Genomic DNA, 54,442 nt, shown 5'->3' with positions numbered 1-54,442 from the left:
GATTTCGCTGACCTCGAACCAGTCGACATTGTTCAACGTCGAACTGGCGCGCGATACGGCACCCTGGATCGCATCTTCGATCGAGCTTTTCGAAGAGCCGACGATCTCGATCTTCTTGTAGACATTGTCCATGACATACTCCTTCGCGTTGGGTTTCCACTGACCTATGGCGCCCGTTCGCGAAGGAAAGCCCGTTTACCGTTTCAGGACGTCGGCCCATTCGGCATGTTTGCGGAATTGCGCCGCGGCAAAGGGGCAGAGCGGGATGATGGTCTTGCCCTCGGCGCGCGCATCCGCGACGGCCTGCTCGACGAGCCTCAACCCGACGCCCTGTCCGCGAAAGGCATCGGGCACCTCCGTGTGATCGATGATGATCTGGCTCGCGCCGACCTTGGAATAGGTCATCTCGGCAATTTCGCCATCCGGTCCGTTGAGGAAATAGCGCCCTTTGGAACTGCCGTCCTCGCGTTCAATTTCACTCATTTTGCCGCCTCCCATTTGCGCAGGAATTGCCGCGCCGCCTCGATTTCGACCGGCCGAACTTCATGTGCGCCGTCATGCCAGACGGTTTCGACACCGGCGTTAAGGCCCTGAAGATAGCTTTCCAGCCGGTTGGTCAGGTTCGGCGGGCAGATCGGGTCCTTGCGTCCGGCGGTGATGAGGATCGACGTGCCGGACAGCGAGCCTTCCACCTGCGGCTGGAACGGGATCAGGGGGTGCATCAGCACGGCGCCGGCAAAAAGATCGGGCCGCGCGAAGATGACCGAGGCGAGGATGTTCGCCCCGTTCGAATAGCCGAGCCCGACCACGGCGCTCGGCCGGCGCTCGGCAACCATCGCCTCGATGAAACCGGCCATGCGCTTGGTGCGCAGGGCGAGGTCCTCCATGTCGTAGACGCCCTCGGCGGTGCGGCGGAAGAAGCGCAGCGCGCCGCCTTCCGAAACGTCGCCGCGCGGCGAGACGATGGTCGCCGACGGCATCAGGTCGCGGGCGAGGTCGGGAAACTGGTGCTCGTCGCCGCCCGTTCCGTGGAAGGTGAAGAGGAGAGGCGCGTTCTCGCCCCCGCCCTCGATGCGGTGCTTGTAGCTCTCGGTTGTCATCGTGGCCTCACGCATCGATCGGCTGGAGGTTCTGTTCGAGATAGGGCCGCAGATGCTCGTGCTGCTTCGGCAACTTCAGCGCCTCGCCCAGATGCGCGGCATCCTCGTCGCGGTCGAAGCCCGGCTCGTTGGTCGCGACCTCGAACAGGACGCCGCCCGGCGTGCGGAAATAGATCGCCCAGAAATAGTCCCGGTCGATGACCGGCGTGATCTGCTGGCCGGTTTCCATCAGCGCCTTGCGCACGGCAAGCTGCGCCTCGCGGTTCTCGACCGCGAAGGCGACGTGATGGACCGAGCCGGCGCCTTGCTGGCCCGGATTCATCAAGGGATGCGCTTCTAGGTCGACAATGTTGGCCGCGTTGCCGCCTTCGACGGCGAAGCGGCGCACCGCGCCTTCCTTGGCCGTCTCCCTGTAGCCCATAGCAGTCAGGAGTTCAGCCTGGCGCTCGGTATCCCGCAGCCGCATCGACACCGAGCGGAAGCCGCGAATGGCATGGTCGGCGGTAACGCCATTGCCGGTCCACGGCGCGCGATCGTCGCCGCTCGTCTCGACCAGTGCCAGCCCGTCGCCGTCAGGCCCTTCGAAGCGCAGCACGTTCTCGCCGAAGCGGTTCGACGGCGCGATGCCGCCGACGCCCTTGTCGGCCAGCCGCTTTTCCCAGAAGGGCAGGGAGCCCTCGGGCACCGAAAACACCGTGGTTCCGACTTCCCCCGTTCCCGGACGGCCGCGCGCGGCGTTGGGGAAGGGAAAATAGGTCATCACCGTGCCCGGCGTTCCCGCGCCATCGGCGTAATAGAGGTGGTAGACGTCCGGCGCGTCGAAATTGACGGTCTTCTTCACCCGGCGCAGGCCGAGCGTTTCGGTATAGAAGCGGTTGTTCTCGCGCGCGTCGCGCGCCATCGCGGTGACGTGGTGGAGCCCTTTGATCTGGTCGATCATGTCGATTCCCTTCCCTCGGTTTGCACGGCGATTGCGCCGCGCGTGATCCATGGGCCATATGTCGGCCATCGGGAGCGGATTGGAAGACCGTTCGGCAGAATGGACCGTTCTCTATTGTCGAACAATCGCTTGCCGATTGTTCAATCGGAGAGCTTCATGGCCAGGCGGAAAGCGCGTCCCAACATCCTGTTCGTCACCTGCGACCAGTGGCGCGGTGATGCGCTCGGGGTCGCAGGCAATCGGCTGATCCAGACACCCAATGTCGATCGGCTGGCGGGCGAGGGCACGGTATTTCTGCGCCATTTCGCCAATGCAGCGCCCTGCGCGCCGGCGCGCGCGTGCATCTATACCGGCCTCTACCAGATGAACAACCGCGTCTGCCGCAACGGCACGCCGCTCGACGATCGTCACGACAACATCGCCCGCGCCGCCCGCCGCGCCGGCTACGATCCGACGCTTTTCGGCTATACCGACGTCGCGCCCGATCCACGCCGGCACGATGCGAACGATCCCGCGCTGAAGGGCTATGAGGGAATCCTGCCCGGTTTTTCGGTCGGCCAGTTGCTGCCCGAGCATCAGCGTCAATGGCTGGCTTGGCTGGCGGCGCAGGGCATCGACGTCTCGATGGGCTCGCCCGACATCCATCGCCCCGCCAATGGGCGGAAGGCGATCGACGCCTCGCCGCCCGTCTATTCCGCCGACCAGACCGAGACGGCTTTCATGACTGACGCGTTCATGCGCTGGCACGGCGCGCAGGAAGGCGGCTGGTTCGCGCATCTCTCCTTCATCCGCCCGCATCCGCCCTTCGCCGTGCCTGCGCCCTACAACACCATGTACGATCCAAACGATTGCGGCGGCTTTGCCCGTGCCGCCGCTCCGAAGATCGAAGCAAAGGTTCACCCTTTCGTCGCCGCCGAGCTCCAGCGGACGAAAACGGGCAAGTTCCTGCCCGGCCGCAAGGGCAAGGTGCGCGACCTGACGGATGCGGATTTCCGGCAGATCAAGGCGCTCTATTACGGCATGATCTCGGAGGTCGATGCGCAACTCGGCCGCCTCTTCGAGCATCTGAAGGCGACGGGCCAGTGGGACGACACGATCGTCATTCTCACCGGCGATCATGCCGAACTGATGGGTGACCATTTTTCTCTCGGCAAGGGCGGATATTTCGACGGCAGCTACCATGTGCCGCTCGTCATCCGCGATCCGCGCCGCAAGGCGCGGGGGGCAGGGGTCACGCTTTTCACCGAGGCGGTCGACCTTTTTCCGACCCTCCTCGACCTGATGAATCTGCCGGACCAGCCTTGGCTCGACGGCAAGAGCCTGTTGCCCTTTCTCGACGGAAAGATGCCAGCCGACTGGCGGCGGCACGCACATTTCGAGTTCGACTTCCGCGTCTCCCCCGGCACGAGTTCGAGGAAGATGCAGGCTCCGCCGCGCAGCGCGAATCTCGGCGTCCTGCGCGGCGAACGCTACAAGCTCGTCCATTTCGCCGCCGCGCCGTCGCTCCTGTTCGATTTGCAAACCGATCCGTTCGAGACGGTCGACCGATCGCGCGATCCCGACTGTCGCGACATTCATGTCGAGATGCTCGAGCAGCTTCTTTCCTGGCGCGCGACGCATCTCGACCAGTCGCTGGCGCTCGGCGAACTGACGCAGGACGGCCCGGTCGGACCATTTGCGCCACTGCCCGGAGCCTGAAGGATCGAAATCGGGACGCATGAAAAAGGCCCGGAATTTCCGGGCCTTCTCCAGTCGCAATCAGCGTCGATCAGTTCGCCGGGTTGACGAGAAGCTGCTCGTCGCGTGCGTCGGCGAAGGTCGCCTCGTCATATTCCGGCTGAGCTTCGAGCTGCTCCTGCGTGAACGAAGTGTAGAGATACATCTCTCCGTCCTCGTCCGTCATGAAGGCGAGGTTGTCCATGTCCACGGCAACGGTCTTTGCGCCGAGACCGAGGAAGCCGCCGACGTCGATGGTGACGAAGTCGACCGAATCGCCTTCGAGAACGACGTCGTTGATCGAGCCGACATTTTCTTCATTGGCGCCGTAAACCGTGGTGCCGATGAGTTCGTCGGCGCTGAGGCCGGCCGAATCCACTTCGGTCAGCGTCGTGCGGTCGATTGCAGCCGTGGCCGTATCGTCGGTGGTGGCGGCGTCATCGTCCATGGCCGTGTCGTCGGACATCGCTGCGTCGTTCTCGGCCGGGGCTGCTGCGGTGTCGTCGGTCATGGCGTCTTCGGCATCGTCGGCCATCTCGGCCATGCTGTCGCCTGCATCGTCGGCCATTTCGCCGGCAGCATCCGCGGTGTCTTCCACCGCCTCGCCAGCCGTGTCGGCCGCCGTATCCGTCGTTGCGGCAGCGCCCGTCGCGGCGCCGGTCGCAGCCATGCCTTCGGCATCGTCCGGATCGTAAAGGTCACGGTCGAACGCTTCCTGCTGCTCGAGCTGCTCGCGCGTCGTCGAGGCGACGAGCCAGGTCGTGCCGTCCTCGCGCTGCGCCCATTCGAGCGTCTCATATTCGAGTGCCACATCCTTCTGGCCGAGGCCCAGGAAGCCACCGACGCCGACGACGACGAGCGAAGCCTGCCCATTTGCGTCGAGAACGATGTCGTTCACCGTGCCGATGTTCTCGGCATCGTCTCCAACGCCGTTATAGACGTTCTCGCCGATGATGTTGGAAGCCAGATGGCCTTCGATGGGCTGCGGGCCGGGCGTCTCGACGGCTTCTGCCGGAGCCTCGGGGGCCGGGGTCATGCCTGGATCGGTCGTCTCGGGCGCCATCGTCTGCGCGAAGGCGCCGGTTGAAAGCAGAGTTGCAATTGCGGTAGTCGCCAAAAGGGTGCGGATCATGGTATTTCTCTCCTTGTGCATGTTCCATTGCACGGCCGCGATGTCCGAACTTTTCGCAGGGGGCGGGTGTCGCGGCCTCTCACACTGCCACAACGCCACGTTCCTTGAGATGTTCCGCCGAAATCGGCGAGCGAACACGATTCCGCGAGCACCCAACGGAACCACGCGGTCCCTCCACCCATTTCCCCGCCGACACGCATCGCAACCAGGCGCGAAAGGGTGATGAGTTGCATTTCAAGGCGATCCTCAACAGCGAAGGTGGCACGCTCCGCACCGCCGACACCGGCGCGCTTTCGGAGGAGATAAGGGAGAAGTTCGCTGCCGGGGGGCATACCGTCGATGTCGTGCTCGTCCAGGGCAAGGAACTCGAATCGGAGCTCGACAAGGCAGTCTCCGACGAAAAGGTCGAGGGCGTGCTGATCGGCGGGGGCGACGGCAGCGTTTCCGGCGCGGCCGCCAGGCTGATGAACACGGGCAAGGTGCTTGCCGTCTTGCCGGCCGGCACGATGAACCTTTTCGCGCGCAGCCTCCAGGTGCCGCTGGATCTGAGCGGCGCGCTCGATGCGCTTGCCGTGGCACCGGTATCCGATGTCGACATCGCGACTGCGAACGGCCGTCCCTTCGTCCATCAATATTCGCTCGGGATGCACGCCAAGCTCGTGCATCTGCGCGAGCAACGCGAATTCGCCTCGCGCCTGGGCAAGATCAGGGCGTCCGCGCAGGCGGCCATCGGCGCGGTCCTGAACCCGCCCCGCATCCGCGTCAGGCTGGAAATGCCGGGCGGCACGGAGGTCGAGACGCGCACGTCCTCCATCGGCATCACCAACAATCTCTACGGAGAAGGCCACATTCCATACACCGATACGCCCGATGGCGGGACGCTGGGCATCTACATCACCAAGGCGCGCTCGCGACGCGAGATGTTCGCCTTCTTCGCCATGATGGCGCTTGGCAGGTGGAAAACCAACGATCAGGTCGAGATCCATCAGACGCAGTCGGTCACGATGCACATCCTGTCGTCCCACCGGAAATTTCGCTGTGTGATCGATGGCGAGTTGTGCAGGCTCGAACCGAAGGTCGAGGTCGCGATCCATCCCGGCGCGCTGAAAGTGCTGCGTCCGGCACTGGTGGATAAAGCCTGACCCTTGAAACGCAAATGCGCCATTGAAAAAGGGGCGCTGCGGCGGGCGCCCCTTTTCGATGACTTGCAGTCCGGCCTATTCGGCCGGCTCGCCCTCGACCGGCGTGTCGATGCCGCCCGGTGCCTCGGCCGGCTGCTCCGTCGGTGCGCCGCCGACCGGCTCGTCCGGTTCGATGGCGCCGCCGAAGAGCCCGACAGCCCAGCCGACAATGCCGGCCAGAACGAGGGCGACGATCAGGATCGTCAGAACATGCGTGCCCTTGCGGCCCTGCCGGGCTTCCGTCGGGTTGACTTTGACCTTGTCGTCCATGGCGCTTCCCTCCTGTTACGGTCGGTTGTGCGGATCGCGCGGGCGCCGCCCGCCGCCCGGCTTCGCGTTTTCCTTGTAGATCAGATAGCCGACCATCCCGAGCACCGGCACGATCAGCGCGACAGCGGAGCCGCGCTTGGCGAGCAGGGCAGGCAAGGCCGCGACGGCGGCCGTGGCGGCAATCGCCTTGGCGTCGACCGAGCGTCGTTTCGACGCTTCTCGCGCCTGCCGCTTGGCGCTCGAACTATGAATGACGATGACGAGGATCGCGAGCACGACGAAGGCACCGGCAAGCGCCAGTGCGGCCACGATCGGTCCCCAGTGACCCGCCACCCAGACATAAAGCGCGATCAGACCGAACATCACGCCGAACAGCACGAGGAGGCCGGCTACCGCATAGGCGATTGCCATGCGCTTCGTGCGTCCGATGATGTCGGCCGTCTCGCCGGCTACGATGGATGCGATGAGCGTGCCGAACATGCGTCGGCTCAGCGGCGCGTCAGAAGGGCGAGCACGAAACCGACGCCGGCGGCGATGGCAAGCGAACTGATCGGCTTCTCACGCACGGCCTCTTCGAGCTGGGCCTCGTAATCCTTCGCCTGTCCGCGAATGTCCTCGATGGCCGCTTCGCTGCGCGCCTTGACGCTTTCCAGCCCCGACGACGCCGCGCGTTGTGCGGAGCGATAGGTGCGCTGGCCGGTCTCGCTGAGCTGGTCCTTCAGCTTCGTCACATCGCTCTTCAGGCGCTCGATCTCGGCCTCGAGTTCGGCCTTGGTCTTGGCGTCGTTGGCCCGAACTTTGGCGGTGGTGGTGGATGAAGCCATGAATTTTTCTCCTGTTTGTGTTGCCGTGCATTCAACGTATGCACCTTCGTCCAGTTCCAGCGATTGTATGAGCAGGAACGAAATTATCCCGAGCCGCGTTGCCGCTGGTGTCGGAGGAAGTCTGTGCCCCCTGAAAGATATGAAAAGCGCCCGCCCATCGTGCGCCTGCCGCCCAAATCGAATGTCGAGATCGTGCTGCAAAGGGGCTCGCAGCTCGCGATCATCGGGCTCGGCCTCTTGGGTCTGGCATTCACGCTTCACTTCGGGCGCTTCATTCTGGCGCCCGTCGCCTTCGCGCTGGTCATCGGGTTGATGCTTGGCCCGGTTGCCGCGCGCATCGAGGCACGCGGCATCTCGCCCTATATTTCAGCCGTCCTGGTCTTCATCCTGTTCGTCTTCAGCGTCTGCCTGGTTGCGCTCGCGCTGGTCGGTCCGTTGTCCTACTGGGCCGATCGCGGACCGCAGATGTGGGAGCAACTGCAATTGCGCCTGTCGCAACTGCGCGAGCCGATGGAAGCATTGCGCGACATCCAGGGCGGCCTGCGCGATGCGACCGGCGATACCGGCCTGACCGTCTCCGTGGAGGAAGGCTCGCCCATGGACAGCCTGATCACCATCGCGCCGGCCATCGGCGCGCAGGTGCTGATCTTCATGGCGACCTTGTATTTCTTCATCGCCACGCGCCACCAGACCCGCCTTGCGGTCCTGAAACTGTGCGTCGGCCGCCGCCTGCGCTGGCGCACGGCGCACATCTTCCGCGACGTCGAGACGCTGGTGTCGCGCTATCTCCTGTCGATCACCGCAATCAATATTGGGTTGGCGGTCGCCGTCACCTGCGCCTTGTGGCTTGCCGGCGTGCCGTCACCCGCGCTGTGGGGCATTCTCGCGGGACTTTTGAACTTCGTCATGTATATCGGCCCGGCGATCATGGCGGCGGTCCTGTTCGCCGTCGGCCTCGTCACCTTCGACACGATCTCCGGCAGCCTCATGCCGCCGTTCGTCTACCTTGCCGTCAATCTGATGGAGGCGCAGTTCGTCACGCCGATGGTCATCGGGCGGATGATGACGCTGAACCCGTTCGTCGTCCTCCTCGCCCTGACGTTCTGGATCTGGATCTGGGGGCCGATCGGCGGCTTCGTCGCCATTCCCGCATTGCTCGTCGGCTATGCGATCGCGCGCAATCTCATCCCCGGCTGGGGCGCGCAAAGCCCCAGACTGCCCAGCTAGATGAACGGACGCGGCTTCAGGTGCATGTCGGTCGACCAGTCGGCCAGCCGCTCGAGCCCTTCGAGGTCGAGAACGACGCAGCCGCGATCGCGCCATTGCAGCAATTGCCGCTCGGCCAGCTTTCGCACGGTCTTGTTGGTGTGGACGAGCGACAGTCCGAGCGTGTCCGCGACATGCTGCTGGGTGATGGGAATTTCGATCGGAAGCTTGGCCGTGTTGAGCCCGGTCCCCTGGGACCGGCGCACGATGAACGCGATCAGATAGGCAAGTCGTTCGGTCGCGTTGCGCCGGCCGATGCTCAGCATGTTCTCGTCGAGCATACATTCCTCGCGCGAGGACAGCCAGGTGATGTCGTAGGCGAGTTCGGGGTGCTCGCGGTAGAGCGTCAGGAGTTCCTCGCGCTCGAAGACGCAAAGGATCATCGGCGACAGCGCCTCGACGGAATGCTCCATCTCGCCGGTCACCGTGCCTTGCAGCCCGAGAAGGTCGCCCGGCATGGCGTAATTGACGATCTGCCGGCGACCGTCCGGCAGCATCTTGTAGCGGAAGCTCCAGCCCTGAAGGACCGTATAGAGATGCGGATTGCGCGTCCCCTCGGCCAGCACGGTCGCGCCGCGGTCGACGGTCAGTTCGCCCTTCTTGAACCTACTGATGAATTCCAGTTCGGGAGTGGTGAAGGGCCGGAAGATCTCTCGCGGGCGCAGCGGGCATTTTTCGCAAGGATATTTCCTTGCCGAACGGATCGCGATTTCGGCCACTGGCGGGCTCCAAAAGGTAAAGAAAAAAGTCCCTTTGCGATCTATAGTGAGGTGCGCGCCGCTTGTCAGCGGGCACGGACTAGTCCTTCAAATATATTCGCAAAAGCTCATGCACATGTCATAGTTAAATGACATGTCTCCATCCGGCAGGCCAATTGCCCATCATGTCGGGAGTTGTGAATTTGGCGGACAAGCCGCTCAAGGATCTGCGCATTCTGGTGATGGAGGACGAGTTCCTCATCGCCATGGATGTCGAGCAGTTGTGTCAGGATCATGGTGCCGAGGAGGTCATCATCCTGCGCACGCTCAAGGAACTGGGCGAGCGGCCCGTCGAGGACCGGGGCATCAATGTCGCCGTCGTCGATGTGATGCTGGCTGGCGAATCCACCGTCGAATTCGCCAAGACCTTGCAGGACAGCAAGGTCCCGTTCGTCTTCGCCACCGGTTATGCGGAGAACGAAAACCTGTTCGAGGCGTTTCCGGGCATCCGCGTCGTGGGCAAGCCTTATGCCGGCCCCACCTTGATCACCGCCATCGTCGAGGCGGTGAACGAGGGGCAGGGCCAGCCGGTATCAGGCGGCGTTTGAGCCCATCACCTGGGCCGCGATCGAATCCGGCCCGTAGTCGGATTCTCCCGAAACCTTCAGGAGTTCCTGCAAGCGTGTGCGCGCGCGGCTGACGCGGCTCTTGATCGTCCCGACCGCGCATTCGCAGATTTCGGCCGCTTCCTCGTAGGAAAAGCCCGACGCCCCGATCAGGATGATCGCCTCGCGCTGGTCTTCGGGCAGGCGCTCGAGCGCATTGCGGAAATCTTCCAGATCCATCGAGCCGTGTTGGCTGGGATGGACCGCGAGGCGAGCCGTCATCGCGCCATCGCTGTCCTGCACCTCGCGTCCGCGCTTGCGCATCTGCGAATAGAATTCGTTGCGCAGGATGGTGAAGAGCCAGGCCTTGAGGTTGGTGCCTGGCTGGAAGGAGGACTGCTTGTCCCACGCCTTGACCAGCGTTTCCTGCACGAGGTCGTCGGCACGGTCGGAATTTTGCGAAAGCGAGACGGCGAACGCGCGGAGGCTGGGGACCGCACTCAGCAGTCCGGTCTTGAAATCGATGTCGGCAGCCATGATCAGTCTCCCTTGCGAGCGCCGGCGCCTGTTTCGCGATCTTCGAGTTGCCTCAACAGATCGGCGAATCGGTCGGGGACTTCTTCCGTCACGAGTTCGTCGTAATATTGTTTGAGCTTGCGCCCGATTTCGGAATTGGAGCCCAGCGGCTCCGTGCGCTCTGTCACTGCCGGCTGTTCCTTGTTCGGCTTCATTTCTGCCTCGGTGCCCCCTGGATTGTCCTGGTCTGCCCAACGTGCGGCAATCGCCATGCGTCGCTTCCCCTGTCCTTTGTTGCCTTTTCCTGCGGCCGAAACCGCCCCGCAGGCACGCAAAATCGATATCAAACGTCAAACCCATGAGATTCGTTCCTTGTTTCGGAACTTTTTTGCTGCGGGTGAGTTTGAAGGGCGCTACTGATCCGCAATTTCCTGCCTTTATGTCTTGAGGGAGACGTCCAATCATGAGTTTGTCCGCAAGGATAGCGCCGCACTTGCCATTCTTGCGCCGGTTTGCCCGCGCAGTCTCCGGCTCGCAGACCAGCGGCGATGCGCTTGTCGCCGCCACTCTGGAAGCCATCATAGCAGATCCGAGCGTGTTTCCGGCCGCCTCCACCGACCGGATCGCGCTCTATCGCATTTTCACCAAGCTCTTTTCGTCCGTTGCCGTGCGCGTTCCCGACGAGATGCCCGCGAATCCGTGGGAAAGCCGCGCCGTGGCCAACCTGTCCTCCCTGGCGCCCCTCCCGCGCCAGGCGTTCTTGCTGGTCGCCGTCGAAGGCTTCGGCGAGCGCGAGGCCGCCGAGGTTCTCGACGTGGAGCAGACGGAGTTCTCCCGCCTTCTCGGCCAGGCGAGCGACGAGATTTCCCGACAGGTCGCGACCGACATCCTCATCATCGAGGACGAGCCGCTGATCGCCATGGACATCGAGCAGATGGTCGAGAGTCTCGGTCACCGCGTCGTCGGCACGGCCCGCACCCACAAGGAAGCGACGGCTCTGTTCAAGACCACCAATGCCAAGATGGTTCTTGCCGACATCCAGTTGGCCGACGGTTCGTCGGGCATCGATGCGGTCAACGAGATCCTGTCCTCGGCCAGCGTTCCCGTGATCTTCATCACGGCCTTCCCCGAGCGCCTGTTGACCGGCGAGCGCCCCGAGCCGGCTTTCCTGGTGACCAAGCCGTTCAATCCCGACATGGTCAAGGCGCTCATCAGCCAGGCCCTGTTCTTCGACCGGCAGTCGCAGGCGGCAGCCTGACGACGAGACATCGTGCGGGGCAGGGCTCGATCCCGTCCCGCACGGGGAACAAGCTCGCCCCGTGATGCGTTGAAGATTCGGGTGCGGCGGCAGTTCGGCGCATGAAATCGGGTCCGGCATTCGGCTCCGGCGATTTCGGTGCTCAAAGGCAAGAATCGTTCCGTGGCGCGTGGAAGGCCGCGGACGATCAGGGAGAACGCAGATGCTTTATTGGGCCCTCGTATTTCTAGTCGTCGCATTGATCGCAGGTGCCGTGGGATTCGGCGGCATTGCCGGCGCGTCTGCGGGCATCGCCCAGATCCTGTTCTTCATTTTCATCGTTCTTTTGTGCGTCTCCGTGGTTGCCGGCTTCATGCGCCGCGCCAATTGAGCACAGGTGAGCACGTTTTGGTCCGGCAGCAGGCCGGGCCGGCTTTATCGGGGGCAGTTTCAGGGTGAGTTTCGAGACCGCTGACATGATCGACGAGGAACGCGTGCTCGCGACCGCGTTGAAGAATGCCGGTGTGGCGGTCATTGCCCAGGATGCTCATCTCAAGGTTCTCTGGTCGCACAACCTCCCGTCCTCCTGGCACGCTGCGTCCATTGTCGGCCAGTCCGACAGCGAATTCCTCGCCGCGTCGGATGACGAGGCGGCCATGGCGATGAAGCGTCAGGTAATGGAAACCGGCCAACCTGCCCATTACGAGTTCCGGCAGGGCGCCGACGAGGGCGGACGCTGGTTCTCGGTCTGGCTCGATCCGCGGCGCGGTGAAGGCGGTCGCGTCGATGGCATCGTTTCCACCATCGTCGACGTGACGAGCCAGAAACATCGCGAGCAGACGCTGCGCACCTTGTTGCGCGAGGTCAGCCATCGCTCGAAGAACCTACTGGCCATCATCCAGAGCATCGCGACCCAGACCGGCCGCTATTCGGGCTCGATCGACGTTTTCCTGACGCGCTTTCGCGGCCGCATCCAGTCGCTCGCCTCGTCGCAGGACCTCGTCACCTCGTCGAACTGGCGCGGCGCGACCTTGAGCGAACTGGTCGCCGGGCAGGTCAGCCGCTATTGCGAAGACCCGGCCTTTTCGATCCGCCTGAAGGGCATCGATCCCTATCTCAACCCGAATGCCGCGCTTCATATCGGTCTGGCGCTGCACGAACTCGTCATCAATTCGATGAGCCACGGCGCGCTGTCGCGGCCGAACGGCTATGTCGGTCTTTCGGCCACGCTCGAGCAGGACGACGAGGGCAAGCGCACCATCCTCCTGAACTGGCATGAGAACACCCGCGTTGCCGAAGACGCCATCGGCGACAAGCGCTTCGGCAGCGTCGCGCTGGAGCGCGTCGTGCCGGCCTCGGTCGAGGGCGAGGCGTCGCTCGAATTCGCCGCAGGCAATCTCGACTATCGCCTGCGCATTCCCGAAGGCAATTTCGAACTCTGACCGCCGTTTCCTGCGACGTCCCCGAAAAAAAAGCCGGCCACGAGGGGCCGGCTTTGGAGGGTGCGAGGAAGGTGTTCGGGGGCTCACTCTTCCTCAATCAGTGAAGCGCCTTTCGCGGGGGGCGATTGGAGGGGGCGTCGGCCTCTTCACTGTGCCTGTTAACTGTTTCGATACGAACGGGTTCCGTAACGTTCATTCTTTTTTGCGATCATCCCTCGGGAACGGAAAATCCGCTGCGCCGTTTGGCTTTCAGGCAGCGTGAACGGGAGGCGGTAATGGTCGCTCACATGATGAATCTGGAACGTGCGGCACGGCTTGCGATGGGCGACCATCAGGGCGACGGCTCCGAGCCTTTGCCACCTGGTCCCAACTACGGCCCGTTCGGCTATTTCCGGCTGGCCCTGCTCGTTCTTGCCGGGCTGATTGCGGGGACGCTGCTGTTCAACTTCTTGAGCTGAAGCTTCTTCAGCGTGGCGGCTGCAACCTTTCCGGCGGTATCCGCACGGTCATCTCGCCGCGATTGGGTTCGACGAACAGCACCAGTGCATACATTGCCCCATAGGCGAGGCCAGCCAGGATCATCAGCGTCATCAAGAACCGGAAAAGTGTAGGCATCGGTCTCCCGTCTGTCCGCCGCCGTCGCCTGTATCTTTATGGGACGCCGCGTATGCGAGTGCAAGCATAAGTCGTGTTCATCCCGGCTTGACGTTGACGCCGTTCCTGCCGATACCCCTTGCGTGGAGACGGGCATGGGCGCGACGGAGATGGCAGGACTGGTGGAGCGCGTGCGTGCCGGCATCGGCACGAAAACGCTCGTTCTCGTCGGGCTGATGGGCGCCGGCAAGACCTCCGTCGGCCGAAAGCTGGCCCAGACGCTGCAACTCCCCTTCGCCGACAGCGACCACGAGATCGAGAACGTTTCGCGCATGACGGTTCCGGAGCTCTTCGAAGCCTATGGCGAGGTCGAGTTCCGCGCGCTCGAACAGCGCGTCGTCACGCGTCTCGTCGCGGACGGTCCCGCCGTGATCGGCACGGGCGGCGGCGCCTTCATGAATGCCGACACCCGCGCCGCCATCCGCGCCAGCGGCATCTCGATCTGGCTCAAGGCCGATATCGACACGTTGATGGAACGCGTCGCGCGGCGCCAGAACCGCCCGCTCCTGAAAACATCCGATCCGCGCGCCGTCATGCGCAAGCTGATGGAGGACCGCTATCCCGTCTATGGCGAGGCCGATGTGACGATTGTGAGCCGCGATGCGCGCCATGCCACGATCGCAGCCGAGATCATCAAGGCCCTGGACGGCAAGCTGGCGCAAAGCATGACGAGGGTGGGTTGAGATGACGAGCCGCGTCGACGTCCAGCTTGGCACGCGATCCTACCCGATCCTGATCGGGCCGGGCGTGCTCGACGAGGCTGGACCGGCTGTCGCCGCGCGCCTGCCGCGTGCCCGTGTCGCGATCGTCACCGATGCGAATGTCGCCGCAAGCCAATGGCCGCGCCTCGAAGCCTCGCTGAAGGCTGCGGGCATCGCCCATGAAGTTCTGGTCCTGCCGGCCGGCGAGGCGACGAAGAGCTTCGCGAAGCTTGAGGAAGTGGTCGATTTCGTCCTCGCCGGCCGCTTCGAGCGCAATGATTGCGTGCTGGCGCTCGGCGGCGGCGTGATCGGCGACCTGACCGGATTTGCCGCCGGCATCGTGCGCCGCGGCATGGAGTTCGTGCAGGTGCCCACTTCGCTTCTGGCGCAGGTCGATTCCTCGGTCGGCGGCAAGACGGGAATCAACACCAGGCGCGGCAAGAATCTCGTCGGCGTCTTCCAGCAGCCCGCGCTGGTGATCGCCGACACGGCGGCGCTCGACACGCTCTCGCCGCGCGAGTTTCGTGCCGGCTATGCCGAAATGGCGAAATACGGCCTGATCGACCAGCCCGACTTCTTCGCCTGGCTGGAAGAGAATTGGCGCGATGTCTTTGCCGGAGGCCGGGCCCGTGTCGAGGCGATCCGCCGCTCCTGCCAGTCGAAGGCGGATGTCGTCGCGCGCGACGAGCGCGAGACCGGCGACCGCGCACTGCTCAATCTGGGCCACACATTCGCCCATGCGCTGGAAGGGGCGACCGGCTATGACGGCGCGCGCCTCGTCCATGGCGAGGCGGTGGCGATCGGCATGGTGCTGGCGCATCGCTTCTCGGCGCGCCTCGGTCTTCTCGACCCTGCCGATGCGGATCGGGTCGAGCATCATCTTTCGTCCGTCGGCCTGCCGACGAAAATGTCCGACGTGCCCGGCGGCCTTCCTGGCGCGGATGCGCTTTTGACCTATATTGCGCAGGACAAGAAGGTTTCGCGCGGTGCGCTGACTTTCATCCTCACCCGCGGCATCGGCCGGTCCTTCATCGCAAGGGACGTTGCGTCCGCCGATGTGCTTGCCTTCCTGACGGAGAACCTGCCGGCATGATCCTGACGATCGCCATCATCATCTTGCTGATCATGATGTCCTTCCTGTTCTCGGGCACGGAGACGAGCGTGACGGCGGTATCGCGCGCACGCCTCCACACGATGGAACAGAATGGCGAAGCGCGCGCCGGCATCATTTCCGGCCTGATCGAGCGCAAGGACCGCCTGGTCGGCGCGCTCCTGATCGGCAACAACCTGGTCAACATCCTCGCCTCGTCGCTGGCCACCAGCGTTCTCCTGACGGTCTTCGGCTCCGCCGGCGTCGTCTATGCCACCATCGGCATGACGGTCCTGCTCGTCATTTTCGCGGAGATTCTGCCCAAGTCCTGGGCCTTGTCGAAGCCGGAGCAGTTCGCCCTGACCGTCTCGCGTTTCGCGCAACTCGTGGTTCTGTTGTTCGGGCATCTGTCGGTGGCGGTGAACTTCATCGTCCGCGGGATGCTCGGCCTGTTCGGCGTTCATTTGGGCCGCGACGACAATTTGCTCTCCGCCCATGAGGAAATCCGCGGCACCGTCGAGGTTTTGCAGCGCGAGGGTGGGCTGGAAAAGCACGACCGCGACCGCGTCGGCGGCCTTCTCGACCTGCATGAGCTCGAAGTCTCGGACATCATGGTCCACCGCACCTCGATGCGTTCGGTCAACGCCGAAGAGGCGCCCGAGGCGGTCGTGCGCGAAATCCTGCAAAGCCCCTATACGCGCCTGCCGCTCTGGCGCGGTTCGACCGACAACATCGTCGGCGTCATCCACGCCAAGGATCTGTTGCGGGCGCTCAACGAGGTCGGCAACGATTTCGCCCGCATCGACATCATGAAGGTCGCGTCCAAGCCCTGGTTCGTGCCGGACACGACGACGCTTCAGGACCAGCTCAACGCCTTTTTGCGCCGCAAGGCGCATTTCGCGATCGTCGTCGACGAATATGGCGAGGTCGAAGGGCTCGTCACGCTGGAGGACATCATCGAGGAGATCGTGGGCGAGATCGCCGACGAGCACGATGTCGAGATGCAGGGCGTGAAGCAGGAGGCGGATGGCTCGGTCGTCGTGGAAGGCTTCGTGCCGATCCGCGACCTCAACCGTGCGCTCGACTGGAATCTGCCGGACGAGGAAGCGACGACAATCGCCGGTCTCGTCATCCACGAGGCGCAGATGATCCCGGAGGAGAAGCAGGCATTCACCTTCCATGGAATGCGCTTCGTCGTCCTGAAGCGCGAAAAGAACCGCATCACGCGGCTGCGCATCCGCCCGCTCGGCGACGTTGCCGCGACGCCGATCGCGCCGCCACCGCTGCAACTTCCCCCGCCGGCGCGCGATCAGGAGCCATCCGCAACCGAGCCTGTCCGCCCGCCGGCCTGAATCACCAGCGCGTCGCTTCGCCGGGCGCCGCCGGTTCGATCGCCAGCGCATGGACGCCGGCCGCAAGTTCGCCGGCAAGCGCCTCGTTGACGGCGCGGTGGCGCTCGATGCGGCTCATGCCGGCGAATTCGGACGCGACGATGCGCACGCGAAAATGTGTCTCGCCCGACCCGTCGAACGTCTCATGTTCGCCCGAATGCTGATGATGGTGCCCGGCATGGAGATGGCTTTCGTCGATGACCGCGAGCCGGTCGGGGTGGAAGCGCTCCGTCAGCTTGTCTTCGATGGCTGTCTTCATCGTCATTTCGGTCTCCTTCATGCGGCGCGATGCCGCTGATTACCAAATCACCGGCAGGACGTTCATTGTCGGCCGAATGTCAATTCTTGTTTCGCGCGCCGAAGCACCCATAATTCCCGGTTCGACGGTAACGAGTTTCCATGAACGCCTATTCGAAATATTTCGAGAAGATCAAGGTCCGCCGTTCGCCCGAGGCCGAGCGGGCGGCGAGTGCGCCCGTGTGCCAGTGGGACGGTTGCAACGCTGCCGGCACGCATCGCGCGCCGGTGGGGCGCATGGCCGAGGGGCAATATTTCAAGTTCTGCTTCGATCATGTGCGCGAGTACAACAAGGGCTTCAACTATTTCTCCGGCCTGGCGGAAGGCGACATCGCGCGCTACCAGAAGGAGGCGCTGACCGGCCATCGCCCGACCTGGAAGATGGGCGTCAACAAGGGCGCGCAGGCATCGCCCGACTTCTCGCAGAAGCGTTCGGGCCGGGCCGGTGGGGCGCATCCGGGCGCCCGGATGCGCGATCCCTACGGCATGTTCAAGGATGGCATCGATCCGTCCGACCGGCCGCGCACCCGCAAGCTGAAATCGCTTGAGGCCAAGGCCATGGAAACCTTGGGCCTGGACCCATCGGCGACTGGCACGGCCATCAAGCAGCGCTATAAGGAACTTGTGAAGCGGCATCACCCCGATGCCAATGGTGGCGACCGTGCCTCCGAAGACCGGTTTCGCGATGTCATCCAGGCATACCGGATGCTCAAACAAGCGGGTTTGTGTTGATAGCGCCGTCTGGTAAACGATGGCCGGCACGAAGATTTGACGAGCGGCGGCCCGGCCGCCGCATGTGGAGACATGATGAACAAGGTTGACCGCGACATCGCAAACCTGCCCGACACGACCGTCCCGGTCGCCGAGACGTTCGGCTTCGAATCCGAGATGGTGGTGCCGGCCTATTCGGTGGCGGACAGCCATGTGCCGGACGTCGACCCGGACTATCTGTTCGACAAGCAGACGACGCTCGCCATCCTCGCCGGCTTCACCTACAACCGCCGCGTCATGGTGTCCGGCTATCACGGCACCGGCAAGTCGACCCATATCGAGCAGGTCGCCGCCCGGCTCAACTGGCCCTGCGTGCGCATCAATCTCGACAGCCACGTCTCCCGCATCGATCTCGTCGGCAAGGATGCGATCGTCGTGCGCGAGGGGATGCAGGTCACCGAGTTCAAGGACGGAATCCTGCCCTGGGCCTATCAGCACAATGTCGCGCTCGTCTTCGACGAATACGACGCCGGCCGCCCGGACGTGATGTTCGTCATCCAGCGCGTGCTGGAATCCTCCGGCCGCCTGACGCTGCTCGACCAGAGCCGCGTCATCCGCCCGCACCCCGCCTTCCGCATCTTCGCCACCGCCAACACGGTCGGCCTCGGCGACACGACGGGCCTCTATCACGGCACGCAGCAGATCAACCAGGCGCAGATGGACCGGTGGTCCATCGTCACCACGCTGAACTACCTGCCGCATGACGACGAGGTGAACATCGTGCTGGCCAAGGCCAAGCATTTCCGCAACGACAAGGGCCGCGACATCGTCGGCAAGATGGTCCGCGTCGCCGACATGACCCGCTCGGCCTTCATCAATGGCGACCTGTCCACCGTGATGAGCCCGCGCACGGTCATCATGTGGGCCGAGAACGCGGACATCTTCAAGGATGTCGGCTTCGCCTTCCGCATGACCTTCCTCAACAAGTGCGACGAACTGGAGCGCTCCGTCGTCGCCGAGTTCTATCAGCGCGCCTTCGGCCATGAACTGCCCGAATCCGCCGCCAATGTCGTACTGGCCTGACGGGACGAGATGGCCGGACCGGGCGACAATTCCAGGGTGAGGAACGGCAAGGGCGCCGATACCGACGCCTTCAAGCGCGCGCTGTCGCTGTGCGTGCGCGCCATTTCCGGCGATGCGGAGATGGAAGTCACCTTCGCCAAGGAAAAGCCGGCGCTGACCGGCAACCGCGCCCGCCTGCCGGACCTGCCGCGCAAGCCGAGCCCCAACGACATCTCGGTCACGCGCGGCATCGGCGATTCGATGGCGCTGCGCCGCGCCTGCCATGACAATGCCGTCCATTCGCGCCTGGCGCCGCAGGGCAAGCAGGCCCGCGCCATCTTCGATGCGGTCGAGCAGGCCCGCGTCGAGGCGATCGGCTCGCGCGCCATGACCGGCGTCGGCGACAATATCGGCTCGATGCTCGAGGACAGATATTCCAAGGCCAATCTCGCCACCGTCACCCAGCAGTCGGAGGCCCCGTTGGAAGAAGCCGTCGCGCTGATGGTGCGCGAGCGCCTGACCGGCCGCGCCGCGCCGAAGAGCGGCGAGCGCGTCGTCTCGCTCTGGCGCGACTGGATCGAGGACAAGGCCGGCGACACGCTCGACGGCCTCGCGTCCAATGTCGGCGACCAGCAGGCTTTCGCCCGCGTCATGCGCGACATGCTCGCCTCGATGGACATGGCCGAGGACCTGGCCGAGGACGATCAGTCCGACGACAGCGAGGACAATGACGACGACCAGCCCGAAGGCGAGGATTCGGCCGACGACGGCGGCGAGGACGATTCGGGCTCCGACCAGTCCCAGGCGGACGAATCGCAGGAGACCAGCGAGGACCAGGAAGCCGGCGAGACCGAGGCCACCGACGCGTCCGCCGACGACATGGCCGACGACGACGAACTCGACGCCGAGACGCCGGGCGAGACGCGCCGCACCAACGATCCCTTCGCCAATCTGCCGAAGGAGATCGACTACAAGGTCTTCACCCGCGAGTTCGACGAGACGGTCAGCGCCGCCGAACTCTGCGACGAGGAGGAACTTGAGCGTCTGCGCGCCTTCCTCGACAAGCAGCTCGCAAACCTTCAGGGCGTCGTCGGCCGTCTGGCCAACCGCCTCCAGCGCCGCCTGATGGCGCAGCAGAACCGCTCATGGGAGTTCGATCTGGAGGAAGGCTCGCTCGATCCGGCCCGTCTCGTGCGCGTCGTCATCGACCCGATGCAGCCGCTCTCCTTCAAGCGCGAGCGCGATACCAATTTCCGTGACACCGTCGTCACCCTGGTCCTCGACAATTCCGGCTCCATGCGCGGCCGCCCGATCACGGTCGCCGCCACCTGCGCCGACATCCTCGCGCGCACGCTGGAGCGCTGCGGCGTCTCGGTCGAGATTCTCGGCTTCACCACGCGGGCGTGGAAGGGCGGGCAGGCGCGCGAGAAGTGGCTGAAGGGCGGCAAGCCCGCCAATCCCGGCCGCCTCAACGATCTGCGCCACATCATCTACAAGTCCGCCGACGAGCCGTGGCGGCGCGCCCGGCGCAATCTCGGCCTGATGATGCGCGAGGGCCTGCTGAAGGAGAATATCGACGGCGAGGCGCTGTTGTGGGCGCACCAGCGCCTCATCGCTCGGCCCGAGCAGCGCAAGATTCTGATGATGATTTCGGACGGCGCGCCGGTCGACGATTCGACGCTGTCGGTCAATCCGGGCAATTATCTGGAACGCCATCTGCGCGCCGCGATCGACCTGATCGAGACCCGCTCGCCGGTCGAGCTTCTGGCCATCGGCATCGGCCACGACGTCACCCGCTACTACCGCCGCGCCGTCACCATCGTCGACGCCGAGGAACTGGCCGGCGCGATGACCGAGCAACTGGCGGGCCTGTTCGAGGAAGAAAGCGCGCGCTTCTCGCGCGGGCTCAAGCGTCGGGCGGGATGATCGCGCGCCTGCTGACGGCATCGCTTGCGCTTTTCGCGCTTGCCGGCCCGGTCTTTGCCGCCGAACCCTTTCCCGTGGCCCTCCAATTCCGTCCCATCGAAAAATTCCGCGTCGCCGGCGCCGAGGGCGACTATGGCCGCCTGACCTTCGTCGGCGGGTTCTCGATGACCGGCGACCGGCGCGAGTTCGGTCAACTCTCGGGCTTCCGCTTCCTGACGCCCGGCGGCGATTTTCTCGGCGTCGCCGATCACGGCTACTGGTTTTCGGGCACGGTCCGGCGCGACGAGGATGGGATGCCGGTCGGTCTCGCCGACTTCACGATGCAGCAGATGGTCGATGGGGCCGGCAGGCCCATCGAGGACAAGGAACAGGTCGACGCCGAAGGCATCTCGATCCATGGCGGCGTCGCGACGGTGACCTTCGAGCGCCGCGCCCGCGTCTCCGAATACCGCATCGACCCCGCCGGCATGGCCGGCCCCATCCGCGACGTCGATTTCCTGATCCCCCGCAATGAACTGCGCTACAATGCCGGCCTCGAAACCATCGCGCGGGCGCCGGAGGATGGCCCGCTGGCCGGAGCCCGCATCGTCGTCGCCGAAAGATCGATCGACCGGCAGGGCAACATCTTTGCCGCCGTTCTGGAAGGGCCGCAAAAGGGCATCTTCAAGGTTCGCCGCACCGACGAGTTCGACGTTACCGATGGCGTCTTCCTGCCCGATGGCGACCTGCTTCTGCTGGAACGACGCTTCTCCTATGCGCGCGGCGTCGCCATGCGCCTGCGCCAGATTCCGGCCCGCGACATCCGCCCCGGCGCGCTGGTCGACGGCGAAATCCTGCTCGACGCCAACATGGTCTACCATGTCGACAACATGGAAGCCCTCGACGTCTTCCGCCGCAACGACGGCCGCCTGATCGTCGCCCTCATGTCGGACGACAACCAGTCCTGGCTTCAGCGCAACCTCTATCTGGAATTCGAATTGGCGGAGGACTGAGAGGGCGTCTCTACCGCACCGCCGGCGCCGGCCGCAACACCGACAGCAGCGCGCCATAGGGTCCGAGCATCGCGACGCCAATACCGATCTTGACGACGAGGTCTCCCAGCGCCAGCGACAGCCAGAGCGGCACCTGTGTCCAAAGAAACGGCACCGGAAAGCCGAGCGACCCGTCTTCCAGCCCGAAGCCTGTATCCAGCACGGCGAACTGCGCGGCGAAGGCGAGGGAGAAGAACAGGGCCGTGTCGACGAGCGAGCCGATGACGGTCGAGATCAGCGGCGCCTGCCACCAGGCGTTCCGGCGCAAGCGGTCGAACACGGCAACGTCGAGCAGTTGGGCGACGAGGAAGGCCGAGCCCGAGGCAATGGCGATGCGCGGCGTCGCCAGCCACACCGACAGCACGATCGCGATGGCGAAGCCGACCAGCACCACCTTGCGCGCAGCAGTCGGGCCGAAGCGGCGATTGGTGAGGTCGGTGACGAGGAACGCAACCGGATAGGTGAACGCGCCCCAGGTCAGAAGATCCTGAAGGCCGAAATGCGGGAAGGGGAACTGGACGAGGATGTTGGAGGCGACGACGATAGCCGACATCGCGGCCACGAAGGGCCAAACGGAGACGTTCTGGGTCTGCATTTTTTTAACCTGGGTTATGGAACCAGTCGGCGGGCGCCTCCGATGAAGGATCGCCCGCCGTCGATAGGATCAGTCGCGCGAAAATCAGGCGGACGCCTGTTCCTGCGTCTTCTTGGCGATCTGCTTCTTCAAGAGGCGCGCGCGCTGCGAAAGATCGCTGACGCCGGCCTTCAGGAGGAAGGCGTCGAGGCCGCCGCGGTGCTCGACCGAGCGCAGCGCGTTGGCCGAGATGCGCAGGCGCACATTCTGGTTCAGCGCTTCCGACATCAGCGTCACATTGACGAGATTCGGCAGGAAGCGACGACGGGTCTTGTTGTTGGCGTGGCTGACATTGTTGCCGGTCATCACGGCCTTGCCGGTCAATTCACATGCGCGGGACATAGTCTCAAACCTTCAGTTTCTCAAAACCGGCCCATAGACCCGAACCCGCACCAGATGGTCGGCGCGCGGGGTCATGTCGGGCGGCCTCATGGAAAAGTTGCCGTTCCTTAGTTGCATTTCCCCTTCCGGTCAAGCGGGCAGGGCCGCGGCTGGAGTCAACATATATTCGCCGAATTCGCGCGATCAAAGGGGATTCGACGAACAGGCAGTCGGGAAGGGGCGGTCTGCCGCAGATTTCATGGAGATTCCACATGGTCCGCACCATGTCCGCCGCCCTTTTGGCGATTTTCGCCGCCGCAGGCTCTGCCAGCGCCGCGCAGACCTTCAGGACCGACTATTCGATCACTCTGATGGGGATTCCGGTCGGCAAGGCGTCCTTCACCAGCGTCATCGGCGACGATGATTTCCGCATCGACGGCCAGCTCGCCAGCGCCGGCATGGCGCGTCTTTTCGACAGCACGCAGGGCACGACCTCCGTCTCGGGCGGGCTGTCCTCGACCGGCACCGCGCCGCGGTCCTATGATTTGAACTACCGGTCGGACAAGAAGGCGCAGCGCACCGCCATCCGCTTTTCGGGCGGCACCGTGACGGCGACGGAAAACGTCCCGCCCACACGTCCGCGACCGGGCGACTGGGTCCATTTGCAGGACGATCACCTGACCTCCGTCGTCGACCCGATCTCGTCGACGTTGGTGCGCGCGGCAAGCCCCGCCGAGGTCTGCAACCGCACGATCCGCATCTATGACGGCGAGATGCGCGCCAATTTGCGTCTTTCACCCGCAGGCGCGCCGCAAGGCGGTCAGGTCACCTGCACGGCCAGGTTCGAGCCGGTGGCCGGTTATCGCCCCAGCCGCTCGGCACTGCGCTACTTGCGGGACCGCTCGCGCATCTCCATCGCCTTCGCTCCGCTCGCCGACACCGGCTTCTACGCTCCGGTCGACGCTTCCATCGGCACGCAGGTCGGCACGCTGCGCATCGTCGCGCAGACCATGCGCACGCAGTAGCTTGCAAGCGCTTTCCCCCCGCGCTACGCCACCTCGAAACGGGGGCACATCATGGCGCGGGCAACGGCAATCGGCTTTTCGGCGGTCATCATGTGGGCGCTGCTCGCGCTCTTCACCGCCGGGTCTGGCGACGTCCCGCCCTTCCTGCTCTCCGGCCTCACCTTCACCATCGGCACGCTAGTCGGCCTCGCCATGCGCATCGTCGCCCCGCCGCGCGAGCGGGCAAGAATACCACCCGTCGTCTGGCTGATCGGCATTGGCGGGCTCTTCGGCTATCACTTCTTCTACTTCACCGCCCTGCGCAATGCGCCGGCCGTCGAGGCGAGCCTCATCGCCTATCTGTGGCCGCTTTTGATCGTGCTCGGCTCGGCTCTGATGCCGGGCGAGCGGCTCGGCTGGCACCATGTCGCCGGTGCGCTGATGGGCCTCGCCGGCACGTTCCTGATCGTCACCAATGGCGGCAACTTCGCCTTCGATGCGACCTATGCGTTCGGCTATGCGATGGCCGGTGTCTGCGCCGTCTTCTGGGCCGGCTATTCGCTCCTGTCGCGCCGCTTCGCAGCCGTGCCGACCTCGATGGTCACATGGTTCTGCCTTGCGACCGCGCTTTTTTCCTTCGCCTGTCACGTCGCACTGGAACAAACGGTCTGGCCGCAAGGGACAGGCCAATGGCTCGCCGTCCTCGGCCTCGGCCTGATGCCGGTGGGCGCCGCCTTCTACACATGGGATCATGGCGTCAAGCACGGCAACATCCAGGTTCTCGGCGCGGCGAGCTATGCCGCGCCGCTTTTGTCGACGCTGGTGCTCATCGCCGCCGGCGCGGCGACCGCGACCGCCCACATCCTCGCCGCCTGTCTGCTGATCACGGCCGGCGCTGCATTGGCGGCAAAGAACATGTTCACCCGCCGTCGCACGGTCGAAGTCTGATGCTGCCCTTTCCCGGAGGTCTCGAATCGCAGGCGAACGGCGCACTCATTCTCGCGATCCTCGCTGCGGTCATCTACCTTTATGCCCGCACGCTGCCGGTTTCGTGGCGGCGCAGCGCGGTCAAGACCATCCCGCTCGCAGCGCTCGCCTGGCTGAGCTTCGGCGAAGGCGGGCCGTGGCTTCTCACCGCCGCACTTGCCCTGAGCGCGCTCGGCGATCTGGCGCTCGCGCAGGAAGACGACGACCGATTCTTCCTCGCCGGCCTCGGCGCGTTCCTTGCAGCGCATGTCGCCTATGTCGCGCTGTTCGCGACCGGCAGCGCGGGCTTCGCGATCTTCGTCGTCGAACCGTGGCGCCTCGCCGCCGCGCTCGCAATCTGCGCCTTCGGCATCGTCATGCTGCTCCGGCTCTGGCCCGCGCTCGTCGCCGCGATGCGCCCGGCCGTCCTCGCCTACATGCTCGCCATCGTCGCGATGGGGGTCGCCGCCTTCACCACGCAGTCGTCCGCCGTCATGGTCGGCGCCGTGCTCTTCATCGCTTCCGACGCCATCCTCGCCACCGAGCGGTTCCTGCTGCGCCCCAATGCATTGCTGCGAACCGTCACCGGCCCCGCGATCTGGGTCACCTACATCGCCGCCCAGATCGCGATCACGCTCGGGGTGCTGGCATAGCGCGGCGGCGCGAAGCGATGGAGGGGGTGGACGCCTACGATATGTCCTTCCTCTTCCTGATCTCCGCGAACACCTCGGCATCGCTTGCCGTCTCCATACCCAGCCCCTTGCGTATCGCGGGGTCGTGCGGGCGCAGGAACGGGTTGGTCGACAACTCCTCGCCGATCGTCGTCGGCAGCGTCGGCTTGCCCTGCGCGCGCAGCGCCTCGATCTTCGCCACTCGTGCCTTCAGCGCCGGATTCGTCGGGTCGATGGTCAGCGCGAATCGGGCATTGGAAAGCGTGTATTCATGTCCGCAATAGACGGTCGTTGCGGTTGGCAGGGTGGCAAGCTTCCTGAGCGATTCGTGCATCGTCTTCGGCGTGCCTTCGAACAGCCGTCCGCAGCCGAGCGCGAACAGCGTGTCGGCGGTGAACGCCACGCCCGACTTTTCGAAGACATAGCTCACATGCCCCGCCGTGTGCCCCGGCGTCTCGATCACTCGCACGCGCTCCTCGCCGAAGGAGAGGTCGGAGCCTTCCTCCACCGTCTCGTCGATGCCGGGAATCTTGCCTTCCTCCGCCTTCGGCCCGACGATTTTCAGCTTGAACCGCGCCTTCAGCGCCTGATTGGCCTCGACATGGTCGGGGTGGTGATGGGTCACGAAGAGCACGCTCGGCGCCCACCCGGTCCGCTCGATCGCCGCGAGGATCGGCCCTTCCTCAGGCGCGTCGACCAGCCCGACCGCCCCCGTCGCCTCGTCGCGGATCAGGATGCCGAAATTGTCGCTGCGGCACATGAATTGCTCGACTTGCAGTCCCATGAAGATCGTTCCTTTCCTGTTGGGGGAACGATAAGGCCGCGCATTTGCAATGTCACTTCCGGCGGTTACCTTGTCGCCATGAGAAACGACATCGTCGATCTGCGCGCCTTCTACGCCACCATGCTCGGCAAGCTCGCCGAACGGTCGATCGCGATGGGCATCTCGTCGGTCTGGGCGAATCTGAGTCGCGAGCGCCTCGTCGGCCTCGGCTATGCACTGCCCTGGCTGGAGCGGTTCGGCACCGATGCCGACCGCGTCTTCGCCTTCATGCCAGCCCAGCAGGGTTCGGTTCCGTGGCCTGCCGGCAAGCCCTGCACGACCGCCCTGGTCTTCGAGGAGGAATTGCCGCTGCACGATTCCTCGGTCGACCGCATCCTGCTCGTCCATGCGCTCGAACATGCCGAGAACCCGCGCGAAATGCTGGTCGAGATGTGGCGCGTGCTGGCTCCCGGCGGCCGCCTGGTGCTGGTCGTTCCCAACCGGCGCGGCGTCTGGGCGCGCATGGAGCATACGCCCTTCGGCACCGGCCGTCCGTTCTCTAGGGGGCAGCTTTCGAGTCTGCTGCGCGACGCGAATTTCACACCCGGCCCATGGTCCGATGCGTTGCATTTCCCGCCGATGGAACGTCGCTTCATGATGCGGCTCTATTCGCTTCTGGAGCGCACCGGCCGGAGATTCTGGCCGGTCTTTGCGGGCGTGCTGGTGGTCGAGGCGCAAAAACGCGTCTATCAGGGTCTCCCAGTCACCCAGCGCGCCTCACGCCGGGTTTTCGTGCCCGTCCTGTCGCCGCAGGGCGCCGGTGCGGCACGGCTGCGGCGCGACGTTCAAAACACCGCCGCGCCCTGATCCGCGTGTCCGGCGACCTGCCGGAAATTCTCGAACAATTCGCGCCCGAGCCCGAACGCGTTCGCCGAAAGATCGGGCAGTTCGACCGTTCGCGCCGCCAGTTCCGCCGCATTCACCTCGACCTGCAATGCGCCGGCCTCGCCATCGACAAGCACGATGTCGCCGTCGCGGATCCTGCCGATCATGCCGCCGTCGAGCGCCTCGGGCGTCACATGGATTGCCGCCGGCACCTTGCCCGATGCGCCCGACATGCGCCCGTCGGTGACGAGCGCGACCTTGTGGCCGCGGTCCTGCAACACGCCCAGCACCGTCGTCAGGCGGTGAAGTTCCGGCATCCCGTTCGCCTTCGGCCCCTGGAAGCGCACGACGGCGACGAAATCGCGGTCGAGTTCGCCGGCCTTGAACGCCGCGTTGAGCGCCTCCTGGCTGTCGAACACCTTGGCCGGCGCCTCGATCACGCGTCGCTCGGGCTTGACGGCGGAAGTCTTGATGATCGCCGCGCCGAGATTGCCCTTCAGCACCTTCAACCCGCCCGTCGGCTGGAACGCCTTGGGGAAGGGCGCCAGCACCTTGTCGTTGCCGCTGACGGCCGGCGCCGGCTCGCGCGCGACCGTGCCGTCTGCGTTCAGCTTCGCCTCGACGGCATAGGGCCGCAGCCCTTCGCCCCAGACCGTCTGCACGTCCTCATGCGCGAGCCCCGCGTCGAGCAGTTCGCGGATCAGGAAGCCGAGCCCGCCCGCCGCATGGAAATGGTTCACGTCGGCAAGCCCGTTCGGATAAACCCGCGCAAGCAGCGGCACGACGTCGGAAAGGTCCGAAATGTCCTGCCAGGTCAGCTTGATGCCCGCCGCCGCCGCCATCGCGATCAGGTGTATCGTGTGGTTTGTCGAGCCGCCCGTCGCGTGCAGCCCGACGACGCCGTTGACGATCGACCGCTCGTCGATCATTCGCCCGACCGGCGTGAACTCGTTGCCGAGCGCGGTGATCGCCAGCGCGCGCTTGGCCGCCTCGCGCGTCAGCGCGTCGCGCAGCTTCGTGCCCGGATTGACGAAGGAGGAGCCGGGCGTGTGCAGCCCCATCATCTCCATCAGCATCTGGTTGGAGTTCGCCGTACCGTAGAAGGTGCAGGTGCCCGGCCCGTGATAGGATTTCGATTCCGCCTCGAGAAGTTCGGCGCGCCCGACCTTGCCCTCGGCGTAAAGCTGACGCACGCGCGCCTTCTCGTCGTTCGGCAGGCCCGTCGTCATCGGCCCCGCCGGCACGAAGATCGCCGGCAGATGGCCGAAGGTGAAGGCGGCGATGGTCAGCCCCGGCACGATCTTGTCGCAGACGCCGAGATAAAGCGCGGCGTCGAACATGTTGTGCGAGAGGCCGATGGCCGTCGCCATCGCGATCACGTCGCGCGAGAAGAGCGACAGTTCCATCCCCGGCTGGCCCTGCGTGACGCCGTCGCACATCGCCGGAACGCCGCCCGCCACCTGCGCCACGCCGCCGGCTTCCCGCGCGGCGTCCTTGATCAGTTGCGGATAGGTCTCGAAGGGCTGATGCGCCGAGAGCATGTCGTTATAGGAGGTGATGATGCCGAGATTGGGCACCACGTCGCCGGCCAGCGCCGCCTTGTCGGACGGCCCGCAGGCCGCAAAGCCGTGGGCGAGATTGCCGCAGGAAAGCGTCGAGCGATGCACCCCGCGCGAAATCTGCGCCTCGACGCGCGCCAGATAGGTTTCGCGGCTGCCCCGCGAGCGCTCGCGGATGCGGTCCGTAACGGCGGCGACGGTCTGGTGGAGGCTCATGATCGCTCGACTTTCTATGGCGCCCAGTAGGTGACGACAGGTGTCTCGGTGGCGGCAAGAACGGCCGCGACGGGAAGCTTTTCGGCGGCCGCGCGCTCCAGCACGCCCCGCTTCTGCGCCCCCTCGATATGTAGGAAAACCGCACGCGCTTTGCAGATGGCGGCAAGCGACAACGTCAACCGCGCCTCTCCCGCACTCGGCGCATGAACAGGCAGCACGAGGTTCACGATTGTCGTTTCCTCGCCCCCCTCCGGGGGGAGAGGTGGCTCGGGCATAGCCCGAGACGGAGAGGGGCCCCTCAACATCTCCGCAATCCCCACCGCGTCCGGAAACAGCGAAGCCGTATGCCCATCCGTCCCCATGCCGAGCACCAGCACATCCACCGGCATCAACCCGGAAACCGCCTCGCTCGCCCGCTCCGCCGCCGCCTCGACGCTCTCCGCGCCCGAATACATCCCGACGAACCGCGCCTCCGCCGCCTGTCCGACCAGCAGCTTCTCGCGCACCAGCTTCTCGTTAGACCGATCCGAACCCGGCGGCACGAACCGCTCGTCGACCAGCGTCACGATCACCTTGCCCCAGTCGATCGCCGCCTTCGACAACTCGCCGAAGAACCGCACCGGCGTCGTCCCGCCCGAAACCGCCAGCACCGCCCGCCCGCGCGCGGCGATCGCATCCGTCAGCCGGCCCGCGACATCCGCCGCCAGCGCCTTCGCCACCGCATCCGAGTCGGCGAATTCGCGCATCAAATGCTCTCGTGCCAGGTCCGCCCGTCGCGCTCGATCAGCGCGATCGAGCCCGATGGTCCCCAGGTCCCCGACGTATAGCCCTGTACGCCCTGCTGGTTCTCGTCCCAGGCTTCGAGGATCGGGTCGATCCAGCGCCACGCGGCCTCCACCTCGTCGCGGCGCATGAACAGGGTCTGGTTGCCGCGCACCACGTCCATGATCAGCCGCTCATAGGCGTCCGGATTTCGCACGTCGAACGCCTGCGCGAAGCTCATGTCGAGCGCCACGTTGCGCAGCCGCATTCCGCCCGGTCCGGGGTCCTTGATCATGATGAACTGCTTGACGCCCTCGTCGGGCTGGAGCCGGATCACGAGCTGGTTGGCGACGACGTTGCCGGCGCTTTCCTCGAAGATCGAATGCGGGATCGGCTTGAACTCGATGACGATTTCGGACACGCGTTCGGCGAGCCGCTTTCCGGTGCGCAGATAGAACGGCACGCCCGCCCAGCGCCAGTTCTCGATCTCCGCCTTGATCGCGACGAAGGTCTCCGTCCCGCTGTCCTCTCCGAGTTCGTCGGCATAGGATTTGACCGCGCCGCCCGCCGATGCACCGGCCTTGTATTGCCCGCGCACCGTGAGCTTGGGCGCATCGGTCCCGTTGACGCGCTTCAGCGCGCGCAGCACCTTCAGCTTCTCGTCGCGCACCGCGTCCGCGTCGAGCGCCGCCGGCGCTTCCATCGCGACGAGGCAGAGAAGTTGCAGCATGTGGTTCTGCACCATGTCGCGCAGCGCGCCGGCCTTGTCGTAATAGGAAACGCGGCCTTCGAGCCCGACGGCCTCGGCCACGGTGATCTGCACATGGTCGATATGGGCCGAGTTCCACAGCGGCTCGTAGAGCGCGTTGGCAAAGCGCAGCGCCATCAGATTCTGCACCGTCTCCTTGCCGAGATAATGGTCGATGCGAAAGATCTGCTGCTCGTCGAAGACGCGGCCGATGGCGTCGTTCAGCGCCTTTGCCGAGGCCAGATCGCGCCCGATCGGCTTTTCGACGATGATCCGGCTTGAAGGCGTCACCAGTCCGGCTTTCTCCAGATTGGCCGCGATGTCGCCGAAAAGCGCCGGCGCGACCGCGAGATAGAAGGCGCGGATGCGCTCGCTTTCGCCCATCGCCTCCTTCAGCCGGTCGAAACCGTCGCCCGATTTCGCATCGACATGCACATAGGCGATGCGGTTTAGGAATCGCTCGGCCTGTTCATGGTCGATGTCCGCCGCCGGCACATGCTCGGCAATCGCCTTTCGCGCGAACTGGCGAAATTCATCGTCGGAAAGCTCGGAACGCGAGGCGCCGAAAATGCGCGTCGGCTCGGAAAACTGCCCCGCCTTCTGCCGCTGGTAGAGCGCGGGCAGAAGCTTGCGCTCGGCAAGGTCGCCGGTGCCGCCGAAGACGACGAAATCGAAGGGCTCGACGGGAATGGTCGTGCTGGTCATGCGTTCAAGGCTCGCTGCTGTCGTTCCGTTTCGTATACTCTAATCGATTTAGATTGGCCAGCCCCCACCCGAATCGTTCCCGCTTTGCCCTTTTCGCATTTTGGCCTATCTGTCAGCCAAAGGCAGCACGCAGCCTGCCGCTGAAACGGGAGCTTCCATGCACAAGGTCGCCATCACCGGCACGGGCATCTTCACGCCGCCGCAGACCATCTCCAATGCCGAACTGGTCGCATCCTACAACGACTATGCGACGCGGCAGAATGCGGCCCATGCCGGCGAGATCGAGGCCGGCACGCGCGCGGCGATGCCGATGTCGAGCGAGGAGTTCATCGTCAAGGCGTCCGGCATCGAGAGCCGCTACGTGATGGACAAGGCCGGCATCCTCGACCCCGAAACCATGCACCCACGCCTGCCCGAGCGCTCCGACGACGACATTTCCATCATGGCCGAAATCGCGCTCGATGCGGCGAAAAAGGCGATGGACGAGGCAGGACTGACGGCGGCCGACATCGACGCCGTCATCTGCGCCGCCTCCAATCACGAGCGCGCCTATCCGGCCATCGCGATCGAGGTGCAGGAAGCGCTCGGCATCAAGGGCTTCGCCTTCGACATGAATGTCGCCTGTTCGTCGGCCACCTTCGGCATCCAGGCCGCCGCCGACATGATCCGCTCCGGCTCGGCCCGCGCGATCCTGATGGTCAATCCCGAGATCACGTCGGGCCATCAGGAATGGCGCGACCGCGACTGCCATTTCATCTTTGGCGACGTCTGCACCGCCGTCATCCTCCAGCGCCTCGACGATGCGACGTCGAAGAACGCCTATGAAATCCTGTCGACCCGCTGCCTGACCGAGTTCTCCAACAACATCCGCAACAATAACGGTTTTCTGCGCCGCACGCGCGAGGGACACATGGAAGACCGGCGTGACATGCAGTTTCGTCAGGAAGGCCGCAAGGTATTCAAGCAGGTCGTGCCGATGGTCGCCGAACTGATGCTGACCCATCTCGCCGACGAAGGCATCGCGCCGGGCGAGCTTTCACGCCTCTGGCTGCATCAGGCCAACAAGGGCATGAACGACATGATCGGCGCCAAGGTCATGGGCCGCGAGCCGACCCGTGCCGAGCAGCCCAACGTCCTCCAGGAATTCGCCAACACCTCCTCCGCCGGCTCCATCATCGCCTTCTCGCGCCACTCGGCCGACTTGCCGGTCGGCAGCCTCGGCGTCATCTGTTCCTTTGGCGCGGGGTATTCGGCCGGCAGCGTGATCGTGCGCAAGACAGGGTAGGGGAAGCGCCGCGCAACGCGAAACCCGCCATTCGGTTCATCAGCTTGCGCTAAACTCTTTGTGACTGACAAACCGCGAAACTGCCGAAACTTCGCCGGCGAAACCTTCGTGACTATTTGCGACTGGGGCAGAAACCCAGCCCGAATTTGAAACAGAGAAAACGAAGGGAATACGTCATGAAAACCGTTCTGATCGCCACCGCCGCCATCCTCGTCTCCGGCTCGGCATTCGCCATGCAGCAGGGTCCTGTCAATGTCGGCAATTACGACGCCAGCGTTCAAAGCCAGTTCGACTACAACACCGAATATCAGGGTCCGTTCACCTTCGGCACCCGCGACACGATGACGACCGCCTCGATTGCCGAGGAAGCCGCCTGGGCCGCGCCGGAAGCCCGCAGCGAGATGATCTTCGAGGACAAGAGCGGCCGCTAAGCCCTCCGTCTGCGCACACCACAAAAGCCGCCCGCTCGCCGGGCGGCTTTGCATTCAAAGGCGGTCCCTCAAGGCATACCAGTTGAGCGCCAGGAACATCAGCGGCGCCCGCAATGCCCGTCCGCCCGGAAATGCCGGGATCTTCAGCTCTTCGAACAGCTTCAGCCGGTCGCGATTGCCCGCCACCGTCTCGGCATAGAGTTTGCCCATGAAGTTCGACAGCATGACGCCATGGCCCGAATATCCGCCGGCCGAGATCACGTTCGGCATGACCTCGCGGACATAGGGCTTGCGCGGCATGGTGATGCCGACATAGCCGCCCCATTGATGGGTGATCTCGACATCCTTCAGCGACGGATAGACCTCGGCGATCTGGCGCCGGATGTGGTCCGCAATGCCCTTCGGATCGCCCGTCGAATAGATTTCGCGTCCGCCGAACAGGAGCCGCCCGTCCACCGATTTGCGGAAATAGCGCACGACGAAGCGCGAATCGTCGACGCTCTCGCCGCCCGGCAGCACCGGACTGTCGTCGCCGAGCGGCACGGTGGCGCCGATGAACGAGCCGATCGGCATGATATGCGCCGCGCTCTTTTCTTCCAGATTCCCGCCATAGGCGTTGACGGCGATCAGCGCCTTCGCGGCCGTGATCGTGCCGCGCGGCGTGGTGATCGCAACCTTGCCGCCGCCGCTCTCGATCTTCGTCGCCGGCGTGTTTTCGTGCAGCTTCGCGCCCGCCGCAGCCGCCACGCGGGCCGTGCCGACGACGAGCTTCAGCGGATGAATGTGCCCCGTCCCGGTGTCGCGGATGCCGCCGACATAATGCGTCGAGCCCAGCCGCCGCGCCGTCTCGTCGGCGTCCATATAGGTGATATGCGGATAGCCGAACCGCTCCGCCATCAGCGCCGGATGTGCCTGATAATCTTTCAAATAGCGCTTCTTGTGGACCACCGACATCTGGCCGGGCTGAAAGTCGATCTCGATCCCGTTCGTCTCGGCGAACTCCAGGAGATGCGCCTTTGCCTCTTCGGCAAGGTCGAACAGCGCCTTTGCCCGCGAGAAGCCGAGTTCTTCCTCATATTCCTCGGCCCACGCCCGCTGCCCGGTCCCGAGCTGCCCGCCATTCCTGCCCGACGCCCCGTCGCCGAAGCGATGCTGGTCGATCAGGACGACATTCGTCCCCGCCTTCGCCAGATGCGCCGCCGCCGACAGCCCGGTAAAACCGCCGCCGACGATCGCGACATCGGCCGTCACGCTGCCGTCGAGCGGCGCATATTCCGGCCGCTCGCCCACCGTCGCCTCATACCAGGAGATGCCGGGGGAGATGGGGGATTGGTATTGCTGGGTGTGTTCAGTCAAAATCTTCGGGCCACTCGCGCGCGCCGTGCATCACGGCCAGAATTTCCACATCGTCACGCAATCTATAGGCGACGACGTATCCGATATCGGGCAGGACAAGTTCACGCGTGCCCTGAACCCTGCCGTTCCGTCCGATTTCCGGTGTTTGCGACAGGTGCCCGGTCCGGTCGAGAATGCCGTTGACCAGCTTGACGCCGCCGCCGGATTTCGCTCGGCGATATAGTCCTGCATGGCATCGAGGTGTGCAAGCGCGGGCAGGGTCCATCGAACGGTCTTCACGCGTCGCGATACTTGCTGCGCACACGCTCGAGATCCGCTTCGGAGGCGAATTCCCCACTGTCGGCAGCCTTGATTCCGGCGGCCACCTTGTCGGCGAAGCGCTCCTGCCATTCGAGCGAATGGCCTTGCTCCAGCGCCTCGGCGATGATCTGCGATTCGGAGAGACCGGTTCGCTTCGCGATCGCCGCCACGCGCCGCCTCGTATCGGCTTTGATATCGACCTCGATGTTCATCGAACCATCTTCACCATGAGATGCCCGAACGTGCCATGCCGTCTCTACACATTCAACAACAGATACTCGCGCTCCCATGGGCTGATCACTTCCATGAAGGTCTCGAACTCGGCCTTCTTGATCGCCGCATAGGTCGAGATGAACTGCTCGCCCAAAATGCCCTGGAGATCATCGTCGCCCTCGAAGAGCTCGACCGCCTCGAGCAGCCCGCGCGGCAGCTCGATCTCGTCCTCGTTGACGCTCGATCCGGTCGGCGCGTCGCATTTCGTCTCGCGCAATATTCCGATCAGCCCGCAGGCGAGCGAGGCGGCGAGCGCCAGATAGGGGTTGGCGTCGGAAGAGGGGATGCGGTTTTCGACGCGCCGCGAGGCCGAATCCGAGCGCGGCACGCGAAACGCCGTCGTGCGGTTGTCGTAGCCCCAGCGCGTGTTGACCGGAGCGGCGGACGCCTGCGTCAGCCGCCGGTAGGAATTGACGTAAGGCGCCAGCATGACGAGTGCATTGGGAATGTGTCGCTGCAATCCGCCGATGAAATTGTAGAACGTGTCGGTCTCCGAACCATCCTCGTTGGTGAAAACGTTGCGGCCCGTCTTGGTGTCGACGATCGACTGGTGGATGTGCATCGCCGAGCCCGGCTGGCCCTGGATCGGCTTGGCCATGAAGGTCGCATAGGTCTCGTGCTTCAGCGCCGCCTCGCGGATCGTGCGCTTGAACAGGAACACCTGGTCGGCAAGTTCCACCGGGTCACCGTGACGCAGATTGATCTCGAGCTGGCCCGCGCCTTCCTCGTGGATCAGCGTGTCGATCTCCAGACCCTGGATTTCGGAGAAGTGGTAGATGTCGTCGATCAGTTCGTCGAACTCGTTGACGCCGGCGATGGAATAGCCCTGTCCGCCCGCGATCGCGCGGCCCGAACGGCCGATCGGCGGCACCAGCGGATAGTCGGGGTCCGGGTTCTTGCGCACGAGATAGAATTCGATTTCCGGCGCGACGACCGGCTTCAGCCCGTTGCGTTCATAGGCTTCCACCACGCGCCGCAGCACGTTGCGCGGCGTGAATTCCACCATCCGCCCGTCCTGGTGAACGAGGTCGCAGATCACCTGCGCCGTCGGGTCGCTTTCCCACGGCACGACCGACAGCGTCGAAAGATCCGGCAGAAGCTTCAGGTCGCCATCGTCTTCCGGGTAGACGAAGCCGTTGCCGTCTTCGGGATAGCGGCCCGAGATCGTCGTCATGAAGACGGCCGAAGGCAGGGCGAGCGATGTGTTGGAGGTGAACTTCTTCGACGGCATCATCTTGCCGCGCGCCACGCCCGCCTGGTCGGGGGTGATGCACTCGATGTCCTCGATGCCGCGCCATTCGAGCCAGCCGCCCGCCTCTTTCCAGTTCTTCACGCCGCGAAGGTTCTGCATGAATTGGGGAGTGCGCGTCCGCGATGCCTTGGGGGCCGCGCGGTCTTGCTTTTTGGGGGCAGGCATCAATCACCAGAAGTCGTTGAAAGTGGCCGCATTATAGCCACCGGAGCGCCGCGATTGGAAGGGTGGTCAGCTTCGCGGCGCGGCCTGTGCGATGCGCCCGGCCAGATGGCGGATCGCGGGCTGAAGCGATTCGGGCATGATCGGCTTTGCCACCACGGCGTCCGGCGGACCAAGCTCGGCCTCTTCGTCTTCGCTCAAATGCCGGCTTGCGACAAACAGGATGCCGGGCCGGCCTTTCAGCGCGCAGGCGCTGGTCAGAAGGGCATCGAGCAGATCGTCGCATTCGCGGTTCGTCGCCCCACCGTCGAGAATCACCATTCCGGGAAGGCGCTCGCGATATCGGGTCAAGGCGTCACTGACGCCGGTGGAGAAGGCTTTCAATCCACAGCGCTCCACGATCCTGGAGACGACGAGTGCGTTTACGTGGGCGGAACTGACGATCTGGACCAGAGTGCCATCGAGTCCGTGACCCATCATGGCTGGCGTGAACCCTGGCCGTTCGGGAGGAAGATTGTTGCCGTCAGTCCCTTGCATCCGCCACCGCCCGATTCGAACCATCCCGTGCCGGTTGCAACCGGCATGTCGATAGTGGTCGATTGCGGATGCATGTCAACGGGTTGCGTCAGGTGGACCTGCAATTTCAGGTTACAAGGTCGTCAGTGGCAAAGATTTCCTTAAATGCGATGCGCGCGGGCCGGTCGGGCCCGCGCGGGATGGGCGCTTTGTGCGTCAATTGCCCTTGGTGACGACGACCGGGATGAGCAGGTCGCCCCAGTTTCCCTCGCCGCCATGGTGGCGTGCCGAGCGCACCAGTTCGACGGAAACGCCGGCCTCGACCGCCTTCATCACCGACTGGTTGAGGCGGTGGAGGTCGTTTGCCACCATGCGGATGACCGCCTGCTGGTCCGCATTCATGGCCGACGACTGTTCCTCGGCCCGTTCCTTGACGCGTGTGTTCGGTGTCATGTCCGTGTCTCCTGGGTGAGAAGGGAAGGGCGGCAGTTTTCCGCCGCCCACGATTTGTTACTCGGCCGCCGGCTTGAACTGTTCGTGCTCGGTCGATTCGTGCATGGCGGTGGTCGACGACTGGCCGCCGGTGATCGCCATCGACACGGCGTCGAAATAGCCGGTGCCGACTTCGCGCTGGTGCTTGGTCGCCGTGTAGCCGTTGACCTCGGCGGCGAACTCGGCCTCCTGCAACTCCGAATACGCCGCCATCTGGCGCTCCTTGTAACCGCGGGCGAGTTCGAACATGCCGTAATTGAGCTGGTGGAAGCCGGCGAGCGTGATGAACTGGAACTTGTAGCCCATCGCGCCGAGTTCGCGCTGGAACTTGGCGATCGTCGCGTCGTCGAGATTTTTCTTCCAGTTGAAGGACGGCGAGCAGTTGTAGGCGAGCTTCTTGCCCGGATGGACCTTGTGAACGGCTTCGGCGAACTTCCTCGCCTGCTCCAGATCCGGCTTGCTGGTCTCCATCCAGATCATGTCGCAATGCGGCGCATAGGCATTGGCACGCGCGATGCAGGGCTCGATGCCGTTGCGCACCTGATAGAAGCCTTCGACCGTGCGACCCTTGTCGTGGTCGACGAAGGGCTGGTCGCGCTCGTCGATGTCGGAGGTCAGGAGCTTGGCGGCGTCCGCATCCGTGCGGCAGATGATCAGCGTCGGCGTTCCCATCACGTCGGCGGCGAGCCGCGCGGCATTGAGGTTGCGAATATGAGCCGCGGTCGGAATCAGGACCTTGCCGCCCAGATGCCCGCACTTCTTCTCCGACGCGAGCTGATCCTCGAAATGGACGCCCGCAGCGCCGGCCTCGATGAACGCCTTCATGATCTCGAATGCGTTGAGCGGTCCGCCGAAGCCGGCTTCCGCGTCGGCGACGATCGGCGCGAACCAGGTGTCGACGGACAGGCCGTTGCCTTCCGAAGTTTCGATCTGGTCGGCGCGCTGCAAGGTCTTGTTGATGCGCTTGGCAAGCTCCGGCGCGGCGTTTGCCGGGTAGAGCGACTGGTCTGGATACATTGACGAGGCGGTGTTGGCGTCGGCGGCGACCTGCCAGCCGGAAAGGTAGATCGCCTTCAGCCCGGCCCGGACCATCTGCATCGCCTGGTTGCCGGAGAGCGCGCCGAGCGCGTTGACGAAATCTTCCTCGTGGATGAGCTTCCACAGCCGGTTGGCGCCGTTCTCCGCCAGTGTGTGCTTGATCTGGACCGACCCGCGCAGGCGCTTCACGTCCTCGGCGGTATAGGGACGCTCGATGCCTTCGAAGCGGCCTTCCGGGGCAGACGGGACGAGGTTGTAAAAATCGGTCATGGCTTTCTCCACTGTGTAAATCAGGTGCCGAACCTTTCGGTTGCGGTGCTGTTTCGGATTTACATTGCGCTGCGAAAGAGAACGAGAAAATTGCGCAAAAGCTGAATTCCAATCGGGTCATGCTGTGTTGATCTTGACCTGTAAGCCGTGTAAATTTGTAAAAATTGTCAACCGGCATCCGTTGTGAAGGCGCTGTCAATGGCCGACCAGAAGATCTTCGCCGGGCCCCGCATCCGCCGCATCCGCAACGGCAAGGGCCTGACCCAGACGGCGATGGCCGAGGCGCTCGGCATCTCGCCGTCCTATCTGAATCTCATCGAGCGCAACCAGCGGCCGCTGACGGTGCAACTGATCCTCAAGCTCGCCTCCGTCTTCAAGATCGAGCCGGACGAATTGCAGGGCGAGGGGGCGGGCGCGGTCACGGCTCTTCGCGAGGCTTTCGCCGATCCGCTTCTGGCCGGCGAACTGCCCGGCGACCAGGAACTGATCGAGCTCGCCGAAGGCGCGCCCAACGCGTCGGCTGCCGTCGTCAAGCTCTACCGCGCCTATCGCGAGCAGGCCGAGCGCCTGTCGGACCTGTCGGATCTGCTCGCGCGCGAGGGCCGTGCCACCATCTCCGCCGCCCGCCTGCCGATCGACGAGGTGCGCGAGGTGCTCGAGCGCCGTGCGAACCACTTTCCGAAGATCGAGGACGAGGCGGAGGCTTTCAACAAGCTGCTCGGCGGCGAGGAGCTTCTGCCGGCGCTGAAGGAATGGCTGCGCCGCGAATACGGCATCGTCGTCAAGGTGCTGCCGGTCGCGACCATGCCCAACTGGCGCCGCCGCTACGATCGCCACTCCCAGCGCCTCTTCATTTCCGAGCGCCTTTCGCCCTTCGACCAGTTGCGCGAAGTGGCGATGGAAGCCTGCCTCATCCGCATGAACGTCGTCATCGCGGCCGAGGTGCAGGCGCTGAAGCTGTCGACCGACGAGGCCCGCCGCCTCGCAAGGTTCGAACTCGCCCGCTACGCCGCCCACGCACTGATGATGCCCTATCAGGCTTTCCACGCCGCAGCCGTCCGCGCCCGCTACGACATCGACGTGCTGCGCTCGCGTTTCGGCGTCTCCTTCGAGCAGGCGGCGAACCGCCTCACCATGCTCGGCCGCGCCACGCAGCCGGGCGTGCCCTTCTTCATGCTGGAGGTCGACCATGCCGGAAACCGCTTCCGCCGCGCCGGTGCTCAAGGATTTCCGCAGGCCCGCTTCGGCGGCGCCTGTCCCAAGCTCGCCGTCCATGCCGCCTTCGGCCAGCCGGGGCAGATATTCGTCGAGGCGGTCGAGATGCCCGACGGCGCGGAATTCCTGACGATCTGCCGCACGCTGGAAGGCCCGCAAGGCGCCTTCGCCGAGCGCCCGCGCCGCACCGCGATCTTGATCGGCTGCGACATCGGCTTCAAGGACGACCTCGTCTACGCGGTCGCACTCCCCGCCCAGCCCGGATCGGGCAAGCAACCGCTCGCCGCCGTCCCGGTCGGCCCCGCCTGCCGCCTGTGCGAGCGTACCGGCTGCCTCTCCCGCGCCGAACCCCCCGTCACCCGCCCCTTAGGGTTGGACGAAATGGTGACGGGACTGAGCGCGTTCGATTTTCAGTGATCAGTCGATGACCGCGCCGATATTGCGCCTGGGGTTCACCACATGCTCCGCGTTGCGAATTGCGAGCGTTGCTCACCCCGTCCGCAACACCACGTTGCCCGTCACCTTGCCGGCCTCCACCGCCTCATGCGCGGCGACGATCTCGTCGAGTCCGTACGTGGCACCGATCGTGTGCTTCAGAATTCCCGCTTCAAGCATCTCGCCCAGTTCCCGCAGCCGCGCGGCGCGCTCCTGTGCCGTCAGTTCGTAGACGACGAAGAACTGAAGCGACAGGCTCCCCCAGAGCAACGCCGGGAAAGCCACCGACACGTCGCCGGCGACGTTGGAGCCGTAGCACACGAACTTGCCGTGCTGCGCGAGCACGCCGCCGGGCAAAAGCGCTGCGGTCGAGGAAAAATCCATGTCGATAATGCCGTCGGCGCCCTTGCCGCCGGTCAGTTCCTTGACCCGAGCCGCGACGTTCTCGCTGCGATAGTCGATCACCGCATCGCATCCGGCCGAAAGCGCATGGTCGCGCCGGGCGGGCGAGGCGGTGCCGATCACGCGCGCGCCGGCGGCCTTGGCCATCTGCACGGCGTAGTGCCCCACCGCCGCCGCCGCACCCGTCACCAGCAGCGTCTTGCCCGAAACGTCGCCGTGCAGCTTCACCGCATGGAGCGCGGTCAGGCCCGGAATGCCCATGCAGGCGCCTGCGTCGAAATCGATGCTACCCGGCAGCCGCACGGCCTGCGCGGAAGGCAGCGCGATATACTCCGCCGCCGTGCCGAACGGCCGCTTCCACTGGCCGTTCCAGGTCCAGACCCGCTCGCCGATGCGGCCCGCATCGACGCCGTCTCCGACAGCCTCGACGATGCCGGCGCCGTCCGAATGCGGAATGATGCGCGGCGCGATCAGCGGTCGGCCGCGGCGGCTCTTCACGTCGGACGGGTTGACGCCGGAGGCTTTCAGCCGGACGAGCACCTCCCCGGCGGCCGGCTTCGGCGTCTCCATGTCGCCGACCACCAGCACATCCCGCGCCTCGCCGTTCTTCTCGTACCAGCCAGCCTTCATCGTTTCGTCCTCTCATTTGAATTCCTGGCGCGCAAACTCTTCGCCAGCCGCGCCAATTGCAAGAGGGCAAGCGGCGCAAGCCAGATGAGGGCGTTCGTCCACTCTCGCGTCAGAAGCAGCCAGTGCCCCAGCGTCAGCACCGCCGCCGGGTAGGCGAGGCGCTGCACCGCCTTCCAGCTTCGGCCCATCGCGCGCAAAGCCCGGTCGTTGGAAATCGCGGCCATGACGAGAAGCGCGGCGAATGCCGCCCAGCCCGTCCACATCGACGCCCAGGCCATGCCGGCGAGAATGTCGGCGAAGCTTCCGACCGACAGCGTGAGCACGACCATATGGATGGCCGAATAGGCGGCCGCCGCAAGTCCGATCGCCCGCCTTTGCCGCACCAGCCAGCGCGTCCACGCCGTGGTGGCGAACAGCGCCTTCAAGGGCGAGATCGCCAGCGCCAGGACGAGCAGAATCGCCGCCGCCTCGCCGGTCGGGCGGATCGGCACCCGCCACGGCGCGCCCAGCGCCAGCGGCGCCAGCATGGCGAGCGCCGGCAGCATGAGGACCAGGAACAGGAAGAGGCGCGATTGGAGCAGCATCGAGTGAGCCAATTAGCTGAACTGGCTGGATCACGCCATCTGCGGGTTTGCCGATTTACATGGCAAGGCCGCAGTTTGCGGCGTCTCTTGGAAACCGAGCATGTCGCAGGTCGCGCCCGCCACCGCCGTTCCGTCCGTCTCCTCGCGCGAGGAGCGGGTGGGGCTCCTGCTCGTCTTCCTTTCCGCCCTGTTCTGGAGCTTCGGCGGCGCCATCGCGCGCTATATCGAAGCGCCCGATTCCTGGACGGTCGTCTTCTGGCGCTCGCTTTGGGCCGCTTCGTTCCTCATCGGCTACATGGTCTGGCGGGACGGCTTTGCCGGCACCAGAGACCTGTTCCGCAAGATGGGCCTGCCTGGCGTCGCGGTCGGCTTCTGCTTCGCCACCGCATCGACCTCCTTCGTCGTCGCGCTCTCCTACACCACCGTCGCCAACGTGCTCCTGATGCAGGCCGGCGTGCCGCTCATCGCCGCGCTCATCGCCTTCGTCCTCTTTCGTGAGCGCGTCTCGCTGGCAACCTGGTGCGCCATCGCCGCCGTCATCATCGGCGTCGCCATCATGGTGTCGGATTCGCTCACCGGAAACGTCTCGCCCATCGGCGACGGGCTCGCGGTGCTGATCGCGCTGGTCTTCGCCTGCGCCACCGTCATCACGCGCCGCTATGCCCATGTCCGCATGACGCCGGCAACCTGCCTCGGCACGCTCATCGCGGCCAGCTTCGCCGCGACGCAAGCCTCGGTCTTCGCGGTCTCGGCGCCCGACATGGCGTTCCTCTTCGCCTTCGGCGCGCTCAATCTGGGCCTCGGCCTGGCCTTCTTCGCCACCGGGGCGCGGCTGATCCCGGCGGCCTTCGCCGCGCTGCTCGGCACGTTCGAAACGCTGCTCGGCCCCGTCTGGGTCTGGCTTGCCCATGCCGAAATTCCATCGGCGCGAACCATTCTTGGCGGTGCGGTCGTCTTCGTCGCGCTTCTCGTCCACATCGCACTGGAGTTCCGCCGCCAGCGCCGGCCCGTCAAACCGGGCGTCACCGGCGTCCAGCAGCCGAACTGACGGCCGCTGCCGCGCCCCCATTGACTCCGCTCGGGGCGGCGGGCAGGCTGTCAAATGTGTCAACAATCAGACAGGTTTATCTTGCAACCCACGGCAACGGGCATCCTCGAAACGCATCCTGAAACATCTACAAACCATCCGGCCCCCCCGCCCGAGCGGGAGACGTCAGCGTCCAAATTCGTCTCCGCGGATCACGAGCGCGAATACCGCGCCTTCATCGAGGAACATCCTGATATCGAAGCCGTCGAGTTCCTGCTGGTCGACCCCAACGGCGTCATGCGCGGCAAATGGGCGCCCGGCGATGCGCTGAAGAAGGCCTTCGAGGAAGGCGTCAATTTCCCGATGTCGCTGCACGGCCTCGACGTATGGGGCCGCGAGGTCGTCGAGACGGGGCTCCACATCGAGACCGGCGATCAGGACGGCTATTGCCGTGCGACGCGCGGCACCTTGTCGATCGTGCCCTGGGCCAAGCGCAAGACCGCGCAGGTACTGCTCCAGACCTTCACCCCGGAGGGCGAGCCCTACATGGCCGACCCGCGGCAGGTCTTGAAGAGGAAGATCGCCGAGGTCAACGCCAGGGGCTTCTTCCCCGTGGTCGCTTTCGAACTGGAATTCTATCTGCTCGATCCGCAGACCGAATGGACCGACGGGATGCCCGGTCCCGTCGGCGCCACCGCCGGGCCGGACCGGCTGCGCATGTACGGGCTCGACGATCTTGCCGAACATGCCGACCTTTTCGACATGATCCGCGACGCTGCGGACGCGCAGGACCTGCCGATCGACACGATCATCAAGGAGGCGGCACCCGGCCAGTTCGAGGTCAATCTGAAGCACCGCTCCGATCCGCTCAAGGCGGCGGACGACGTCATCATGCTGCGCCGCATCGTGCTGGGCTGCGCCCGCGCGCACGGGCTGACGGCCACCTTCATGGCAAAGCCCTTTCTGGAATTTGCCGGCAACGGAATGCACGTTCACGCCTCGATGCTGGACGCGTCCGGTTCGAACGTCTTCGGGGGGCCAAGCGGCCGCAAGGTGCTGGAATCGGCCGTCGCCGGCCTTCTCACCACCATGCCGGAATCGCTCCTGATCTTCATCAATACGTGGAACGGTTTTCGCCGCATCACGCCCGGCTCCTACGCGCCGACGCGCGCCGTCTGGGGAGAGAACAACCGTTCGGTCGCGCTACGCATTCCGGTTTCGAACGACACCAACCGCCGCGTCGAGCACCGCATCGCCGGCGCCGACGCCAATCCCTATCTCGTGCTCGCCGCCATCATCCAAGGCATGGTCGAGGGCATCGAGGCCAAGGCCGTGCCGCCCCCGCCGGTCGACGGCAACGCCTATGACGAGGACGGGCTGATGCTGCCCGACGACATGGACGACGCGCTGCAACTGATGGCGAAGAGCGCCTTCGCCGACCGCGCGCTCGGGCCGTTCCTCGCCAAGGTCTACCGGGACCTGAAGCGGGCCGAGATTGTCGCCTTCTGGGCCGAGATCACGCCCCTGGAGCGCACCACCTATCTGTGATCCATCGCCGCTTGCCGCACTGCAAGAACGGCAATAGGTTTTGTTTATCAGGGTGTTCCGGCGCCCCAGGAAAATCGACAGAGGAGAAGTCGAATGAAATCGTGCAACACGCTGCTCGCAGCCGCCACATCGGTGCTCGCCCTCGTTCTCGCGGGAGGCGCCGCCGCGCAGGATCGCGTCGTCAACGTTTACAACTGGTCCGACTATATCGACGATTCGTCGATTGCCGAGTTCACGGAGAAGACCGGCATCCGCGTCGTCTACGACGTGTTCGATTCCAACGAGATTCTGGAAACGCGCCTTCTGGCCGGCGGCTCGGGCTATGATGTCGTCGTGCCGACGGGCCTCTTCCTGTCGCGCCAGATCGAGGCCGGCGTCTTCCAGGAACTCGACAAGTCCAAGCTGCCCAACCTCGAGAACATGTGGGATTTCGTCGAGGAGCAGACCGAAAAATACGATCCCGGCAACGCCTATTCGATCAATTACATGTGGGGCACGGTCGGCATCGGCTACAATCCGGCCATGGTCGAGGAGCGGCTCGGCACGTCCGAGATCACGAGCTGGGACATCGCCTTCGACCCGGAAAACCTCGCCAAGCTCGCCGATTGCGGCGTCTACTTCCTCGACAGCCCGACCGACATCCTGCCGACCGTTCTTCTGTGGCTCGGCAAGGATCCGAACTCGACCGAGCAGGCCGATCTGGAAGCCGCCGAGGAGGTGATGCTCTCGGTGCGCCCGCACATCCGCCGCTTCCACTCGTCGGAATACATCAACGCGCTCGCCAATGGCGACATCTGCTTTGCCGTCGGCTGGTCGGGCGACGTTTTCCAGGCGGCAGACCGCGCGGCCGAGGCCGACAACAATGTCGAAGTGGCCTATTCCGTGCCGGAAGAGGGCGCCCAGCTCTGGTTCGACCAGATGGCCATTCCCGCCGATGCGCAAAATGTCGAGGAAGCGCATGAGTTCCTGAACTTCATCATGGAGCCGGAAGTCATCGCGCGGGCGACGAACTACGTCTATTTCGCCAATGGCAACAAGGCGGCCGAAGAGTTCATCGAGCCCGAAATCCTCGAAGACACGGCGATCTACCCGGACGACGAAACGCTGGAGAAGATGTTCACGGTCATGCCCTACGAGCCCCGCTTCCAGCGTCTCGTGACGCGAAGCTGGACCCGCATCGTCACCGGCCAGTAATGACACGAAAGGCCCGGGCTTCCGGGCCTTTCCTTTCCATCGAGGGGACGGACATGAAATCGCTGGGAAGCATTCGCCGCAGCTTTGCACCCTGGGCCGATCCGAACGCGAAACCGTTCATCGCCTTCGAGAACGTCACCAAGCGGTTCGGCGATTTCACCGCCGTCGACAATCTGACGCTTCATGTCTACGAGCGAGAGTTCTTCGCGCTGCTCGGCGCGTCGGGCTGCGGCAAGTCCACGCTCCTGCGGATGCTGGCCGGCTTCGAGGAGCCGAGTTCGGGCCGCATCCTGCTCGACGGACAGGATCTGGCCGGCATCCCGCCCTATCGCCGCCCCGTCAACATGATGTTCCAGTCCTACGCGCTCTTCCCGCACATGACGGTGGAGAAGAACATCGCCTTCGGCCTGAAGCAGGACGGAATGCCCAGGGCCGAGATCGAAAAGCGCGTCGCCGAGATGCTGAAGCTGGTCAAGCTGGAGCAATTCGCCAGGCGCAAGCCTCACCAGCTCTCCGGCGGCCAGCGCCAGCGCGTCGCGCTCGCCCGTTCCGTCGCCAAGCGGCCGAAAGTGCTTCTGCTCGACGAGCCGCTCGGTGCGCTCGACAAGAAGCTGCGCGAGGAAACCCAGTTCGAGCTGATGGATTTGCAGCAGCAGCTCGGCCTCACCTTCATGGTCGTCACCCACGACCAGGAAGAGGCGATGACCATGGCCGACCGCATCGCCATCATGGACAAGGGCGAGGTGATGCAGGTCGCCACCCCCGCCGAAGTCTACGAGGCCCCGGCCTCCCGCTTCGTCGCCGATTTCGTCGGTTCCGTGAACATCTTCGAGGGCAGGATCGCGGGCCGCGCGGATGGCGGCGTCGAGATCGCTACCCCCGACGGCATTACCATCCGCGCCGATGATTCCAGTGCTGCGGGCGAGGGCACGGTCTGGTACGCCGTGCGCCCCGAAAAGATCCGCATCTCGTCGCAAAAGCCGGACAACCCCGCGCTCAATGCGATCGAGGGCGAGGTCTGGGACATCGGCTATCTCGGCGACATGACCGTCTACAACGTCAAGCTCGCGGGCGGCCAGGTCGTGCGCTCCAGCGAACTCAACAGCCAGCGCACCACGCACGACCCGATCACCTGGAACGACCGCGCCTGGCTCACCTTCCCGGCCGACGCCGGCGTCGTGTTGACGCGGTAAGCCCCATGAACCGCCTCGCCGCCGCGATCGCCTCCCGCGCCGCCATCATCGTTCCCTACCTCTGGCTGCTGGTCTTCTTCCTCGTCCCGTTCCTGATCGTCTTCAAGATCTCGCTGTCCTTCACGGCGATCTCGATGCCGCCCTACACCCCCACCTTCGATCTTTCCGAAGGCTGGGCAGCCTTCACCGAATCCCTTTCCGAGCTTTCCTTCGAAAACTATCTCTGGCTCCGGGACGATGCGCTCTACTTCAACGCCTATCTGACCAGCGTCGGCATCGCTGCCGTCTCCACCTTCCTCGCGCTCCTGATCGGCTATCCCATGGCCTACGCCATGGCGCGCGCGCCCGACAGCCTGCGCCCGCTGCTCCTGATGCTGGTCATCCTGCCCTTCTGGACCTCGTTCCTGATCCGCGTCTATGCCTGGATCGGCATCCTGAAGCCGGAAGGACTGCTCAACCAGTTTCTGCTCTGGCTCGGAATCATCGACGCGCCGCTGATCATCACCGGAACCTATGCCGCGATCTATATCGGCATCGTCTATTCCTACCTGCCCTTCATGGTCCTGCCGCTCTATGCGACGCTCGAGAAGATGGATTTCTCGCTGATCGAGGCGGCGCAGGACCTCGGCTCGACGCCGGCCGGCGCCTTCTGGAAGATCACCGTGCCGCTTTCCGTGCCGGGCATCGTCGCCGGCTGTATGCTGGTCTTCATCCCGGCGGTCGGCGAGTTCGTCATCCCGGACCTTCTCGGCGGCTCGCAGACCTTGATGATCGGCAAGACCTTGTGGAACGAGTTCTTCGCCAATCGCGACTGGCCGGTCGCCTCCGCCGTCGCCATCGTGCTCCTGCTCGTCCTCGTCGTGCCGATCATGTTCTTCCAGCAGGCGCAGGCCAAGGCCCAGGAGCGCGACCGATGAACCGTCTGTCGCGCTTCAACATCGTCTCGCTGGTGTTCGGATTCGCTTTCCTCTACATCCCGATCCTTCTTCTGGTCATCTATTCGTTCAACGCGTCGCGGCTCGTCACCGTCTGGGGCGGGTTCTCCACGCGCTGGTACGTCTCGCTCTTCCAGAACCAGCAACTCATCGACGCCGCCTGGGTCACCTTCCGCGTCGCCTTCCTGTCGGCCTCGGTCGCGACGGTGCTCGGCACGCTTGCGGCCATCGCGCTGACGCGCTACACGCGCTTCCACGGCCGCATCCTCTTCACCGGCATGGTCTTCGCGCCGCTGGTGATGCCCGAAGTCATCACCGGCCTGTCGCTGTTGTTGCTCTTCGTCGCCATCGGGCTGGAGCGAGGCTTCATGACCATCACGCTCGCGCACATCACCTTTTCGATGTGCTTCGTCGCTGTGGTGGTGCAGTCGCGGCTCCTCTCCTTCGACCGCTCGCTGGAAGAAGCCGCCCAGGATCTCGGCGCGACCCCGGCGCGCACCTTCTTTTCCGTCACGCTGCCCGTCATCCTGCCGGCCATCGTCGCAGGCTGGATGCTGGCCTTCACCCTGTCCCTGGACGATCTGGTGATCGCCAGCTTCACCTCCGGTCCCGGCGCGACGACCTTGCCGATGCGCATCTACAGCCAGGTCCGGCTGGGTGTGACGCCGGAGATCAACGCCGTCTCCACGATCCTGATCGGCGTGGTGGGCGTCGGCGTCATCATCGCCTCGCTGGTCAACAAGCGCCGCGACGTGCAGCGCCGCCGCGACGAGCAGGTCGCCGCTCAGGGTTGAGTGTCGGCCCCGGCGTCCTCGGGCGGCGTTTCTGCCTCGTTGACGATCATCGGCGAGATGAACGGCTCGTCCCAGCCGCCGCCGACGAAGAATTTCACCGCCTCCCCCGTCACCTGGCCCTGTCCGTCGACGGGTGCGATGTCGCCCGAGAGTGCGAGCGCCCGGCCGGCGAGCGGCACGATCCCGTTGAGTCCGGCGCGCCGTCCCTCCAGCAGGATCGATCCCGTGTCGATCCGCGCGAGACCACGGCCGACGGCGGCGCTGAACTGAAGGCCGCGGATCGGCATCGCTCCTTCGGCCACCTCCGACAGCGGGAACAGCCGGCCCTCCGCCGCGCGCGCGAGAAAGGCGTTGACGTCGATGCCAACGATGTCGCCCGGCCCGAAATTGGCCGTGAGGGTTCCTTCCGATGTCGAGATGACCGTGTTCCAGTCATTGCCCTTGCCGCGCAGGATGGCGGAGAGGTTTCCGCGCGTCTGCGGCACGAAGCGCTTGGCGCCGGCCTGAAGCGTCATCGCGCCGACATCGATCTCGCTTGCGAGGAACCGCAACTCGACCTCATTGGCCCGGCCGGCCGGCTCGATGCGGATGCCCGCCTGGATCGTGCCGCCGAAGGCCGAGGCGTCCGAAATGTCGAAGGCGGCGTTTCCGTTTTTCAGTTGCGCGGTCGCAGCCAGTCCTGCCAGTGCGAAATCGCCGAGCTGCGCCTGGCGGGCCGACAGTCGCAGGTCGAGATTGAGCTGCCGTGCGGCGGTTTCGTAGATCAGGTCGGCGGCTTCGTCGACCTTGTCGATCTGGGGCGTGAAGGCGGCAAGGAAGGTGCCGAGATTTAACTGGTCGAAGGCGATCGAGCCGGCGATGGTTGGCGTCGCTCCGCCGGTCGAAAGTTCGAGGACGCCGGTGCCGGGGCTTCCGGCAAGGTCGAGCGCCGCTTCCTCGATCTGGAGCCGCTCCGCGCTGCCGGTGATCCGGCCCGAAAGCTTCGCCGCGCCGATGGTCTGGCCGGCGGCGATGTCGGTGCGCGACCATTCGAGCGCGCGGCGAAGCGAAGGCGTCTCGAAGCTCGCCTGTCCGTCGAAGAAGGAATTGGCCGAAAGGTTCGCCGCGCCATCGAAGCGCAGCTTGGCGGGCGCGGCGTCGAGCGAAAGGCGCACCGGCGAGGTTCCGCCGGCCAGAAGCAGCAGCGGCTGCGCGCTCGATGCCTCGACGCGGATCGCCTCGCTGCGCCACACGCCGTTCGCCGTCAGCGTCGCCGGCCGGTCGAGCGCCGGCCAGCCGATCTGACCTGTCAGACCCGACAGGATCACCTGGTCCTCGCCTTCTTCGACCACCGCGATGCGCCCGTCATTGAAGGTCACCTGCCCGAACGCATCTCGCGGCAGGCCGGACAGGTCGGGATCCACGGCATTGGCGCTGACGACCTGGCTGGCCGTATCGATCGCGCGGCTCATGCGTCCGCCGCCGGGCAGGGGCGGCAGGTCGAAGACGGGCGTCGCCTTCGTCAGGCGCAAAAGCGGATGTTCGAGCGCAAGCTTTGAAAACACGACGTCGCCGCGCAGTGCGGCCAGGGCCGACAGGTCGATGTCGACACGCTCGGCTTCGAGCACCGGGCGGCTGTCATGCCCGCCCCATTCGTAGAGCGCGACATTGGAAAGATGGGCGGAAAAGGTCGGCCACACGTCGATGCGCGGCGCCTGGCTGAGTTGGACGCGATAGCCGCTCCAGGCCGAAAGCTCGTAGGCGATCCGGTCGCGCACGAGCTGCGTCGAGGCGATCCACGGCAGCGCGAGAACTAGCCCGACGCCCGCGACGATGAGGGCGGCGAGCCCGATGATCGTTCGTCTGACGACCTGTCCCTGCATTCAACCTCGCGGACTGGCCGACCGGATCGGCTGTGCGCCGATCGATCCCCGGTTCCGGTTTAATCGATGCGAATGTGCCTTTTCAAGCATTTGTGGCCTTGGAAGGGCCGTTGCCAACGTATTTCTACGATGCCGCGCGTGGCTTGTCAGCCAAGGCCGCTCCGTGCTTCAAGAGCGCGACATTTCTGGGAGGACCCGCATGACCGAAACCGCGCCGCTCTGGACCCCGAAGCCGCAGGACATCGAGGCCGCGCCGATCACCGCCTTTGCGCGCGAGGCGGCCGTTGCCGGCCGTGAACTCGACGGTTACGACGCGCTTCACGCCTGGTCGGTCGAGGACCGGGAAGCATTCTGGAGCCTCGTCTGGGATTTCTGCGGCGTCAAGGGCGAGAAGGGCACGCGCGTGCTCGCGGACGGCGACCGGATGCCCGGCGCCCGCTTCTTCCCCGATGCGAAGCTGAACTTCGCCGAAAACCTCCTGTCGAAGCGCGGCGCGGACGATGCGCTCGTCTTTCGCGGCGAGAACAAAGTCGCGCGCCGCATGTCGTGGGACGAGCTTCACGCGCTCGTCTCGCAACTCCAGCAGCTTTTCCGGGCGCATGGCGTCGGTGTGGGCGACCGCGTCGCGGCGATGATGCCCAACATGCCCGAGACGATCGCGGCCATGCTCGCGACCGCCTCCATCGGTGCCATCTGGTCGTCTTGCTCGCCCGATTTCGGCGAACAGGGCGTGCTCGACCGCTTCGGCCAGATCGAGCCGAAGCTCTTCATCACCGTCGACGGCTATCACTATAACGGCAAGGCGCTCGACGTGTCGGACAAGGTCGCCGCCGTCGTCGCCAGGCTGCCGAGCGCCACCCGCGCCTTCATCGTCGACTATCTCGGCAACGCGAAATCGGCCGCCGCGAAAATCGACCGTGCCGAAACCCTGTCGGACGCGATTTCCGGCATCGCACCGAAGGAGGTCGCGTTCACCCGTCTTCCCTTCGCGCACCCGCTCTACATCCTGTTCTCCTCGGGAACGACGGGCATCCCGAAATGCATCGTCCACTCGGCCGGCGGCACGCTGCTCCAGCACGTCAAGGAACAGCGCCTTCACGCTGGCATAGGCGAGGGCGACCGCTTCTTCTACTTCACTACCTGCGGCTGGATGATGTGGAACTGGCTCGTCTCGGGCCTGGCATCCGGCGCAACGCTCCTGCTCTATGACGGCTCGCCCTTTTACCCCGACGGCAACGTCATCTTCGATTTCGCCCAGGCCGAGAAGATGAATTTCTTCGGCACCTCGGCGAAGTTCATCGACGCGGTGAAGAAGGCCGGCCTAGAGCCGAAGGCGACGCACGACCTTTCCTCCGTGCGCACCATCGCCTCGACCGGCTCGCCGCTCGCGCCCGAAAGCTTCCGCTTTGTCTATGAAAGCGTCAACGAAGACGTCCACCTCGCCTCCATCTCCGGCGGCACCGACATCGTCTCCTGCTTCGTCCTCGGCGTGCCCACCAAGCCCGTCTGGATCGGCGAGATCCAGGGGCCGGGCCTCGGCATGGCCGTCGATGTCTGGGACGACGACGGCAAATCGGTTGTTGGCGAAAAGGGCGAACTCGTCTGCACAAGGCCGTTCCCGGCCATGCCGATCATGTTCTGGAACGATCCCGACGGCGCGAAATACAAATCCGCCTATTTCGAGCGGTTCGACAATGTCTGGTGCCATGGCGATTTCGCCGAATGGACGGCGCATGGCGGCATCGTCATCCATGGCCGCTCGGACGCGACGCTCAATCCGGGCGGTGTGCGCATCGGCACGGCCGAGATCTACAACCAGGTCGAGCAATTGCCGGAGATCGCCGAGGCCATCTGCATCGGCCAGTCCTGGGACGACGACGTGCGCGTCGTGCTCTTCGTCCGGCTCGCCGGGGGCGCCAAACTCGACGAGGGGCTGGAAAAGAAGATCCGCACGCAGATCCGCACCGGCGCCAGCCCCCGCCACGTCCCGGCGCGCATCGTCGAAGTCGCCGACATTCCACGCACCAAGTCCGGCAAGATCACCGAACTCGCCGTGCGCGATATTGTCCATGGCCGCGTGGTCAAGAACCAGGAAGCGCTTGCCAATCCCGAAGCGCTGGAATTCTTCCGCGACCTTCCCGCCCTGCGCTCCTGATGGTGGTTAACAAGTCCTTGCGGCAAAATTTACCGCATCTGCAACGTCCCTAGCATTCGGTAAAAATTTCGGTATCCCGGCAAGGTTTCGTTAAGGATTGCCGGGCCATTGTGGGTGCAACTTGAGACAAAAGACGCACCCGGTTGGCTGCGCTCCTCCGCTTCAAGTCCCTGTGTGACACAAATTCCGTAGCGCCCCTTCTCGGGGCGCTTTTTTTATCTGCAAGTCTGCGGTTTTTCCGAAGTGCGACCCCCACCATCACATCATCGCTTCGCGATCCCGTGCCAGCGCGCGTGACAACAGCACCACCGGGATCAGCGATGTCACGATGATCAAGAGCGCCGCCACCGCACCGTCCTCCGGCCGCCCGCGCGAGGCGTTCTCGTAGACATGCGTCGCCAGTGTGTTGAAGCCGAACGGGCGCAAGAGGATCGTTGCCGACAATTCCTTGATCGTGTCGACGAAGACCAGCACCGCCGCCGTCAATATGGCGGGGCCGAGCAGCGGCAGGATGACGGCGCGCGCGCTCTGGCCGGGCGTGCGCCCGAGGCTGCGGGCCGCCTCGTCGATATTGGGCGGCAGCTTTTCCAGCCCCGACCGGATCGACCCTTCGGCGAGCGCGAGAAACCGGATCGAGCAGACCAGCACGACGGCGGTGGCCGAGCCGGTCAGCAGCAGCCCGGTCGAGATGCCGAACGCATCGCGCATCACCGCGTCGAGCGCATTGTCGAAGCGGGCGAGCGCGAACAGAAGCCCGAGCCCCATTACCGTTCCCGGCAGCGCATAGCCGACCATCGCGAAGCGCGTCAGCCCGGTCACCAGACGCGAGCGCGCCAGTCGCGCCGCCTGGATCAGCACCAGCGCGATCACGATGGTGACGACCGCCGTCGCGGTCGCCGTCACGATGGAATTGGTCAGCGCGTGGAAAAGGGCCGGATCGGCGAACTGCTGCATCCGGCGCGAGGCGTAGTCGGCAAAGACGTAAAGCGGAATGCCGAAGCCGGCGACGACCGGCAGGCCGGCGGCAAGCGTCGCCAGAACGGCCTTGCCGCCGCCAAGAGCGACACGCGGCGGCTTGGCCTTCATCTGCGTTGCGCGCATCGCATGGTAGCGCTGGCGTCGCCGCGCCCATTGCTCGGCCATCAGGAGCGCGAAGACGATGACGAGCATGATCATCGCGATCTGCGCCGCGCCTTCCAGGCTCCCCCGGTTCAGCCAGGTCGAGAACACCGACAGCGTCAGCGTGCGCACGCCCAGATATTCCGACGCGCCGATGTCGTTCAGCGTCTCCATCAGGACGAGCGCCACGCCGGCCGCGATCGCCGGCCGCGAGATCGGCAGCAGGACCTTGCGAAACACCTTGCCCGGCCGCGCGCCGAGCGTGCGCGCCACGTCGGCGATGTTGCGCCCCTGCATGATGAACACGACGCGGGTCGTCAGATACACATAGGGAAAGAGCACGGCCGACAGCACGATCGCCGCGCCCGTCGTCGAGCGGATGTCGGGAAACCAGTAGTCGCGCGTGGTCTGGAACCCGAAGATGTCTCGGATCGCCGTCTGCACCGGCCCGGTGAAGTGGAAGAACTCGCCGAACGCGTAGGCGGCGAGATAGGGGGGCACGGCAAGCGGCAGCACGAGCGCCCAGGCCAGCATCCGCCGCAGCGGAAAATCATAGGCGACGACGAGCCAGGCCGTCGTCACGCCGATCGTGGCGGTGCCGATCGCCACCAGCGCCATCAGCCACAGCGTCGTAGTGGCCGCGCGCGGCAGCACGAAATTGACCAGATGCGGCCAGTCCTCGCCGGTTCCCGAAAGCGCGATGCCGGCAAGCGTCAGGACCGGCAGGAGGACGACTGCCGCCACGACGGCGCTCAAGCCGATCGCCAGCGGATGCCGCTGTCGCCGCGCGCGCGGCGCGGGCGGGGAAATGGTGGCGGTCCTGTCGATCAGAAGCTGGTCGGTCACGATCTGCTCGTCCGGCGAAAACGGCAAGGGCCGGTCCGATAGCGGACCGGCCCGATGCCAGCGTCTAGCGTTTGAGCTTAGCTGCTCGGACCGTCGTCGAGCCC

General features: G+C 64.9%; 59 protein-coding genes (1 of these 59 cut by a window edge). 29 read left to right on the top strand and 30 right to left on the bottom strand.

The features are described from left to right. From PZ895_RS00295 to PZ895_RS00280, 4 genes are all read right to left on the bottom strand, one after another. A protein-coding gene (locus PZ895_RS00295) for a dodecin (protein ID WP_275837036.1) crosses the window boundary here: on the bottom strand, positions 1-132 show its 5' portion. The gene continues 72 nt to the left of window position 1, outside the view; 132 of the gene's 204 nt are visible here — the first part of the coding sequence; its start codon is at positions 130-132; its stop codon lies off the left edge, out of view. A gap of 63 nt (positions 133-195) precedes the next feature. Then, positions 196-483 (bottom strand): GNAT family N-acetyltransferase, encoded by a 288-nt coding sequence (locus PZ895_RS00290; protein WP_275837035.1) that lies wholly within the window; start codon positions 481-483, stop codon positions 196-198. After that, the gene (locus tag PZ895_RS00285; RefSeq protein WP_275837034.1) at positions 480-1,100 is read right to left on the bottom strand and encodes an alpha/beta hydrolase; all 621 of its coding nucleotides are present in this window, start codon (positions 1,098-1,100) and stop codon (positions 480-482) included. Before PZ895_RS00285 ends, PZ895_RS00290 begins: the two co-directional genes overlap by 4 nt. Positions 1,101-1,107: 7 nt before the next feature. Next, on the bottom strand, positions 1,108-2,040 hold the full coding sequence (locus tag PZ895_RS00280) for a VOC family protein (RefSeq protein WP_275837033.1): 933 nt from the start codon (positions 2,038-2,040) through the stop codon (positions 1,108-1,110). A gap of 156 nt (positions 2,041-2,196) precedes the next feature. Between PZ895_RS00280 and PZ895_RS00275 the strand changes: the two genes are divergently transcribed. After that, positions 2,197-3,738 carry a sulfatase-like hydrolase/transferase gene (locus PZ895_RS00275; RefSeq protein ID WP_275837032.1) on the top strand — a complete coding sequence of 514 codons (1,542 nt, stop codon included), beginning with the start codon at positions 2,197-2,199 and terminating at the stop codon, positions 3,736-3,738. Positions 3,739-3,808: 70 nt separating this feature from the next. On the opposite strand, the gene PZ895_RS00270 is transcribed toward PZ895_RS00275, so the two are convergent. Beyond that, a complete protein-coding gene (locus PZ895_RS00270; RefSeq protein WP_275837031.1) occupies positions 3,809-4,888 on the bottom strand; it encodes a PRC-barrel domain-containing protein in 1,080 nt (359 codons plus the stop codon). Positions 4,889-5,115: 227 nt separating this feature from the next. Between PZ895_RS00270 and PZ895_RS00265 the strand changes: the two genes are divergently transcribed. Next, the gene (locus PZ895_RS00265) at positions 5,116-6,030 is read left to right on the top strand and encodes a diacylglycerol kinase family protein (protein WP_275837030.1); all 915 of its coding nucleotides are present in this window, start codon (positions 5,116-5,118) and stop codon (positions 6,028-6,030) included. A 75-nt stretch (positions 6,031-6,105) separates the two neighbouring features. Here PZ895_RS00265 and PZ895_RS00260 read toward each other — a convergent pair whose 3' ends face one another. From PZ895_RS00260 to PZ895_RS00250, 3 genes are read right to left on the bottom strand one after another with little or no spacing between them, the layout of a single operon-like run. Further along, positions 6,106-6,339 carry a hypothetical protein gene (locus tag PZ895_RS00260; protein ID WP_275837029.1) on the bottom strand — a complete coding sequence of 78 codons (234 nt, stop codon included), beginning with the start codon at positions 6,337-6,339 and terminating at the stop codon, positions 6,106-6,108. A 15-nt stretch (positions 6,340-6,354) separates the two neighbouring features. Next, a complete protein-coding gene (locus PZ895_RS00255; RefSeq protein ID WP_275837028.1) occupies positions 6,355-6,819 on the bottom strand; it encodes a phage holin family protein in 465 nt (154 codons plus the stop codon). Between the two features lie 8 nt (positions 6,820-6,827). Further along, on the bottom strand, positions 6,828-7,163 hold the full coding sequence (locus PZ895_RS00250) for a hypothetical protein (RefSeq protein ID WP_275837027.1): 336 nt from the start codon (positions 7,161-7,163) through the stop codon (positions 6,828-6,830). Between the two features lie 123 nt (positions 7,164-7,286). Here PZ895_RS00250 and PZ895_RS00245 point away from each other — a divergent pair, with 123 nt between their 5' ends. Next, positions 7,287-8,390, top strand: coding sequence for an AI-2E family transporter (locus PZ895_RS00245; protein ID WP_275837026.1), 1,104 nt, complete (start codon positions 7,287-7,289; stop codon positions 8,388-8,390). Here PZ895_RS00245 and PZ895_RS00240 read toward each other — a convergent pair. Further along, a complete protein-coding gene (locus tag PZ895_RS00240) occupies positions 8,387-9,148 on the bottom strand; it encodes a Crp/Fnr family transcriptional regulator (RefSeq protein ID WP_275837025.1) in 762 nt (253 codons plus the stop codon). The genes PZ895_RS00245 and PZ895_RS00240 overlap by 4 nt on opposite strands. A gap of 182 nt (positions 9,149-9,330) precedes the next feature. Here PZ895_RS00240 and PZ895_RS00235 point away from each other — a divergent pair, with 182 nt between their 5' ends. Next, positions 9,331-9,735, top strand: coding sequence for a response regulator (locus PZ895_RS00235; protein ID WP_275837024.1), 405 nt, complete (start codon positions 9,331-9,333; stop codon positions 9,733-9,735). Here the strand turns inward: PZ895_RS00235 and PZ895_RS00230 are convergent. Both PZ895_RS00230 and PZ895_RS00225 read right to left on the bottom strand, forming a co-directional pair. Further along, positions 9,721-10,269 carry a sigma-70 family RNA polymerase sigma factor gene (locus PZ895_RS00230; protein ID WP_275837023.1) on the bottom strand — a complete coding sequence of 183 codons (549 nt, stop codon included), beginning with the start codon at positions 10,267-10,269 and terminating at the stop codon, positions 9,721-9,723. The genes PZ895_RS00235 and PZ895_RS00230 overlap by 15 nt on opposite strands. 2 nt (positions 10,270-10,271) lie before the next feature. Then, positions 10,272-10,463 carry a NepR family anti-sigma factor gene (locus PZ895_RS00225; protein WP_275837069.1) on the bottom strand — a complete coding sequence of 64 codons (192 nt, stop codon included), beginning with the start codon at positions 10,461-10,463 and terminating at the stop codon, positions 10,272-10,274. A gap of 248 nt (positions 10,464-10,711) precedes the next feature. Between PZ895_RS00225 and PZ895_RS00220 the strand changes: the two genes are divergently transcribed. The 4 genes from PZ895_RS00220 to PZ895_RS00205 all read left to right on the top strand — a co-directional run bounded on the left by PZ895_RS00220 (position 10,712) and on the right by PZ895_RS00205 (position 13,385). Further along, entirely contained in the window at positions 10,712-11,506 is a 795-nt protein-coding gene (locus tag PZ895_RS00220; protein ID WP_275837022.1) for a response regulator, read from the top strand. A gap of 202 nt (positions 11,507-11,708) precedes the next feature. Beyond that, positions 11,709-11,876, top strand: a complete 168-nt coding sequence (locus PZ895_RS00215) for a DUF1328 domain-containing protein (protein WP_024588427.1) — start codon at positions 11,709-11,711, stop codon at positions 11,874-11,876. Positions 11,877-11,940: 64 nt separating this feature from the next. After that, entirely contained in the window at positions 11,941-12,927 is a 987-nt protein-coding gene (locus PZ895_RS00210) for a PAS domain-containing sensor histidine kinase (RefSeq protein ID WP_275837021.1), read from the top strand. A gap of 275 nt (positions 12,928-13,202) precedes the next feature. After that, positions 13,203-13,385, top strand: a complete 183-nt coding sequence (locus PZ895_RS00205; RefSeq protein WP_275837020.1) for a hypothetical protein — start codon at positions 13,203-13,205, stop codon at positions 13,383-13,385. A gap of 7 nt (positions 13,386-13,392) precedes the next feature. Here PZ895_RS00205 and PZ895_RS00200 read toward each other — a convergent pair whose 3' ends face one another. After that, positions 13,393-13,542, bottom strand: a complete 150-nt coding sequence (locus PZ895_RS00200) for a histidine kinase (RefSeq protein ID WP_275837019.1) — start codon at positions 13,540-13,542, stop codon at positions 13,393-13,395. Positions 13,543-13,676: 134 nt separating this feature from the next. Between PZ895_RS00200 and PZ895_RS00195 the strand changes: the two genes are divergently transcribed. Genes PZ895_RS00195 through PZ895_RS00185 form a run of 3 tightly spaced genes read left to right on the top strand, consistent with a single transcriptional unit; the run spans position 13,677 to position 16,724 of the window. Further along, positions 13,677-14,264, top strand: a complete 588-nt coding sequence (locus PZ895_RS00195) for a shikimate kinase (protein ID WP_275837018.1) — start codon at positions 13,677-13,679, stop codon at positions 14,262-14,264. A 1-nt stretch (position 14,265) separates the two neighbouring features. Continuing rightward, entirely contained in the window at positions 14,266-15,375 is a 1,110-nt protein-coding gene (aroB, locus tag PZ895_RS00190) for a 3-dehydroquinate synthase (protein ID WP_275837017.1), read from the top strand. Continuing rightward, a complete protein-coding gene (locus PZ895_RS00185) occupies positions 15,372-16,724 on the top strand; it encodes an HlyC/CorC family transporter (protein WP_275837016.1) in 1,353 nt (450 codons plus the stop codon). Before aroB ends, PZ895_RS00185 begins: the two co-directional genes overlap by 4 nt. Position 16,725: 1 nt before the next feature. Here PZ895_RS00185 and PZ895_RS00180 read toward each other — a convergent pair whose 3' ends face one another. Further along, complete coding sequence (locus PZ895_RS00180; protein ID WP_275837015.1) at positions 16,726-17,028, bottom strand: BolA family transcriptional regulator; 303 nt, start codon at positions 17,026-17,028, stop codon at positions 16,726-16,728. Between the two features lie 134 nt (positions 17,029-17,162). Here PZ895_RS00180 and PZ895_RS00175 point away from each other — a divergent pair, with 134 nt between their 5' ends. The 4 genes from PZ895_RS00175 to PZ895_RS00160 all read left to right on the top strand — a co-directional run bounded on the left by PZ895_RS00175 (position 17,163) and on the right by PZ895_RS00160 (position 21,751). Beyond that, a complete protein-coding gene (locus PZ895_RS00175) occupies positions 17,163-17,792 on the top strand; it encodes a J domain-containing protein (RefSeq protein ID WP_275837014.1) in 630 nt (209 codons plus the stop codon). 75 nt (positions 17,793-17,867) lie between these two features. Continuing rightward, entirely contained in the window at positions 17,868-18,854 is a 987-nt protein-coding gene (gene cobS / locus PZ895_RS00170; protein ID WP_275837013.1) for a cobaltochelatase subunit CobS, read from the top strand. 9 nt (positions 18,855-18,863) lie between these two features. Next, the gene (cobT, locus tag PZ895_RS00165) at positions 18,864-20,759 is read left to right on the top strand and encodes a cobaltochelatase subunit CobT (RefSeq protein ID WP_275837012.1); all 1,896 of its coding nucleotides are present in this window, start codon (positions 18,864-18,866) and stop codon (positions 20,757-20,759) included. Beyond that, positions 20,756-21,751, top strand: coding sequence for an esterase-like activity of phytase family protein (locus PZ895_RS00160; RefSeq protein ID WP_275837011.1), 996 nt, complete (start codon positions 20,756-20,758; stop codon positions 21,749-21,751). Before cobT ends, PZ895_RS00160 begins: the two co-directional genes overlap by 4 nt. A 10-nt stretch (positions 21,752-21,761) precedes the next feature. On the opposite strand, the gene PZ895_RS00155 is transcribed toward PZ895_RS00160, so the two are convergent. Together PZ895_RS00155 and rpmB are read right to left on the bottom strand one after the other, a co-directional pair. Next, entirely contained in the window at positions 21,762-22,385 is a 624-nt protein-coding gene (locus PZ895_RS00155) for a queuosine precursor transporter (RefSeq protein WP_275837010.1), read from the bottom strand. 84 nt (positions 22,386-22,469) lie between these two features. Then, complete coding sequence (gene rpmB, locus PZ895_RS00150; protein ID WP_275837009.1) at positions 22,470-22,766, bottom strand: 50S ribosomal protein L28; 297 nt, start codon at positions 22,764-22,766, stop codon at positions 22,470-22,472. Between the two features lie 251 nt (positions 22,767-23,017). Between rpmB and PZ895_RS00145 the strand changes: the two genes are divergently transcribed. From PZ895_RS00145 to PZ895_RS00135, 3 genes are read left to right on the top strand one after another with little or no spacing between them, the layout of a single operon-like run. After that, on the top strand, positions 23,018-23,770 hold the full coding sequence (locus PZ895_RS00145) for a DUF3108 domain-containing protein (protein WP_275837008.1): 753 nt from the start codon (positions 23,018-23,020) through the stop codon (positions 23,768-23,770). Between the two features lie 51 nt (positions 23,771-23,821). Beyond that, on the top strand, positions 23,822-24,697 hold the full coding sequence (locus PZ895_RS00140) for an EamA family transporter (RefSeq protein WP_275837007.1): 876 nt from the start codon (positions 23,822-23,824) through the stop codon (positions 24,695-24,697). Further along, positions 24,697-25,368: a lysoplasmalogenase gene (locus tag PZ895_RS00135; RefSeq protein WP_275837006.1), complete on the top strand. Its 672-nt coding sequence runs from the start codon at positions 24,697-24,699 to the stop codon at positions 25,366-25,368. Before PZ895_RS00140 ends, PZ895_RS00135 begins: the two co-directional genes overlap by 1 nt. A gap of 34 nt (positions 25,369-25,402) precedes the next feature. On the opposite strand, the gene gloB is transcribed toward PZ895_RS00135, so the two are convergent. Continuing rightward, positions 25,403-26,170 (bottom strand): hydroxyacylglutathione hydrolase, encoded by a 768-nt coding sequence (gene gloB, locus PZ895_RS00130; RefSeq protein WP_275837005.1) that lies wholly within the window; start codon positions 26,168-26,170, stop codon positions 25,403-25,405. A 78-nt stretch (positions 26,171-26,248) separates the two neighbouring features. Here gloB and PZ895_RS00125 point away from each other — a divergent pair, with 78 nt between their 5' ends. Further along, positions 26,249-27,016: a class I SAM-dependent methyltransferase gene (locus tag PZ895_RS00125; RefSeq protein ID WP_275837004.1), complete on the top strand. Its 768-nt coding sequence runs from the start codon at positions 26,249-26,251 to the stop codon at positions 27,014-27,016. Here PZ895_RS00125 and edd read toward each other — a convergent pair. Genes edd through zwf form a run of 3 tightly spaced genes read right to left on the bottom strand, consistent with a single transcriptional unit; the run spans position 26,995 to position 31,024 of the window. Beyond that, positions 26,995-28,809, bottom strand: a complete 1,815-nt coding sequence (gene edd, locus PZ895_RS00120) for a phosphogluconate dehydratase (protein WP_275837003.1) — start codon at positions 28,807-28,809, stop codon at positions 26,995-26,997. The genes PZ895_RS00125 and edd overlap by 22 nt on opposite strands. A gap of 14 nt (positions 28,810-28,823) precedes the next feature. Next, positions 28,824-29,555, bottom strand: a complete 732-nt coding sequence (gene pgl / locus PZ895_RS00115; RefSeq protein WP_275837002.1) for a 6-phosphogluconolactonase — start codon at positions 29,553-29,555, stop codon at positions 28,824-28,826. After that, positions 29,555-31,024, bottom strand: a complete 1,470-nt coding sequence (zwf, locus tag PZ895_RS00110) for a glucose-6-phosphate dehydrogenase (RefSeq protein WP_275837001.1) — start codon at positions 31,022-31,024, stop codon at positions 29,555-29,557. Before zwf ends, pgl begins: the two co-directional genes overlap by 1 nt. Positions 31,025-31,181: 157 nt before the next feature. Between zwf and PZ895_RS00105 the strand changes: the two genes are divergently transcribed. Both PZ895_RS00105 and PZ895_RS00100 read left to right on the top strand, forming a co-directional pair. Continuing rightward, positions 31,182-32,309: a beta-ketoacyl-ACP synthase III gene (locus PZ895_RS00105; RefSeq protein ID WP_275837000.1), complete on the top strand. Its 1,128-nt coding sequence runs from the start codon at positions 31,182-31,184 to the stop codon at positions 32,307-32,309. 176 nt (positions 32,310-32,485) lie between these two features. Further along, entirely contained in the window at positions 32,486-32,740 is a 255-nt protein-coding gene (locus PZ895_RS00100; RefSeq protein ID WP_275836999.1) for a hypothetical protein, read from the top strand. 54 nt (positions 32,741-32,794) lie between these two features. Here PZ895_RS00100 and PZ895_RS00095 read toward each other — a convergent pair whose 3' ends face one another. From PZ895_RS00095 to aceA, 7 genes are all read right to left on the bottom strand, one after another. After that, positions 32,795-34,096 (bottom strand): FAD-binding oxidoreductase, encoded by a 1,302-nt coding sequence (locus PZ895_RS00095; protein WP_275836998.1) that lies wholly within the window; start codon positions 34,094-34,096, stop codon positions 32,795-32,797. After that, positions 34,089-34,361, bottom strand: a complete 273-nt coding sequence (locus PZ895_RS00090; protein ID WP_275836997.1) for a type II toxin-antitoxin system RelE/ParE family toxin — start codon at positions 34,359-34,361, stop codon at positions 34,089-34,091. The genes PZ895_RS00095 and PZ895_RS00090 overlap by 8 nt, the downstream gene beginning before the upstream one ends. Positions 34,362-34,371: 10 nt before the next feature. Then, entirely contained in the window at positions 34,372-34,608 is a 237-nt protein-coding gene (locus tag PZ895_RS00085) for a transcriptional regulator (protein WP_275836996.1), read from the bottom strand. A 44-nt stretch (positions 34,609-34,652) separates the two neighbouring features. Continuing rightward, on the bottom strand, positions 34,653-36,086 hold the full coding sequence (locus PZ895_RS00080) for a glutamine synthetase family protein (RefSeq protein WP_275836995.1): 1,434 nt from the start codon (positions 36,084-36,086) through the stop codon (positions 34,653-34,655). Positions 36,087-36,152: 66 nt separating this feature from the next. Next, positions 36,153-36,563 carry a response regulator gene (locus PZ895_RS00075; protein ID WP_275836994.1) on the bottom strand — a complete coding sequence of 137 codons (411 nt, stop codon included), beginning with the start codon at positions 36,561-36,563 and terminating at the stop codon, positions 36,153-36,155. A 252-nt stretch (positions 36,564-36,815) separates the two neighbouring features. Continuing rightward, on the bottom strand, positions 36,816-37,052 hold the full coding sequence (locus PZ895_RS00070; RefSeq protein WP_024588397.1) for a hypothetical protein: 237 nt from the start codon (positions 37,050-37,052) through the stop codon (positions 36,816-36,818). Between the two features lie 57 nt (positions 37,053-37,109). Then, complete coding sequence (aceA, locus tag PZ895_RS00065) at positions 37,110-38,399, bottom strand: isocitrate lyase (protein ID WP_275836993.1); 1,290 nt, start codon at positions 38,397-38,399, stop codon at positions 37,110-37,112. Positions 38,400-38,597: 198 nt separating this feature from the next. Here aceA and PZ895_RS00060 point away from each other — a divergent pair, with 198 nt between their 5' ends. Continuing rightward, on the top strand, positions 38,598-40,031 hold the full coding sequence (locus PZ895_RS00060; protein WP_275836992.1) for a helix-turn-helix domain-containing protein: 1,434 nt from the start codon (positions 38,598-38,600) through the stop codon (positions 40,029-40,031). Positions 40,032-40,103: 72 nt separating this feature from the next. Here the strand turns inward: PZ895_RS00060 and PZ895_RS00055 are convergent, their stop codons facing one another. Continuing rightward, positions 40,104-41,081 (bottom strand): NADPH:quinone reductase, encoded by a 978-nt coding sequence (locus PZ895_RS00055; protein ID WP_275836991.1) that lies wholly within the window; start codon positions 41,079-41,081, stop codon positions 40,104-40,106. Continuing rightward, entirely contained in the window at positions 41,078-41,665 is a 588-nt protein-coding gene (locus PZ895_RS00050) for a ferric reductase-like transmembrane domain-containing protein (RefSeq protein WP_275836990.1), read from the bottom strand. The genes PZ895_RS00055 and PZ895_RS00050 overlap by 4 nt, the downstream gene beginning before the upstream one ends. A gap of 100 nt (positions 41,666-41,765) precedes the next feature. Between PZ895_RS00050 and PZ895_RS00045 the strand changes: the two genes are divergently transcribed. From PZ895_RS00045 to PZ895_RS00020, 6 genes are all read left to right on the top strand, one after another. Then, the gene (locus PZ895_RS00045) at positions 41,766-42,713 is read left to right on the top strand and encodes a DMT family transporter (RefSeq protein ID WP_275836989.1); all 948 of its coding nucleotides are present in this window, start codon (positions 41,766-41,768) and stop codon (positions 42,711-42,713) included. 81 nt (positions 42,714-42,794) lie between these two features. Beyond that, positions 42,795-44,240, top strand: coding sequence for a glutamine synthetase family protein (locus tag PZ895_RS00040; RefSeq protein WP_345803510.1), 1,446 nt, complete (start codon positions 42,795-42,797; stop codon positions 44,238-44,240). A gap of 93 nt (positions 44,241-44,333) precedes the next feature. Continuing rightward, positions 44,334-45,434, top strand: coding sequence for a polyamine ABC transporter substrate-binding protein (locus PZ895_RS00035; RefSeq protein WP_275836988.1), 1,101 nt, complete (start codon positions 44,334-44,336; stop codon positions 45,432-45,434). A gap of 53 nt (positions 45,435-45,487) precedes the next feature. Further along, the gene (locus PZ895_RS00030) at positions 45,488-46,627 is read left to right on the top strand and encodes an ABC transporter ATP-binding protein (RefSeq protein ID WP_275836987.1); all 1,140 of its coding nucleotides are present in this window, start codon (positions 45,488-45,490) and stop codon (positions 46,625-46,627) included. A gap of 5 nt (positions 46,628-46,632) precedes the next feature. Further along, positions 46,633-47,544: an ABC transporter permease subunit gene (locus tag PZ895_RS00025; RefSeq protein ID WP_275836986.1), complete on the top strand. Its 912-nt coding sequence runs from the start codon at positions 46,633-46,635 to the stop codon at positions 47,542-47,544. Beyond that, on the top strand, positions 47,541-48,356 hold the full coding sequence (locus PZ895_RS00020) for an ABC transporter permease subunit (RefSeq protein ID WP_275836985.1): 816 nt from the start codon (positions 47,541-47,543) through the stop codon (positions 48,354-48,356). The genes PZ895_RS00025 and PZ895_RS00020 overlap by 4 nt, the downstream gene beginning before the upstream one ends. Here PZ895_RS00020 and PZ895_RS00015 read toward each other — a convergent pair. Beyond that, entirely contained in the window at positions 48,347-50,218 is a 1,872-nt protein-coding gene (locus PZ895_RS00015) for an AsmA family protein (RefSeq protein ID WP_275836984.1), read from the bottom strand. The two genes, PZ895_RS00020 and PZ895_RS00015, sit on opposite strands and share 10 nt — an antisense overlap. A 199-nt stretch (positions 50,219-50,417) precedes the next feature. On the opposite strand from PZ895_RS00015, the gene PZ895_RS00010 reads away from it, so the two are divergent. Then, complete coding sequence (locus PZ895_RS00010) at positions 50,418-52,373, top strand: acetoacetate--CoA ligase (RefSeq protein ID WP_275836983.1); 1,956 nt, start codon at positions 50,418-50,420, stop codon at positions 52,371-52,373. Between the two features lie 258 nt (positions 52,374-52,631). Here PZ895_RS00010 and PZ895_RS00005 read toward each other — a convergent pair whose 3' ends face one another. Beyond that, positions 52,632-54,302, bottom strand: coding sequence for an iron ABC transporter permease (locus PZ895_RS00005; protein WP_275837067.1), 1,671 nt, complete (start codon positions 54,300-54,302; stop codon positions 52,632-52,634). Positions 54,303-54,442: the final 140 nt, after the last annotated feature.

The organism is Mesorhizobium sp. YIM 152430, assembly GCF_029210365.1.
Lineage (GTDB): Bacteria > Pseudomonadota > Alphaproteobacteria > Rhizobiales > Rhizobiaceae > Aliihoeflea.
The sequence above is the reverse complement of the archived record's forward strand: the minus strand, read 5'-3'. Positions and strand labels throughout refer to the sequence as shown.

Coding starts and splice junctions, on each gene's coding strand:
- rpmB (WP_275837009.1), bottom strand. CDS start 22,766: ATGTCCCGCGCATGTGAATTGACCGGCAAGGCCGTGATGACCGGCAAC.
- PZ895_RS00255 (WP_275837028.1), bottom strand. CDS start 6,819: ATGTTCGGCACGCTCATCGCATCCATCGTAGCCGGCGAGACGGCCGAC.
- cobS (WP_275837013.1), top strand. CDS start 17,868: ATGAACAAGGTTGACCGCGACATCGCAAACCTGCCCGACACGACCGTC.
- PZ895_RS00030 (WP_275836987.1), top strand. CDS start 45,488: ATGAAATCGCTGGGAAGCATTCGCCGCAGCTTTGCACCCTGGGCCGAT.
- PZ895_RS00260 (WP_275837029.1), bottom strand. CDS start 6,339: ATGGACGACAAGGTCAAAGTCAACCCGACGGAAGCCCGGCAGGGCCGC.
- PZ895_RS00015 (WP_275836984.1), bottom strand. CDS start 50,218: ATGCAGGGACAGGTCGTCAGACGAACGATCATCGGGCTCGCCGCCCTC.
- PZ895_RS00160 (WP_275837011.1), top strand. CDS start 20,756: ATGATCGCGCGCCTGCTGACGGCATCGCTTGCGCTTTTCGCGCTTGCC.
- edd (WP_275837003.1), bottom strand. CDS start 28,809: ATGAGCCTCCACCAGACCGTCGCCGCCGTTACGGACCGCATCCGCGAG.
- PZ895_RS00100 (WP_275836999.1), top strand. CDS start 32,486: ATGAAAACCGTTCTGATCGCCACCGCCGCCATCCTCGTCTCCGGCTCG.
- PZ895_RS00085 (WP_275836996.1), bottom strand. CDS start 34,608: ATGAACATCGAGGTCGATATCAAAGCCGATACGAGGCGGCGCGTGGCG.
- PZ895_RS00250 (WP_275837027.1), bottom strand. CDS start 7,163: ATGGCTTCATCCACCACCACCGCCAAAGTTCGGGCCAACGACGCCAAG.
- PZ895_RS00195 (WP_275837018.1), top strand. CDS start 13,677: ATGGGCGCGACGGAGATGGCAGGACTGGTGGAGCGCGTGCGTGCCGGC.
- PZ895_RS00145 (WP_275837008.1), top strand. CDS start 23,018: ATGGTCCGCACCATGTCCGCCGCCCTTTTGGCGATTTTCGCCGCCGCA.
- aceA (WP_275836993.1), bottom strand. CDS start 38,399: ATGACCGATTTTTACAACCTCGTCCCGTCTGCCCCGGAAGGCCGCTTC.
- PZ895_RS00125 (WP_275837004.1), top strand. CDS start 26,249: ATGAGAAACGACATCGTCGATCTGCGCGCCTTCTACGCCACCATGCTC.
- zwf (WP_275837001.1), bottom strand. CDS start 31,024: ATGACCAGCACGACCATTCCCGTCGAGCCCTTCGATTTCGTCGTCTTC.
- PZ895_RS00185 (WP_275837016.1), top strand. CDS start 15,372: ATGATCCTGACGATCGCCATCATCATCTTGCTGATCATGATGTCCTTC.
- PZ895_RS00045 (WP_275836989.1), top strand. CDS start 41,766: ATGTCGCAGGTCGCGCCCGCCACCGCCGTTCCGTCCGTCTCCTCGCGC.
- PZ895_RS00010 (WP_275836983.1), top strand. CDS start 50,418: ATGACCGAAACCGCGCCGCTCTGGACCCCGAAGCCGCAGGACATCGAG.
- PZ895_RS00180 (WP_275837015.1), bottom strand. CDS start 17,028: ATGACGATGAAGACAGCCATCGAAGACAAGCTGACGGAGCGCTTCCAC.
- pgl (WP_275837002.1), bottom strand. CDS start 29,555: ATGCGCGAATTCGCCGACTCGGATGCGGTGGCGAAGGCGCTGGCGGCG.
- PZ895_RS00290 (WP_275837035.1), bottom strand. CDS start 483: ATGAGTGAAATTGAACGCGAGGACGGCAGTTCCAAAGGGCGCTATTTC.
- PZ895_RS00105 (WP_275837000.1), top strand. CDS start 31,182: ATGCACAAGGTCGCCATCACCGGCACGGGCATCTTCACGCCGCCGCAG.
- PZ895_RS00020 (WP_275836985.1), top strand. CDS start 47,541: ATGAACCGTCTGTCGCGCTTCAACATCGTCTCGCTGGTGTTCGGATTC.
- PZ895_RS00055 (WP_275836991.1), bottom strand. CDS start 41,081: ATGAAGGCTGGCTGGTACGAGAAGAACGGCGAGGCGCGGGATGTGCTG.
- PZ895_RS00090 (WP_275836997.1), bottom strand. CDS start 34,361: ATGGACCCTGCCCGCGCTTGCACACCTCGATGCCATGCAGGACTATAT.
- aroB (WP_275837017.1), top strand. CDS start 14,266: ATGACGAGCCGCGTCGACGTCCAGCTTGGCACGCGATCCTACCCGATC.
- PZ895_RS00135 (WP_275837006.1), top strand. CDS start 24,697: ATGCTGCCCTTTCCCGGAGGTCTCGAATCGCAGGCGAACGGCGCACTC.
- PZ895_RS00060 (WP_275836992.1), top strand. CDS start 38,598: ATGGCCGACCAGAAGATCTTCGCCGGGCCCCGCATCCGCCGCATCCGC.
- PZ895_RS00155 (WP_275837010.1), bottom strand. CDS start 22,385: ATGCAGACCCAGAACGTCTCCGTTTGGCCCTTCGTGGCCGCGATGTCG.
- PZ895_RS00035 (WP_275836988.1), top strand. CDS start 44,334: ATGAAATCGTGCAACACGCTGCTCGCAGCCGCCACATCGGTGCTCGCC.
- PZ895_RS00200 (WP_275837019.1), bottom strand. CDS start 13,542: ATGCCTACACTTTTCCGGTTCTTGATGACGCTGATGATCCTGGCTGGC.
- PZ895_RS00075 (WP_275836994.1), bottom strand. CDS start 36,563: ATGATGGGTCACGGACTCGATGGCACTCTGGTCCAGATCGTCAGTTCC.
- PZ895_RS00230 (WP_275837023.1), bottom strand. CDS start 10,269: ATGGCTGCCGACATCGATTTCAAGACCGGACTGCTGAGTGCGGTCCCC.
- PZ895_RS00215 (WP_024588427.1), top strand. CDS start 11,709: ATGCTTTATTGGGCCCTCGTATTTCTAGTCGTCGCATTGATCGCAGGT.
- PZ895_RS00080 (WP_275836995.1), bottom strand. CDS start 36,086: ATGCCTGCCCCCAAAAAGCAAGACCGCGCGGCCCCCAAGGCATCGCGG.
- PZ895_RS00270 (WP_275837031.1), bottom strand. CDS start 4,888: ATGATCCGCACCCTTTTGGCGACTACCGCAATTGCAACTCTGCTTTCA.
- gloB (WP_275837005.1), bottom strand. CDS start 26,170: ATGGGACTGCAAGTCGAGCAATTCATGTGCCGCAGCGACAATTTCGGC.
- PZ895_RS00205 (WP_275837020.1), top strand. CDS start 13,203: ATGGTCGCTCACATGATGAATCTGGAACGTGCGGCACGGCTTGCGATG.
- PZ895_RS00070 (WP_024588397.1), bottom strand. CDS start 37,052: ATGACACCGAACACACGCGTCAAGGAACGGGCCGAGGAACAGTCGTCG.
- PZ895_RS00220 (WP_275837022.1), top strand. CDS start 10,712: ATGAGTTTGTCCGCAAGGATAGCGCCGCACTTGCCATTCTTGCGCCGG.
- PZ895_RS00025 (WP_275836986.1), top strand. CDS start 46,633: ATGAACCGCCTCGCCGCCGCGATCGCCTCCCGCGCCGCCATCATCGTT.
- PZ895_RS00285 (WP_275837034.1), bottom strand. CDS start 1,100: ATGACAACCGAGAGCTACAAGCACCGCATCGAGGGCGGGGGCGAGAAC.
- PZ895_RS00050 (WP_275836990.1), bottom strand. CDS start 41,665: ATGCTGCTCCAATCGCGCCTCTTCCTGTTCCTGGTCCTCATGCTGCCG.
- PZ895_RS00275 (WP_275837032.1), top strand. CDS start 2,197: ATGGCCAGGCGGAAAGCGCGTCCCAACATCCTGTTCGTCACCTGCGAC.
- PZ895_RS00225 (WP_275837069.1), bottom strand. CDS start 10,463: ATGAAGCCGAACAAGGAACAGCCGGCAGTGACAGAGCGCACGGAGCCG.
- PZ895_RS00140 (WP_275837007.1), top strand. CDS start 23,822: ATGGCGCGGGCAACGGCAATCGGCTTTTCGGCGGTCATCATGTGGGCG.
- PZ895_RS00175 (WP_275837014.1), top strand. CDS start 17,163: ATGAACGCCTATTCGAAATATTTCGAGAAGATCAAGGTCCGCCGTTCG.
- cobT (WP_275837012.1), top strand. CDS start 18,864: ATGGCCGGACCGGGCGACAATTCCAGGGTGAGGAACGGCAAGGGCGCC.
- PZ895_RS00280 (WP_275837033.1), bottom strand. CDS start 2,040: ATGATCGACCAGATCAAAGGGCTCCACCACGTCACCGCGATGGCGCGC.